The sequence below is a fragment of the Lentzea sp. NPDC036955 genome, from assembly GCF_055608005.1.
Genome location: NZ_JBVJRC010000004.1, coordinates 141924 through 197331 on the forward strand (window position 1 = coordinate 141924; position 55408 = coordinate 197331).

General features: G+C 69.9%; 56 protein-coding genes, 1 tRNA gene and 1 pseudogene (1 of these 58 running past the window's edge). 35 read left to right on the plus strand and 23 right to left on the minus strand.

Annotated elements, in window-relative coordinates; genetic code table 11:
- Positions 1–321 carry the 5' portion of a PIN-like domain-containing protein gene (locus tag ACZ7CF_RS14075; RefSeq protein ID WP_470369730.1) on the minus strand. It extends 96 nt beyond the left edge of the window, so the window shows 321 of its 417 coding nt (coding positions 1–321); its start codon is at positions 319–321; its stop codon lies beyond the left edge, outside the window.
- 10 nt (positions 322–331) lie between these two features.
- On the minus strand, positions 332–1048 hold the full coding sequence (locus ACZ7CF_RS14080; protein WP_470369731.1) for a DUF433 domain-containing protein: 717 nt from the start codon (positions 1046–1048) through the stop codon (positions 332–334).
- Positions 1049–1447: 399 nt separating this feature from the next.
- Between ACZ7CF_RS14080 and ACZ7CF_RS14085 the strand changes: the two genes are divergently transcribed.
- The 9 genes from ACZ7CF_RS14085 (at position 1448) to ACZ7CF_RS14125 (ending at position 12236) form a co-directional block, all read left to right on the plus strand.
- Positions 1448–2566: an SHOCT domain-containing protein gene (locus tag ACZ7CF_RS14085; protein WP_470369732.1), complete on the plus strand. Its 1119-nt coding sequence runs from the start codon at positions 1448–1450 to the stop codon at positions 2564–2566.
- Entirely contained in the window at positions 2559–6269 is a 3711-nt protein-coding gene (locus ACZ7CF_RS14090; RefSeq protein ID WP_470369733.1) for an FkbM family methyltransferase, read from the plus strand. The genes ACZ7CF_RS14085 and ACZ7CF_RS14090 overlap by 8 nt, the downstream gene beginning before the upstream one ends.
- Positions 6270–6339: 70 nt before the next feature.
- Entirely contained in the window at positions 6340–6963 is a 624-nt protein-coding gene (locus tag ACZ7CF_RS14095; protein ID WP_360397040.1) for a hypothetical protein, read from the plus strand.
- Positions 6956–7921 (plus strand): hypothetical protein, encoded by a 966-nt coding sequence (locus ACZ7CF_RS14100; protein WP_360397041.1) that lies wholly within the window; start codon positions 6956–6958, stop codon positions 7919–7921. Before ACZ7CF_RS14095 ends, ACZ7CF_RS14100 begins: the two co-directional genes overlap by 8 nt.
- Positions 7918–9042, plus strand: a complete 1125-nt coding sequence (locus tag ACZ7CF_RS14105; protein ID WP_470369734.1) for an acyltransferase family protein — start codon at positions 7918–7920, stop codon at positions 9040–9042. The genes ACZ7CF_RS14100 and ACZ7CF_RS14105 overlap by 4 nt, the downstream gene beginning before the upstream one ends.
- Positions 9043–9129: 87 nt before the next feature.
- Positions 9130–10716, plus strand: coding sequence for an acyltransferase family protein (locus ACZ7CF_RS14110; RefSeq protein ID WP_470369735.1), 1587 nt, complete (start codon positions 9130–9132; stop codon positions 10714–10716).
- 314 nt (positions 10717–11030) lie between these two features.
- A complete protein-coding gene (locus ACZ7CF_RS14115) occupies positions 11031–11405 on the plus strand; it encodes a hypothetical protein (RefSeq protein WP_053732108.1) in 375 nt (124 codons plus the stop codon).
- Between the two features lie 144 nt (positions 11406–11549).
- Positions 11550–11882 carry a hypothetical protein gene (locus ACZ7CF_RS14120; RefSeq protein WP_360397044.1) on the plus strand — a complete coding sequence of 111 codons (333 nt, stop codon included), beginning with the start codon at positions 11550–11552 and terminating at the stop codon, positions 11880–11882.
- 126 nt (positions 11883–12008) lie between these two features.
- The gene (locus tag ACZ7CF_RS14125) at positions 12009–12236 is read left to right on the plus strand and encodes a hypothetical protein (RefSeq protein WP_360397045.1); all 228 of its coding nucleotides are present in this window, start codon (positions 12009–12011) and stop codon (positions 12234–12236) included.
- 1 nt (position 12237) lies between these two features.
- On the opposite strand, the gene ACZ7CF_RS14130 is transcribed toward ACZ7CF_RS14125, so the two are convergent.
- Together ACZ7CF_RS14130 and ACZ7CF_RS14135 are read right to left on the minus strand one after the other, a co-directional pair.
- Complete coding sequence (locus ACZ7CF_RS14130) at positions 12238–14019, minus strand: gamma-glutamyltransferase family protein (protein ID WP_470369736.1); 1782 nt, start codon at positions 14017–14019, stop codon at positions 12238–12240.
- Between the two features lie 19 nt (positions 14020–14038).
- Positions 14039–15340: a UDP-glucose dehydrogenase family protein gene (locus ACZ7CF_RS14135; protein WP_470369737.1), complete on the minus strand. Its 1302-nt coding sequence runs from the start codon at positions 15338–15340 to the stop codon at positions 14039–14041.
- A 310-nt stretch (positions 15341–15650) separates the two neighbouring features.
- Between ACZ7CF_RS14135 and ACZ7CF_RS14140 the strand changes: the two genes are divergently transcribed.
- Positions 15651–16409, plus strand: coding sequence for an SDR family NAD(P)-dependent oxidoreductase (locus ACZ7CF_RS14140; protein WP_458429814.1), 759 nt, complete (start codon positions 15651–15653; stop codon positions 16407–16409).
- Positions 16410–16506: 97 nt separating this feature from the next.
- Here ACZ7CF_RS14140 and ACZ7CF_RS14145 read toward each other — a convergent pair whose 3' ends face one another.
- Complete coding sequence (locus tag ACZ7CF_RS14145; RefSeq protein ID WP_360397049.1) at positions 16507–18150, minus strand: TM0106 family RecB-like putative nuclease; 1644 nt, start codon at positions 18148–18150, stop codon at positions 16507–16509.
- An 82-nt stretch (positions 18151–18232) separates the two neighbouring features.
- On the opposite strand from ACZ7CF_RS14145, the gene ACZ7CF_RS14150 reads away from it, so the two are divergent.
- Positions 18233–18667, plus strand: a complete 435-nt coding sequence (locus tag ACZ7CF_RS14150) for a DUF6474 family protein (RefSeq protein WP_360397050.1) — start codon at positions 18233–18235, stop codon at positions 18665–18667.
- Here the strand turns inward: ACZ7CF_RS14150 and ACZ7CF_RS14155 are convergent.
- On the minus strand, positions 18645–20294 hold the full coding sequence (locus ACZ7CF_RS14155) for a BCCT family transporter (RefSeq protein ID WP_360397051.1): 1650 nt from the start codon (positions 20292–20294) through the stop codon (positions 18645–18647). The genes ACZ7CF_RS14150 and ACZ7CF_RS14155 overlap by 23 nt on opposite strands.
- A 58-nt stretch (positions 20295–20352) precedes the next feature.
- Between ACZ7CF_RS14155 and ACZ7CF_RS14160 the strand changes: the two genes are divergently transcribed.
- The 4 genes from ACZ7CF_RS14160 to ACZ7CF_RS14175 are packed head-to-tail and all read left to right on the plus strand — an operon-like array spanning position 20353 to position 23204.
- Positions 20353–20868, plus strand: coding sequence for a hypothetical protein (locus ACZ7CF_RS14160; RefSeq protein WP_470369738.1), 516 nt, complete (start codon positions 20353–20355; stop codon positions 20866–20868).
- Between the two features lie 49 nt (positions 20869–20917).
- Entirely contained in the window at positions 20918–21646 is a 729-nt protein-coding gene (locus tag ACZ7CF_RS14165) for a YcnI family copper-binding membrane protein (RefSeq protein WP_360397053.1), read from the plus strand.
- An 8-nt stretch (positions 21647–21654) separates the two neighbouring features.
- Positions 21655–22188: a copper resistance CopC family protein gene (locus tag ACZ7CF_RS14170; RefSeq protein WP_470369739.1), complete on the plus strand. Its 534-nt coding sequence runs from the start codon at positions 21655–21657 to the stop codon at positions 22186–22188.
- Positions 22185–23204, plus strand: coding sequence for a copper resistance D family protein (locus ACZ7CF_RS14175; RefSeq protein ID WP_470369740.1), 1020 nt, complete (start codon positions 22185–22187; stop codon positions 23202–23204). The genes ACZ7CF_RS14170 and ACZ7CF_RS14175 overlap by 4 nt, the downstream gene beginning before the upstream one ends.
- Here ACZ7CF_RS14175 and ACZ7CF_RS14180 read toward each other — a convergent pair.
- Positions 23197–24030, minus strand: a complete 834-nt coding sequence (locus ACZ7CF_RS14180; protein ID WP_470369989.1) for a LysR family transcriptional regulator — start codon at positions 24028–24030, stop codon at positions 23197–23199. The two genes, ACZ7CF_RS14175 and ACZ7CF_RS14180, sit on opposite strands and share 8 nt — an antisense overlap.
- Positions 24031–24118: 88 nt before the next feature.
- Between ACZ7CF_RS14180 and ACZ7CF_RS14185 the strand changes: the two genes are divergently transcribed.
- A complete protein-coding gene (locus ACZ7CF_RS14185; RefSeq protein WP_470369741.1) occupies positions 24119–24838 on the plus strand; it encodes an SDR family oxidoreductase in 720 nt (239 codons plus the stop codon).
- 87 nt (positions 24839–24925) lie between these two features.
- On the opposite strand, the gene ACZ7CF_RS14190 is transcribed toward ACZ7CF_RS14185, so the two are convergent.
- Positions 24926–25204 (minus strand): hypothetical protein, encoded by a 279-nt coding sequence (locus ACZ7CF_RS14190; RefSeq protein ID WP_360397057.1) that lies wholly within the window; start codon positions 25202–25204, stop codon positions 24926–24928.
- A gap of 157 nt (positions 25205–25361) precedes the next feature.
- Complete coding sequence (locus tag ACZ7CF_RS14195; protein ID WP_360397058.1) at positions 25362–26744, minus strand: helix-turn-helix transcriptional regulator; 1383 nt, start codon at positions 26742–26744, stop codon at positions 25362–25364.
- Positions 26745–26962: 218 nt separating this feature from the next.
- Between ACZ7CF_RS14195 and ACZ7CF_RS14200 the strand changes: the two genes are divergently transcribed.
- A complete protein-coding gene (locus ACZ7CF_RS14200) occupies positions 26963–27226 on the plus strand; it encodes a hypothetical protein (RefSeq protein ID WP_360397059.1) in 264 nt (87 codons plus the stop codon).
- A 13-nt stretch (positions 27227–27239) separates the two neighbouring features.
- On the plus strand, positions 27240–27599 hold the full coding sequence (locus ACZ7CF_RS14205) for a hypothetical protein (RefSeq protein WP_035909125.1): 360 nt from the start codon (positions 27240–27242) through the stop codon (positions 27597–27599).
- Between the two features lie 332 nt (positions 27600–27931).
- On the opposite strand, the gene ACZ7CF_RS14210 is transcribed toward ACZ7CF_RS14205, so the two are convergent.
- From ACZ7CF_RS14210 to ACZ7CF_RS14220, 3 genes are read right to left on the minus strand one after another with little or no spacing between them, the layout of a single operon-like run.
- Positions 27932–28711 (minus strand): SDR family NAD(P)-dependent oxidoreductase, encoded by a 780-nt coding sequence (locus ACZ7CF_RS14210; RefSeq protein ID WP_470369742.1) that lies wholly within the window; start codon positions 28709–28711, stop codon positions 27932–27934.
- Positions 28711–29871, minus strand: a complete 1161-nt coding sequence (locus tag ACZ7CF_RS14215; protein ID WP_360397109.1) for an MFS transporter — start codon at positions 29869–29871, stop codon at positions 28711–28713. The genes ACZ7CF_RS14210 and ACZ7CF_RS14215 overlap by 1 nt, the downstream gene beginning before the upstream one ends.
- 40 nt (positions 29872–29911) lie before the next feature.
- Positions 29912–31159 carry a GH1 family beta-glucosidase gene (locus ACZ7CF_RS14220; RefSeq protein WP_470369743.1) on the minus strand — a complete coding sequence of 416 codons (1248 nt, stop codon included), beginning with the start codon at positions 31157–31159 and terminating at the stop codon, positions 29912–29914.
- Positions 31160–31241: 82 nt separating this feature from the next.
- Between ACZ7CF_RS14220 and ACZ7CF_RS14225 the strand changes: the two genes are divergently transcribed.
- On the plus strand, positions 31242–31886 hold the full coding sequence (locus ACZ7CF_RS14225; protein ID WP_458429821.1) for a TetR/AcrR family transcriptional regulator: 645 nt from the start codon (positions 31242–31244) through the stop codon (positions 31884–31886).
- Here ACZ7CF_RS14225 and ACZ7CF_RS14230 read toward each other — a convergent pair.
- Entirely contained in the window at positions 31883–33064 is a 1182-nt protein-coding gene (locus tag ACZ7CF_RS14230; RefSeq protein ID WP_458429822.1) for an amino acid deaminase/aldolase, read from the minus strand. The genes ACZ7CF_RS14225 and ACZ7CF_RS14230 overlap by 4 nt on opposite strands.
- An 83-nt stretch (positions 33065–33147) precedes the next feature.
- On the opposite strand from ACZ7CF_RS14230, the gene ACZ7CF_RS14235 reads away from it, so the two are divergent.
- Positions 33148–34428: a D-arabinono-1,4-lactone oxidase gene (locus ACZ7CF_RS14235; RefSeq protein ID WP_470369744.1), complete on the plus strand. Its 1281-nt coding sequence runs from the start codon at positions 33148–33150 to the stop codon at positions 34426–34428.
- A gap of 86 nt (positions 34429–34514) precedes the next feature.
- Here ACZ7CF_RS14235 and ACZ7CF_RS14240 read toward each other — a convergent pair whose 3' ends face one another.
- From ACZ7CF_RS14240 to ACZ7CF_RS14255, 4 genes are all read right to left on the minus strand, one after another.
- Positions 34515–35171 carry an NAD(P)H-binding protein gene (locus ACZ7CF_RS14240; RefSeq protein WP_470369745.1) on the minus strand — a complete coding sequence of 219 codons (657 nt, stop codon included), beginning with the start codon at positions 35169–35171 and terminating at the stop codon, positions 34515–34517.
- A 14-nt stretch (positions 35172–35185) separates the two neighbouring features.
- Positions 35186–35803, minus strand: coding sequence for a hypothetical protein (locus tag ACZ7CF_RS14245; protein WP_360397066.1), 618 nt, complete (start codon positions 35801–35803; stop codon positions 35186–35188).
- A gap of 316 nt (positions 35804–36119) precedes the next feature.
- Entirely contained in the window at positions 36120–36860 is a 741-nt protein-coding gene (locus tag ACZ7CF_RS14250) for an alcohol dehydrogenase catalytic domain-containing protein (protein WP_470369746.1), read from the minus strand.
- Positions 36861–37022: 162 nt separating this feature from the next.
- Positions 37023–37105: transfer RNA gene (locus tag ACZ7CF_RS14255), tRNA-Leu, on the minus strand.
- Between the two features lie 117 nt (positions 37106–37222).
- Between ACZ7CF_RS14255 and ACZ7CF_RS14260 the strand changes: the two are divergent.
- The 8 genes and pseudogenes from ACZ7CF_RS14260 to pknB form a co-directional block, all read left to right on the plus strand.
- Positions 37223–37519 (plus strand): annotated as a pseudogene (locus ACZ7CF_RS14260) (DUF3662 domain-containing protein); the annotation flags it as partial.
- A 135-nt stretch (positions 37520–37654) separates the two neighbouring features.
- On the plus strand, positions 37655–38452 hold the full coding sequence (locus ACZ7CF_RS14265) for an FHA domain-containing protein (protein WP_458434277.1): 798 nt from the start codon (positions 37655–37657) through the stop codon (positions 38450–38452).
- A 51-nt stretch (positions 38453–38503) separates the two neighbouring features.
- Positions 38504–38965 (plus strand): FHA domain-containing protein FhaB/FipA, encoded by a 462-nt coding sequence (locus tag ACZ7CF_RS14270; protein WP_053732084.1) that lies wholly within the window; start codon positions 38504–38506, stop codon positions 38963–38965.
- A complete protein-coding gene (locus tag ACZ7CF_RS14275; protein WP_470369747.1) occupies positions 38962–40404 on the plus strand; it encodes a PP2C family protein-serine/threonine phosphatase in 1443 nt (480 codons plus the stop codon). Before ACZ7CF_RS14270 ends, ACZ7CF_RS14275 begins: the two co-directional genes overlap by 4 nt.
- Entirely contained in the window at positions 40405–41880 is a 1476-nt protein-coding gene (locus ACZ7CF_RS14280; protein ID WP_458429825.1) for an FtsW/RodA/SpoVE family cell cycle protein, read from the plus strand. It begins immediately after the preceding gene.
- Positions 41877–43355: a peptidoglycan D,D-transpeptidase FtsI family protein gene (locus ACZ7CF_RS14285; RefSeq protein WP_360397070.1), complete on the plus strand. Its 1479-nt coding sequence runs from the start codon at positions 41877–41879 to the stop codon at positions 43353–43355. The genes ACZ7CF_RS14280 and ACZ7CF_RS14285 overlap by 4 nt, the downstream gene beginning before the upstream one ends.
- Positions 43355–44923, plus strand: coding sequence for a protein kinase domain-containing protein (locus ACZ7CF_RS14290; protein WP_470369748.1), 1569 nt, complete (start codon positions 43355–43357; stop codon positions 44921–44923). The genes ACZ7CF_RS14285 and ACZ7CF_RS14290 overlap by 1 nt, the downstream gene beginning before the upstream one ends.
- Positions 44924–44978: 55 nt before the next feature.
- Positions 44979–46991, plus strand: coding sequence for a Stk1 family PASTA domain-containing Ser/Thr kinase (pknB, locus tag ACZ7CF_RS14295; protein WP_360397072.1), 2013 nt, complete (start codon positions 44979–44981; stop codon positions 46989–46991).
- A 60-nt stretch (positions 46992–47051) separates the two neighbouring features.
- On the opposite strand, the gene ACZ7CF_RS14300 is transcribed toward pknB, so the two are convergent.
- Positions 47052–47693, minus strand: coding sequence for an aminodeoxychorismate/anthranilate synthase component II (locus ACZ7CF_RS14300; protein WP_360397073.1), 642 nt, complete (start codon positions 47691–47693; stop codon positions 47052–47054).
- Between the two features lie 104 nt (positions 47694–47797).
- Here ACZ7CF_RS14300 and ACZ7CF_RS14305 point away from each other — a divergent pair, with 104 nt between their 5' ends.
- The 3 genes from ACZ7CF_RS14305 to ACZ7CF_RS14315 all read left to right on the plus strand — a co-directional run bounded on the left by ACZ7CF_RS14305 (position 47798) and on the right by ACZ7CF_RS14315 (position 49774).
- The gene (locus tag ACZ7CF_RS14305) at positions 47798–49114 is read left to right on the plus strand and encodes a ferredoxin--NADP reductase domain-containing protein (protein ID WP_360397111.1); all 1317 of its coding nucleotides are present in this window, start codon (positions 47798–47800) and stop codon (positions 49112–49114) included.
- Positions 49115–49199: 85 nt separating this feature from the next.
- Complete coding sequence (locus ACZ7CF_RS14310; protein WP_470369749.1) at positions 49200–49322, plus strand: hypothetical protein; 123 nt, start codon at positions 49200–49202, stop codon at positions 49320–49322.
- Positions 49319–49774, plus strand: a complete 456-nt coding sequence (locus ACZ7CF_RS14315) for a hypothetical protein (protein ID WP_470369750.1) — start codon at positions 49319–49321, stop codon at positions 49772–49774. Before ACZ7CF_RS14310 ends, ACZ7CF_RS14315 begins: the two co-directional genes overlap by 4 nt.
- On the opposite strand, the gene ACZ7CF_RS14320 is transcribed toward ACZ7CF_RS14315, so the two are convergent.
- Together ACZ7CF_RS14320 and ACZ7CF_RS14325 are read right to left on the minus strand one after the other, a co-directional pair.
- Positions 49761–49916: a hypothetical protein gene (locus ACZ7CF_RS14320; protein WP_360397075.1), complete on the minus strand. Its 156-nt coding sequence runs from the start codon at positions 49914–49916 to the stop codon at positions 49761–49763. The genes ACZ7CF_RS14315 and ACZ7CF_RS14320 overlap by 14 nt on opposite strands.
- A complete protein-coding gene (locus ACZ7CF_RS14325) occupies positions 49916–51127 on the minus strand; it encodes a class E sortase (RefSeq protein WP_470369751.1) in 1212 nt (403 codons plus the stop codon). The genes ACZ7CF_RS14320 and ACZ7CF_RS14325 overlap by 1 nt, the downstream gene beginning before the upstream one ends.
- Positions 51128–51337: 210 nt before the next feature.
- On the opposite strand from ACZ7CF_RS14325, the gene crgA reads away from it, so the two are divergent.
- Entirely contained in the window at positions 51338–51604 is a 267-nt protein-coding gene (gene crgA / locus ACZ7CF_RS14330) for a cell division protein CrgA (protein ID WP_065915483.1), read from the plus strand.
- A gap of 223 nt (positions 51605–51827) precedes the next feature.
- A complete protein-coding gene (locus ACZ7CF_RS14335) occupies positions 51828–52223 on the plus strand; it encodes a PH domain-containing protein (protein ID WP_458429830.1) in 396 nt (131 codons plus the stop codon).
- A 1-nt stretch (position 52224) separates the two neighbouring features.
- On the opposite strand, the gene ACZ7CF_RS14340 is transcribed toward ACZ7CF_RS14335, so the two are convergent.
- Positions 52225–53115: a rhomboid family intramembrane serine protease gene (locus tag ACZ7CF_RS14340; protein WP_470369752.1), complete on the minus strand. Its 891-nt coding sequence runs from the start codon at positions 53113–53115 to the stop codon at positions 52225–52227.
- Positions 53112–53660, minus strand: a complete 549-nt coding sequence (locus tag ACZ7CF_RS14345; RefSeq protein WP_360397079.1) for a peptidylprolyl isomerase — start codon at positions 53658–53660, stop codon at positions 53112–53114. Before ACZ7CF_RS14345 ends, ACZ7CF_RS14340 begins: the two co-directional genes overlap by 4 nt.
- A 94-nt stretch (positions 53661–53754) precedes the next feature.
- On the opposite strand from ACZ7CF_RS14345, the gene ACZ7CF_RS14350 reads away from it, so the two are divergent.
- Positions 53755–54321 carry a hypothetical protein gene (locus tag ACZ7CF_RS14350; RefSeq protein WP_360397080.1) on the plus strand — a complete coding sequence of 189 codons (567 nt, stop codon included), beginning with the start codon at positions 53755–53757 and terminating at the stop codon, positions 54319–54321.
- Here ACZ7CF_RS14350 and ACZ7CF_RS14355 read toward each other — a convergent pair whose 3' ends face one another.
- Positions 54322–54855: a DUF2020 domain-containing protein gene (locus tag ACZ7CF_RS14355; protein ID WP_470369753.1), complete on the minus strand. Its 534-nt coding sequence runs from the start codon at positions 54853–54855 to the stop codon at positions 54322–54324.
- 110 nt (positions 54856–54965) lie between these two features.
- Between ACZ7CF_RS14355 and ACZ7CF_RS14360 the strand changes: the two genes are divergently transcribed.
- Entirely contained in the window at positions 54966–55361 is a 396-nt protein-coding gene (locus ACZ7CF_RS14360) for a DoxX family protein (protein ID WP_360397082.1), read from the plus strand.
- The last annotated feature ends 47 nt before the right edge of the window (positions 55362–55408 follow it).

A 55408-nucleotide genomic window follows, 5' to 3' on the forward strand; every position in this document is an offset into this window, starting at 1 on the left:
GTCCCAGTGGATCGCGAGTCGCACCAGCTGGGACCAGCGATCGAGATTTCCGGCGCCGCGCAGGTTGACGCATTTCAAACCGTGCTCATGGGCCAGAGCAGCCTCGTAGGGCCGCGTGCGCAGGTGGTGGTCGATCGTGATCACCACCCAGCCACGTGCGGCGACGAGCGGGATCCACTCGACGTCTTGGACGCCCAGGCGCACGAGTCGGTCCACCGGCGGCTGGCCGATCAGGGCCGTGTCCTTGCGCAGCCCTGCGATCGCCTTGCCCAGAGCGAGCGTGTTCTCGTCCACGAAGAAGCGGACGTCGTCGAGCTCCATCGAAACTGCCTCAAGCCACCAGGTTGTGCGTGGCCGTGAAGTCGACCGCCTGCTGGACCTGGTCGGGGGTCAGCTCGTACCAGGTCGCGATGTCCTCGACCTGGTCACCCGCGAACACCATCTCCGCCAGGGTCGTCACGAGGACGCCCCGTCCGACGATCGTGGGCCGTCCGCTGCGGTGCTCCGGGTCGATCGTGACGTCCGGGTACCGCGGATCGGCCTGGAAACGCACCGCGATGGTCTTCCCCTCCTGGGGCCGAACGGGGTCCACCTCGTAGGTGGCCGCCCGGACGAACCGTTCCACTCGTGGTGTCACGACGAGCTGACCGGTGCGAACGACGACGAAGAGGTCGTCCTCCAGCTCGGCCGCGTGCTGCGCGCGCATGAGGATCTCGCGCCCGTTCGGGAGCAGGAACGGCTGCGCGTACGCCAGTGGGTACCGGTGGCCGAACTCGTGCCGCAGGTGGTCGACGACGACGCGCAGCTTCTGGATCCTGATGTGGTCGAGGTCCCGATACTCGCTGAGCAGCCGGACCTCGGTGAACTCACCCCAGGTGACCCACCGGTCCCCGGTGGACTCCTCCCTGACGATGGGCGCGTAGTGCTTGCCGCCGCGGCGATAGCCGTCGACCCACCGCCGAGTGGTGTCCTGGTTCAGCCCGAGCAGCCGGTCCACCTCGCGGAAGGTGTAAACCGGTCGATCGAGCAGCGAAACCACTTCGGCCACCACGCCACGATCGCACAGGAAGGCGTGGTCGAGGCAACTCGCTTCGAGCAGGAGCGCGGAGGTTCCGTTGATCAGGTGATCGGTGGCGCTTCAGCCAATTCCTTGGCCGACGTCCAACCCCACCGGGCACTACCACCCGGAAGCAGACCGCGCCGCGCCGACCGGACGATCCGGGGCAACGCCGCGTGAACGCGGGAAATCGATGATCGGCCCGCACAAGCCGAACAGAACGCCGACAGCGCCCCGACCTGCGCCTTACGGAGACCGAACCCCGGCATGTGGTCAATGTGACGGTGCCTCCCACCACAACCAGGTCACGACTTGAGAGGCCGGAACGATCGGTTCTACGAGCACGGGCACAATGTCCGGGTCATGTACGCGCGGAAGGGGGTGCCAGGGGTGACCTGGCAAGACGAGCTGCAGAAGCTCGACAACGAACTCGCCTCTGGTCGGATCTCGGCTGATGACTACCGCCGCCGCAGGGACGAGATCCTCGCGGGCTCGGCGGGTGGTTCCGCGGTTCCGAACCAGCAGCAGGCGCCGTTCGCTCCCCCGTTCAAGTGGGAGGCGGTGCCGCCCAACGCGCCCAGCGCGGACGCGACCCAGGTCGTGGGCACTCAGCAACCGAAACAGCAGCCGCAGCAGCAGAAGAGTGCCAACCCGGATGCCACGCAGGTGGTGAACACGCAGCAGCGGCCCAACGCCGACGCCGAGCGCACGCAGTTCGTGACGCCGGTCGCGCCGCCGAGCTGGCAGGCGCAGCCGAACTGGCAGGGGCAGCAGGCGCCGCCGCCGTGGGTCGGTGGTGACTTCGACCAGATCAACCAGCCGACGCCGGGGTGGACACACGGGCCGGAGGTCTTCGACGACAGCAGTGGCAAGGGCGGCAAGGGCAAGGTCATCGGCATCGTCCTCGCCGTGCTCCTGCTCGCCGGTCTCGGTTTCGGCGCCTACTGGTTGTGGGGTCGCGGCGGTGACAACAGCGCGGGTGGCCAGACGAGCACCCCGCCCCCGACGAGCACCACGCAGAGCGCGCCGCCGGACCCGATCCAGGTGGGCAAGGTTGCCGGCAACCCGCAGGAACGCAAGGACATCACGAACTTCACCCAGATCGAGAACCTGAAGCCGCCGTACCTGACGCCGGGCGAGGTCACCGCGTACAAGACCGCGGGTGGCGCCAAGTCGAAGCTCAGCCTGGCCACGCCGGCCAAGGGTGCGAACACCACGATCATGATCGTCACGGCGACCGACAAGGTGGCCGCGAACAACGGTGTGCTGGAGCTGAAGACCATCCAGGTCACGAACGGCATGCAGGAGATCACCTCCGACGTGCCGGAGAAGGCCGGCGCGACCCAGGTGGACGCCAAGGACGGTCAGCCCGCGCGCATCCGCGGCCACTACTCGAGCGACAAGTACATCGTGCGCATCGACGTGACGGCGGCGAGCCTCACCGAGGCGCTGGCGCTCTTCAAGGCCGCGGCGGAGACCCAGCTCAAGGCGATGCCCGCTGATGCCTGAGGTCACCGCCTGCACGGTGGTCGCGCAGAACTACCTGCCGGCCGCCCGTGTTCTCGCCCGTTCCTACCTCCGGCACCACCCCGGTCACCGGTTCGTCATCCTCGTCATCGACGCCGAGTGGGACAGCGCCGTCGACGAGGACGGCGTGCGGGTGGTCGGCCCGGCCACCGCGGGCATCGACGAGCTCGACTACCTGCGGATGGCCACCGCGTACTCGGTCACCGAGCTCGCGACGGCGGTGAAGCCGTACCTGCTGCGCCGGCTGCGCGGCGGGTCGGACGTCGTCATGTACATCGACCCGGACATCAAGGTGTTCGCGCCGATGCCGGAGCTCGCTGAGCTGGCGATGGAGCACGGCATCGTGCTCACGCCGCACTTCCTGGCGCCCCTGCCGCGTGACGGCAAGGAACCCAGCGAAGCGGTGATCATGGGCACCGGCATCTTCAACCTGGGGTTCGTGGCGACCGGTCCGGGTTCGGAGCCGTTCCTCGACTTCTGGGCGGAACGCCTGCGGCACGACGCGATCGTCGCGCCCGAACGGCAGCTCTTCACCGACCAGCGCTGGGTCGACCAGGTGCCCGCCCTGTTCCCGAACCACGTGCTGCGCGACCCCGGTTTCAACGTGGCGTACTGGAACCTGCACGAGCGGCACGTCGAGAAGAGGGGCGAGACCTACTTCGCCGACGGGCACCCGCTGCGGTTCTTCCACTTCAGCGGCTACCGCCCGGAGCACCCGTGGCTGCTGACGTACCACTGCCAGCGCAAGCCGCGCATCCTGCTGTCGGAGAACCCCGGCCTCAAGGCGATCTGCGACGACTACGGAAGTGCGTTGCAGGCCAACGGGTACGCCGAGACGCTCGACGCGATCCCGTACGGCTTCAACAAGATGGCGGACGGCTCAAAGCTCACCCCGACCATGCGCTCGATGTACCGCAGCGCGTGGATTCGCGCCGAGGTGCCGCACGAGCGGGTTTCCAAGCACGACACGGAGATCCCACCGCACGCGTTCGGTGCGGACGGCGGGCGGGCGTTCCGCGAGTGGCTGACCTCGCCGGCCACCCCTGGACAGGCCGCCGCCGGCCTGAGCCGCATGACGATGTCCGTCTACGAGGCGCGCACCGACCTGCAGCTCGCGTTCCCGGACGTGCTCGGCGCGGACGCCGCGGACTTCCGCAGCTGGTGCCGTGCCTCCGGGATCTCCGAGGGCATGCTGCCGACGTGGGGCCTGCCCGGTGAGCCGAAGCCGGTGCGCGAACCCGTCGACGAGTTCGGCGTGAACCTGCTCGGCTACCTGACCGCGGAGCTCGGGCTCGGCGAGATGGGCCGGATCGTGCACGACGCGATCGACCTCGCCGGTGTGCCGATCGTGTCCGTGGTGGAGGACCGGCTGGTCTCCAACCGCACGGACGTCGACGACCCGGAGACGCTCGGCGACCCGCGGTTCCCGGTGAGCGTGCTCGCCGTCAACGCGGACCAGACCAAGGCCGTGCTCGGCAACCACCCCGGTGTGGGGCACCACCGCTACCGCATCGGGCTGTGGGCGTGGGAGCTCGAGGACTTCCCCGAGTGGCTGCACGCAGCCTTCGCGCTCGTCGACGAGGTGTGGACGGTCAGCGACTTCTGCCGCGACGCCATCGCGCAGCACTCGCCGGTGCCGGTCAGGACGATCCCGGTGCCGGTGCGCGACCCCGGTGAGCCCGCCCCTGCTCCCACCGGTCCGGTGCAGTTCCTCTTCGCGTTCGACTTCAACAGCATCGGGCAGCGCAAGAACCCGTGGGGCGCGGTCACCGCGTTCCAGAAGGCGTTCGAGGGCCGCGACGACGTCCGCCTGGTCATCAAAGCGATCAACGGCAAGCTGCACCCGCTCAGCGCGGAACGCCTGCGCGTGCTGGCCGCCGGCGACCCGCGGATCGAGCTGCTGGAGCGCTACCTCAGCGTCCAGGAGCTGCACGACCTCTACGCGAATAGCACCGCGTACGTCTCGTTGCACCGCAGCGAGGGCTTCGGGCTGACCGTCGCCGAGGCGATGGCCCGCGCGCTGCCGGTGATCTCGACCGACTACTCGAGCACCACCGAGTTCTTCGACTCGAGCGTCGGCTGGCCGGTGCCGTACGAGCTGGTCGAGGTCGGCAAGGGCAACTTCCCGTACCACGAGACCGCGGTGTGGGCCGATCCCGACCTGGACGCCGCCGCGCGGGCCATGCGGGAGATCGCCGACGACCCGGCGGAGGCACGCCGCCGCGGCCTGGCCGCGCGGGAGCACATCCTGCGCACCAGGTCGATGGACACCGCCGCCGAGTGGATGCGCGAGCACCTGGGCAACGCCTACGAGAGCTGGCGGGGCCGGCGGTACGCCACGGCGGCCCCCAGCCCGTCGGCCGACCCGTTGCAGCCGCTGCGCGAGTCGAAGCAGGCGCTGCTGTGGCAGCCCGAGGCCAGTGCGCCGTCCCGGTTGCCGGGTGCGCCGGCGATGCGGCGGGCCGTGCTGCGCGTGATCGACCACTACGACGTGCACCAGCGCAAGGTGATGGGCGCGCTGGTGGACGGCGTCGAGGACACCGCCGGGCAGATGCTCGCGCGCATGGACTCGATGGAGCGCTCGCTGACCCACCGCCTCGACGACGTGGCGAAGAGCGTCGCCAAGACGATCGAGCGGATCGAACGGCTGGAGCAGGTTCCCGCTCCCGACGTGGACGGCGTGCTGCGCGACCTCGCCAAGGTCAACGAGGACGTCGCCAGGGTCGGCACGGACGTCACCGAGGTCAGCCGGGCGGTCGGCTCGGTGCGCGAGCAGCTCGCGGACGCCGAACGGCGCAACCACGAGATGTTCGCCGACCGCGACGTCCGGATCGACCAGGACGAGCTCACGCTCCAGCAGGTGCGGCGCGACCTCACCGCGGTGCACGAGGCCGCGCGGCTGGACCACGCGCCGGTGCCGCGGGGCGCCCAGGTCGTGCTCTGCGACGTGGGCTCGCTGCTGGTGCCCGAGGACGACGTGGTGCTGCCGTGGCTGACCTACCACCGCTCGTGGGAGGTCAGCGAGGCCGACCTCATGGCGGAGCTGGTCGGCGACGGCGCGTTCCTCGACATCGGCGCGCACGTCGGCTACCACACGCTGCGGCTGCTCCAGCGGTCCTCGGCGCCGATCACCGCCGTGGCGGTGGAGGCGAACCCGGTGACGGCCGAGTACCTGCGGCGCAACGTGGCGACGGTCCTCCCGCCGGCAGTGGCCGACCGGGTGACCGTGCTGTCCATGGCGGCGTGGGACACCGAGACCGAGGTCGTGCTCGTCCAGGAGGAGGAGTTCAACAGCGGTGACCACCGGGTGCACGACGCCGGCGACGGCGTCACCGGTGTCACGGTCCCCGCCGTCCGCCTGGACAGCCGCGCGGAGGTCACCCGGCAGCGGATCAGCCTGGTGAAGGTCGATCTTCAGGGCCGCGACCACCGGGCCCTCGCCGGGCTCACGGACGTGCTCGAACGCGACCGTCCGCACGTCGTGTGCGAGTTCTGCCCGGACGCCATCGGCGAGCTGGGCGACGACGCGGCGCAGGTGCTCCTCACCTACCGCAAGCTCGGCTACCAGCTGACGCCGGTCGACGACAACGGACCCGTCGCGGGCGAGCGGTCGGACGACGAGCTGATCAGGATGGCCGACGAAGCCGAGACGAAGTTCATAACTCTCTGGCTTCGCCCCCTCTGAGCTGCGCCGATCTCGTACGATCTGTCCCGGCTCGCGACCATCGGTGTGAGCCGGGACATGGGGGTCGTACGTGACCGGGAGCAGCCAGGGCGCAGCCGTGCGCCGCAACGGCCTGCGCCATGCGGTCGGCACGGCGGTGGTCGTGGCGGTGCTCCTGGTCATCGGTGGTGGCAGCTGGCTCGCCTGGGGTCGTGACCTCGAACTGGCCGGTGCCCGCGACGCCCGCCCCGTGGGTGAGGCCGGGCGCGTGCCCGCCGACCGGCTCGCGCTGGCCGACATGGGCGGCGTGCACGAGAACTACCAGCCGATCCGCACGTTCGGCGGTGTCACCAAGGTCGGCTTCCTGACCGACGACGAAGTCGTCGAGTACGCCGACGCCGACGCCTCCGGTGCCCGCATGGCGGTGTCGATCTACCCCGAGGGCAAGGCCACGCTCGCGGTCGTGCAGGTCCGCGACGCCGACGCCGCCCGGGACCTCGCGGCGGAGCTGGCGGACCTCCAGGAGGAGTACGGCCTGAAGCCGGCCGAGACCCACGTGCACCGCTCCCGCGACGGCCTGCTCACCCGGACCGTCTACACGCACGAGGACCTCGTGGTGCGCCTCGAGGTGCGCGGCAAGACGTCCCGGTGGGTGCGGGAGAAGACGGCCGAGCTCGTCGAGGCGCAGCGCGAGGTGCTGGCCGCTGATGAGTGAGCCCGTCACCCAGCCGGTCGTGGCCGTGACCGCGCGGCCGCCCGGCCTGCACGCACCGGTCGCGCTGGGCACCGCCCTGGTCGCCTACAGCGTCCTCGGCGGGCTGTGGCTGAACCGGCACGGCCACTCGCCGGAGTGGCTCGTCGTCGTGCGGGAGTGGGTCAACCGGCCGCTCGGCCTCGGTGAGGACTTCGGGCTCCTCGGCCTGTCGCTGCTGCTGGTGTGCGCCGGGCACCTGCTGTTCGCGCGGGCGATGAGCACGGGGCTGCCGAGGTTCCTGGGACGGCTGGCGTGGCAGGCCGGTCTGCCGCTGGTGGTCGCGGTGGTGCTCGGCGTGCTCTTCTCGCTGTTCGCCGACCCGTTGCCGCTGGTGGTCGACTACCGGGAGAACCCGCCGGCCCTCGCGGTGCTGGCGGTCGTGGTCTTCGCGGTGCTCTGCACGGGGTCCGCGGTGCTGCTGCCGCGCAGGCCGGTCGTGGCGGTCGCCGCGCAGCTCACCGTCGTGGTCGTGCTCCTCGTGGTGGCCGGGGTCGCGGACCTCGACCAGCTGGCGATCCTGACCGCGCTGGTGGCGCTGCCGATCTGCGGCGAGCTGCAACTGCTGCTGCGCACGGGGCTCGGGCGGTTCTGGGAGGTCGCGCCGCTGGTGCTGGTCTGCTTCGTGGTGCCGGCGGTGACCGAGCACCTGTTCCGCACGGCCGCCCTGTGGTGGTTCACCGTCGCCGCGGTGGTCGCGTTCATGCTGGTGCAGCTCGCGGTGAAGGGCGAGCCGCACACCGCGCGGCCGCGGCCGGTCGACTGGCTCGTCAGCCGCGCCTTCCCCCTGGTGCTGCTGTGCGGTGTGCTGGCCTACCCGCTGCTGGGGCTGCTGCCGCTCCCGTTCAACTACCTCGTGGCGTTGCCCGTGTGGGGCCTGGGGGCCGAGCTGCTGCACCGCTGCTTCGGGAAGTCGACATGAACACGCTCACGAACATGCCCACGACCGCGCAGGCCCGCCCGCGCGCGTCCGGCGGCTACATGCACGGCCTGGACCTCCTGCGGGTGATCGCGTCCACGGTCGGCGTCTACGTGCACACCGCGAACTGGTTCGCCGTGAACCAGCGCGAGTTCTCGTTCAGCGACTTCGTCCGGACGGTGCTGGCCGACCCGCTGCAGCTCAACCCGCACCTGTCGTTCACCGACGTCACGATCTTCATGGTGATCAGCGGCATGGTGGTCACCCACGTGGCCGACCGGGAACGGCCCGGTCAGTTCCTGCTGCGCCGCTTCGGCCGGATCATCCCGCTGCTGGTGGTGGTGCTCGTCATCTCGGCGGTGCTGATCAACCTCGGCGTGTTCCGCGCGGAGACCAAGCAGACGTCGCTGAGCTTCCTCGACGTGCTCACCGGCGTGACGCTGGCGGGCTTCTTCACCACGCCGACCGTGATCCTGGTCGGCGTCACCTGGACGTTGCTGCTGCAGATCACGTTCTACTCGTACGTGGCGGCCACGATGCCGTTGCTGCGGCGACGACCGTGGCTGCCCCCGGCGGCCGCCGCCGCCCTGATCTGCCTGACGCTCTCGCTCGCCAGCGGCCCGCAGTCCGATGCGGTGCACCGCCTCGGTGTCATCGCCTGCTTCATCACGCTGATCTTCATCGGCCAGCTGATCACCCTGGTCCGGTCCGGCAAGGTGCACGTCGGCACCGGCCTCGCGATCGGCACCGTCCACTTCGGCCTGTTCGTCTGGGCCGACAAGCTCGGGGGGTACGCGTACTCGGGCGGCGGCATGGTGCGCACCGCGTTCCTGTGCATCCTGCTGGTGCTGGTGATGATGTACGTGGGCGGTCCGGTCACCAAGTCCGCGTTCGTGAAGGCCTGGTCGGCGCGGACGTACGCGATCTACCTGATCCACCCGGTCTGCATCTACCCCACGCTCGCCGCGCTGGCACCGCAGATCGGCAACGTCCCGGCGCTGCTCGTGGCGCTGCTGCTGACCGCCGCCGTGACCGAGGTCCTGCACCGCTACGTGGAGATGGCCGTGCACCGGCGCATCCGCCGGTGGGAGAAGAAGCGGTCCGCGTCCGCCCCTGCGCGCTGATTCACGGCCGGACGACCGCATCGCGGCGCCGCCGACGTCGTTGTACCCGCTGGACGGGGGGACGGCGGGCTCCTCTGGCCACTGACGGTGCCCGGCCCGTTACTCTTCTCGCCGCAATGGCGGTCCGGGACCGCACGAGGGCGAAGGGGGTCGGTCCCGCTGGAGTCACCAGCACGCACCCAGACCGGCGCTGACCAGGCACGTTCCGAGAAGACGCGGGTCGCGTTCATCGACATCGGCCGGGCCGTCGGCGCCCTCCTGGTCTTCTACAGCCACATCGCGGCCCAGTGGGTGGGCAAGCGCGACGAGGAATCCCGGTTCTTCGACGTGCTGAACGCCGTGTCCAGCGACCCGTTCCACATGTCGCTGCAGGGCATCGGCGAGGTCGCCGTGCCGTTCTTCTTCCTGGTCAGCGGGTTCGTCGTGACCCCGATCGCGCTGCGGCACGGCCAGACCCGCTTCGGCCTGAACCGGCTCTCGCGCGTCTACCCTCCGATGATCTTCACCGTGCTCCTGACCGCGCTGCTGATCACCATCGGCGGTGGTCTGCTCGCGACCGGCCAGGCCCAGACGATCAGCGCGTGGACGCTGTTCACGAACTCCGTGCTGGTCAACTACCTGATCTTCCCGCAGGTCGTGCTGGTGGGCGTGGCCTGGACGCTGATCGTCGAGGTCATCTTCTACCTGGTGCTGATCCTGCTGATCCCGGTGCTCAAGCGCTGGGTGTGGCTCGGTCTCGCCATCGAGCTGACCTTCGTGTTCATCGTGCTGATGAGCCGGGCCCAGTTCGGCAAGTCGTGGTCGCTCTTCGCCGTGAACGTCTCGTACCTGCCGATCCCGATCATCGGCCAGATCATCTGGGCGACCACCACCAAGCGCATCCCGCTGTGGGCAGGCGGCGTCTACACGGCGCTGGCGTGGTCGTTGTACGTGCTCGGCGACCTGCTGAAGCTGGGCCGCGTCGACAACTCGTACAGCCTGGCGCTGGCCATCGCGGTGATGTGCTTCCTGATGGGCCTGTTCGCCGAGCCGCGGCTGCGCGAGCGGAAGTTCTGGATCGCGCTGTCCGAACGCAGCTACTCCATCTACCTGCTGCACGGCCTGATCGCGTTCGCCGTGCTGGACCTGCTGCGCCCGGCCGTTCCGCTGCTGCCGGCCGTGGTGATCGCCGTGGCGGCCACGTTCGCGTTCGTCGAGCTCAGCTACCGGTTCGTCGAGAAACCGAGCCACAAGCTCGCGCGCAGGCTTTCCCGGCCGTCGCCCAAGCCCAAGCCCACGCCCGCGCCGGAACCAGAGCCGAAGCCGGCGCCGGAGACAGCGGCCCCCGTGGCGGAGGAGAGCACCGAGATCACCCCGGCGCGGGAGCACCGGGACTCGCGCGCGATCGTGGCGGCCGAGGTGACGATCGAGCTGCCGCGCGTGCGCAAGCGGGCCGTTCCCGCCGTTCCCGCCGTCGCTGCCGCGGAGGACGAGGACCACACGCAGGTCCTGCCGCGCGTGCCGAACTACCCGACCACCGACCCGGACGAGGGTTCCCGCCGCCGGCGACTGGACGACAACGCCCGCGGGGCCGTGACCGTGGCCGCATTGCTCGCCGAGCAAACCCAGAGGGAACAGGCCAGAAAAGATCACCGGTCCGAGCGGCGCAGCCGGGAGAATCGACCGGCTCAGTGAGTCGCTCCCACTTGCAACCGCCGACGAGTGCTAGACGTCTACCTGTGTAAGTCACCGTTCGGAGGCGACACATGTGGATCAGCGTGACATTAGTCACATTAGGTGGTTTGGCGTTCTTGACGCGAACCGTGACGGCCGTCCTGGCCGTTTCCTCTCGCAAGAAGATGAATGACTACACTAAGCCACAAACGTCCACCAATTGAGATACTCGTTCGGCCTACGGCTTACGGGCGAACGTTGACTTACCGTACGATCCTTTCGGGTCGTATGACTGAACGGTCACCTGATGGGGACCTCACAGGGGTAGGTGCGCCATGGACCACGCACTGAGCAAGGTCATCGAGCTGCGCGAAAACGGGTTTCAGTTCCTGCACCTGAGGGACGACGCCGGGCAGCTCGACCGCATCATGGCGTTCAAACAGCGCAGAGGGTTCATCGACTCGATCCTCTTCTGGTCGGAGACCGAGGCCCGCGCGGGACGACTGCCCGCGGTGCGCGACTCGGCCAGGCCCGCGCAGGCCGTCTGGATCTACGAGGGCCCGTTGATCGAGGCCGTGGACCGGTTGCTGGACCTGCCGGAACCGGGTGCGCGCAACGCGCCGTCGTTGATGAAGGCGACCGCGTCCGATCTGGCCGTCGTGACGACGCTGCCGTTCAAGCTGAAGCTGCCGCCCGGCGCCATCGCCTGACGACGTGCCGGTCATTTCCCAGTCGCCAGTTGTTGCGGCGACTTCGAATGCTGCGCCGAACAGCTCACCGAACGTGTGAAGAACTTCCCCCTCCCGGATTACGCAGCTTGATGTAGAGGGGTCGGGTGCGGAACCTTCGCGCCCATGAACCTCAGGAAGACCGTCGCGGGGGCCGCCGTGGCCCTCGGCAGCGCCACCGTCATGCTCGGCCTGGGTGGCATCGCGCACGCGGACACCGCGAACGCCAACGCCCACACCGCTCCCGACCTGGGTGGCCAGCTCGGTGACGTCGCGTCCGTGGGCGACCTCGCCTCCGTCAACACCAAGGACGTCGACGGCAAGGTCCAGGCGCTCAACGCCCAGCAGCCCGACGTCAACGCGATCGTCGAGAACGTCGACTCCAGTGCGACCGCGACGCTGCTGGGCCTGACCGAGCCCTCGGGTGTGCCGACCGGCAACGCCTCCGTCGACATCTGATCGTCGGCATCTGATCGTCCGCCGCTGAACTGACCAGTTCTTCCTGACCGGAGCGGCGCCCGGTTCCCTCCCCCTCGAACCGGGCGCCGTTCCACTTTCTCCAGCACCTGAAGAGAGGGAACCGCCGTGCGCCTGAAGAAGATCGTCGCCTCCGCCGGGATCGCCGCCGGTGCGCTGGCCGCGTTGGCCGGCACCGCGAACGCGAGCCCGCAGGCCGTTCCGCAGCTGCCGCAGCTCGACCCGGTCACGCAGCTCAGCGAGCTCGGCGACCGCGCGGGTGTCACGGCGCTGCACGACCTCAACGGTCCGAACGTGACGGCGGTGCACAACGGCACCGCGCTGGTGGAGGGCTGAGCTAGCGACCGACCGCGTACCCCTGTGCGCCGCGCGGGTTGGCCCCGGCGCGCAGGAGCCCGTCCGCGGCGTCCCTGGCCACGGCCGACATCCGGCCGAGGGTCCACTCGCCGGCGTCCACGACCTGGTGGCCACGCGCACGCAACGCTGCCAGCACGTCCACGCCGGCGCGTGACTCGATGACGAGCTCCCCCGGTGTCCAGGCCCGCGGGTAGAACGAGCTCGGGAACGCGTTGGAGTGCCACATCGGCGAGTCGATCGCCTCCTGCAGGTTCAGCCCGGCGCGGTGCGCGAGCCAGAAGCCGAGCTGCCACTGGTCCTGCTGGTCCCCGCCGGGCGTGCCGAACGCCAGTGCGGCCTCCCCGTCCCGCAGCGCCATCGACGGCGACAGCGTGATCCGCGGGCGCTTGCCGGGGGCGAGCGAGTTCGGCAGTCCCCGGTCGAGCCAGAACATCTGGGCGCGGCTGCCCAGGCAGAACCCGAGCGACGGGATCGTCGGCGAGGACTGGAGCCAGCCGCCGGACGGGGTCGCGGAGACCATGTTGCCCCAGCGGTCCACGACGTCGACGTGCACGGTGTCGCCGCGCGTCACGCCGGAGCGCGCCACCGTCGGCTCGCCGATCGCACCGGTCGGGTCGGACACGGGGGTGGCGGGTCCGCCGGTGATGTGCCGGGGCAGCACGGGTGCGCGGCCGCCGGGCGAGCCGGGCCGCAGCTCGTAGGAAGCGCTCTCCCCGATCAGGGCACGGCGTTCGGCCGCGTAGGAGCGGGACAGCAGGATGTCGAGCGGGACGTCGCCGACGTCGCCGTACCAGGCCTCGCGGTCGGCGAACGCCAGCTTGGCCGCCTCGACCGCCAGGTGCACGGTCTCCGCGGTCGGCCTGCCGTCCACGTAGGACAGGTCGTAGCCCTCCAGCAGCCGGAGCTGTTGCACCAGAACGGGTCCCTGCGTCCACGCGCCGGCCTTGACGAGCGTCCACTCGCCGAACTCCGCGGTCAGCGCGTCCTCGTACGACGCCTCCCACGACGCCATGTCCGCACCGGTCAGCACACCGGCGTGGTCGCGGCCGGAGTCGTCGCGGTGGGCGGTCCGGCAGAACTCGTCGACCTGGGCGGCCACGAAGCCCTGCGACCACGCCCTGCGCGCGGCCTCGATCTGCGCCTCGCGGTCGGCGCCCGCGGCCTCGCCGGCGGCGAGCAGCCACTCCCAGGTGTCGGCGAGCTTCGGGTTGCGGAACCGGCCACCGCGCGCGGGCAGCGCACCGCCGGGCAGCCACTGCGCGGCCGAGGTGGTCCAGTGGTCGCGGAAGAGGTCGGAGACGCGTTCGATGGTGTCGACGACGCGGTCGAGGAGCGGGAACCCGTCCCTGGCGTAACCGATCGCGCGGTCGAGCACCTCGCGCAACGTCTTGGTGCCGTGGTCGCGCAGCAGCGTGAGCCAGCCGTCCCACGCGCCCGGCACGGTCGCCGCCAGCAGGCCGCTGCCGGGGATCAGGTCGAGGCCGAGGCCGGCGTAGTGGTCGATCGTGGCGGCGGCGGGCGCGACGCCCTGGCCGCTCAGCACGCGCGGGGCGGACCCGGCCTTCGCGAAGATGATCGGCACCTCGCCGCCGGGGCCGTTGAGGTGCGGTTCCACGACCTGGAGCACGAATCCGGCGGTGACGGCGGCGTCGAAGGCGTTCCCGCCGTCCTCCAGCACGGCCATGGCCGCCGAGGAGGCCAGCCAGTGGGTCGAGCCGACCATGCCGAAGGTGCCGACGAGTTCGGGGCGCGTGGTGAACACCCCATAAAGGTACGCGGGGCTAACTAAATTGCGTGACTCCGAGTGACGCACGACCCACGCCCGAATGGAGCAGCCCTGCGCGGGCCAGCGCCTCCGCGTCCAGGTGGTTCCGGGAGTCGACGATCGTGTGACCGTCCATGAGCTCGGCCACCCGCGACCAGTCGAGCGTGCGGAACACCGGCCAGTCGGTCAGCAGCACGACCGCCTCGGCGCCCTTGACCGCCTGGTAGGGGTCGTCGACCACCAGCATCCCGGTGATCGGCCCGCTCACCTCCGGGTCGTGGGCGGTGAGCTCGGCACCCTCCAGCACCAGCTGTTCCGCCACGGCCAGGGCGGGCGAGTCGCGCAGGTCGTTCGTGCCGGTCTTGAACGCGAGCCCGAGCACGCCGATCCGCACTCCGGCGAGCGTTCCACCGCAGGCGGCGCGGACCTTCTCGACGACCCGCAGCTGTGCGCGGACGTTCGCCTCGATCGTGGAGCGGACCAGTCCGAAGTCGACACCCGCCGCCTCGGCGATCTGCACCATCGCGTGCGTGTCCTTGGGCAGGCACGACCCGCCCCAGCCCGGTCCCGGCCGCAGGAACGACTGCCCGATCCGCTTGTCGTAGCCCATGCCCTCGGTGACCGACTCAACGTCGGCGCCCAGCCGTTCGCACAGCTCGGCGACCGCGTTGACGTACGAGAGCTTCATCGCGAGGAAGCAGTTGGCGGCGTACTTGACCATCTCGGCGCTGGCGGCGTCCATCAGCACGGTCGGGGCGCCCAGCTTGGCGAACAGCGCCGCCACCCGCTCGGCCGCGGACGGCGAGTCCGACCCGACCACGATCCGGTCCGGGTGCAGGAAGTCGCGCACGGCCGTGCCCTCGCGCAGGAACTCGGGGTTCGACACCACCGCCACGTCCTCACGCCCGAGCAACGCGCGCACGCGTTCCGACGTACCGACGGGCACCGTGGACTTGGTGACCACGACCGTCCCGTACGGCAGCACGTCGCGGATCTCGGCGGCCACGGACTCGACGGCGCTGAGGTCGGCCGCACCACCCGCGCCCATCGGCGTCGGCAGGCAGAAGAACACGACGTCGGCGTCCCGCACCGCGGGAGCGGCACCGACGACGAACTCCAGCCTTCCGGCCAGCCGGCCCTCGACGACGAGCTCGGCGAGCCCCGGTTCGAGGATGTCGACCTGGCCGGCGCGCAGTCTGACCACCTTCTCCGCGTCGACGTCCGCGCACACGACGCGGTGTCCCAGTGATGCGAGGCAGGCTCCCGTGGTGAGTCCCACGTAGCCGGTGCCGACGACCGCGATGCGACGGGCGAACATGCGGGTGACCCTGACATCCCCGGTTGGCCGCTCGGGGAACACCGTACGACTTTCGTCGTAGCTGACCGTGACAGATCTCCTCCCAGAGGTCTACCGGCGCGGGCGATGTTTCGAACACCGTCGAACGGCACAGTTCAAGGCATGGGAGTTCTGCTGATCGCAATGATCTTCATCGGCCTCGCGGTGCTGGCAGCGGTGCCCCTGGTGGCGCTGCTGCACCTGTCCGACCGTTGACCCGGTCCGGGGGTCGACCACCGGGTAACGAGCGTTAACCTCCTCGCGAGCAGTTCGCTTCGAGGAAGGTGAAGGCATGGAGATCTCGGGTACCGCGGCCATCGTCACCGGTGGCGCGTCCGGTCTCGGCGGCGCGACCGCACGTGCGCTGGCGGCGCGTGGAGCGCAGGTGTTCGCGCTCGACCTGCCCGGCGCGATCGAGAAGGCGGAAGCCGTCGAGAACGTCACCTACCTGGCCGCCGACGTGACCTCCGGCGACGAGGTCCAGGCCGCCGTCGACACCGCGGCCGGCTCCGGTGCCCCGCTGCGCATCACGGTGAACTGCGCTGGCATCGGCCCGTCGACCAGGACCGTCGGCAAGAGCGGCCCGCACGACCTCGACCTCTACCGCAAGGTCGTCGAGGTCAACTTGATCGGCACGTTCAACGTGCTGCGCCTCGCCGCCGCCGCGATGGGCAAGACCGAGGAGCTCGAGCACGGCGCCCGCGGCGTCATCATCAACACCGCCTCGATCGCCGCGTTCGACGGCCAGATCGGCCAGGTCGCCTACGCCTCCTCCAAGGGCGGCGTCGTCGGCATGACCCTCCCGGCCGCGCGCGACCTGTCCTCCGTCGGCATCCGCGTGCTGACCATCGCCCCCGGCATCGTCGACACCCCGATGCTCGCCACGGTCTCCGACGAGTTCCGCGCGGGCCTCGCCGCCGGTGTGCCGTTCCCGAAGCGCCTGGCGCAGCCGTCGGAGTACGCGCAGCTGGCCGTGTCGATCGTGGAGCACGACTACCTCAACGGCGAGGTCATCCGCATGGACGGCGCCCTCCGCATGTCCCCTCGCTAGCCCCACGCGCCTGCTTCTCGAGTGCACGCGGGGAGCTTTCGTACTCACATGAGGTACGAAAGGTCCCCGCGTGCGTTCGGCGTGGGCGGGCGGCGCGTCAGAGGTCGCCGGCGTAGGGCAGGCGGGACATCGCGTCCGAGGTCATCCACTCGCGCAGGCGGTGGGTGGCCCGGACGTCGTCCTCGTTGTACTCCAGCAGCCTGCGCCGCTGGTCGAGGTCGAGCGGGTCGCCGTTCAGGCCGACCGCGGACCGGTACCAGCGCATCGAGTTCTCGCCGCCCGCCTCCGGGTCGCGCCACGTGAAGCCGGCGACCGGGGCGATGATCTTCAGTCCCTTGCCGTGGGCGCACAGGAACTGCTCGCGCACGATGCCGAAGAGGTCCACCCACGCGTCGGAGCCGATGAACTCCTTGACCTGCGCCACGGTCGGGATGCCGGGCTTGCCGGCGAACCGTTCCGCGGACGCCAGCAGCCAGCGGTTCTCGGCGAGCTCGTTGTAGCAGTAGGCGCGGAACGACAGGCCGCGTGCCTTGGCGCGCAGGCGGATGCCGGTCAGCCAGGTCCAGAACTCGGCGAACGAGCGAGCCTCGTCGTCGCACGGCAGCGCGTCCCACGTGACGAACGCGCGGTAGCCGTGGTCCTCGTCGACGTCCTTGCCGGACAACAGACATCCCCACATGTACGCGCCCAGGTCGCCGAAGCTCTCCATGTCGACGTCGACCTCGACGTCGGCGCGTGGCACGTTCATCTCCCGCACGCGGCGGACCAGCGTGAGGTCGCGCAACCACGCCCGCGCGAGCACGACCGCGTCGCCGAACGGCATGCCGACGAGCTGGATCGGACCGTCCGAGGCCGGGTCGAGCTCCGCCAGTTGGTCCACAGTGGACAGACCGATCCTGCGCAGCGCCACCGCGTCCTCGCCGCGCACGACCAGTGAGACGTCCCTGCCGCGCTTGAGGTCGGTGTCGCAGGTCGGCCACCACGGGCAGGTCTTGCAGTCGACGATCCGCGACGGCTTGGCGAGCGGGTCCTTCTGGTTCGCCGCCGCCAGCGCCACGGCCAGCCGGTCGGAGAACCGCGCGTCGTACTCGGCCAGCGCGGTGCGGCCGCCGGGCCAGGTCGGTGCCTCCAGGTCGTGCCACAGCACCACGTCGGCGTCCATGCCGATCACGCCACCGGTCGCGCGGGCGTTCGTCGCGTGGCCCGCGGCCTGGAGCTGGCGCTGGGCGTGCGCGAGCCGGAGCTGGTCACGGGGCTGCGGCCGGACCTTGCGGTGCGGGTCGGTGCGGCTGCCGCCGGGCAACGGCATGGTCAACGGGCTGGTGCGCGCGCCCTGGCCGGGATCGGTGATCTTGTGCCGCACCACGAGCACCGGCACGTACCCGGTCGCGTCCTTCACCAGCAGGTCGATGCCACCACGACGGCCGCCACGCGGGTCACGCGGCAGTGCGGCGCCCCAGATGTAGGGCGCGCCCATCTCCATCGCCGCGAGCGTGACGCGTTCCCGGTCCGCGGTCCGCACCTCGGGACCGTTCGGCACCTCGAAGAGGTTCGAGCCGACGATCCGCCCGAGGGCGTCCGCCACCGCGCGGCGGTGGTTCGCCGCGTCCGCTTTCCGTTGTTCCGAAGCCGGGTCCAGCGCCGCTTTGGGAGCGTCGCGCATCTCCGGATCGTTTTCGAGGTGCACCCGCCGCCGACAACGAGTGACCACGCCGGCGTCTAGCTGCACCTGGGAAGTCACCGGTGCAGCGTATGTCGCGCGCCGACCTCATGTGCCAGCAACCTGGGCAGTAAGTTTCACGTGACGGAGGAGGTGTACCCGAATGGCGCGCAAAGCGAAGGCCGGATTCACGCCCGGCAGGGCGAAGAACCTGGTCGGCGTCGCGAAGGTGGTGGCGCCCGCGCTCATCCCGGTGCTGGCCCCCGTGATCGCCCGCGGAGCTGGGGTTTTGAGCGAGCAGTACGACCGCTACCGCGCACGGAGGCTCGGCATCGACGTGGCCGACATCGGCCGGTACTCCGGTTACGGGGCCCGGTTGCACGCGCGGATCGTCGGCTTTTCGGAGTCGCTCGAGACGGTGCGGGCCGCGGATTCCGATTGGGTTTCGAAGACCGAGGCGCGCCTGTCGCAACTGCTCGCCGCCGTGCGCGCTTCCGAACGCATGCCGACGGCCCGGCGCAAAGCAGCGCACCGGGCCGTCGGAACCGATCTGGACGTGTTGGAGCAGGAACTGCTCAGGCGTCTGAACGTGCGCTGACGTTCGGCGTGCGCCCGGTCACCTTGGCCACGGCCTCGACCGCCGCCTCCTCGACCACCTGACCGGGGTCGAGGTGGGCGGTGACCTCCTCCATGACCTCGGCCACGCGTTCCTCGCGCCGGATCATCGGGTCGGACCGCAGGTCCTTGGCCAGCGAGACGCACAGGCCGACCATCACGACCATGAACGGCAGCGCCGCGATGATCGTGAGGTTCTGCAGGCCGGTCAACGCGTTGGAGCCGCCGACCAGCAGCATCACCGCGGCCACGGCACCGGTGAGCACGCCCCAGAACACCACCACGGCCTTGGTCGGGTGCATGGAGCCCCGCTGGGAGAGCGTTCCCATCACGATGGACGCGGCGTCGGCGCCGGACACGAAGAAGATGGCGACGAGGATCATCACGACCACGCCGGCCACGGTGGCCAGCGGGAACTGGTCGAGCAGCGAGAACAGCTGCGACTCCGGCGTCGACTGGCCCGCGAGGTCCACACCGGACCGCTGCTCGAAGATCGCCGAGCCGCCGAGGATCGCGAACCACACCAGCGACACCGCGGACGGCACGAGGATCACGCCGGCGACGAACTGGCGGATCGTGCGGCCGCGCGAGATGCGGGCGATGAACGTGCCGACGAACGGCGTCCAGGAGATCCACCACGCCCAGTAGAAGATCGTCCAGCCGGACAGCCACGTCTCGGTCGCCTCACCACCGGAGGCGGCGGTGCGACCGGCCATGTTGGCCAGCTCGCGGAAGTAGTCGCCGAGCGCGGTGGGCAGCAGGTTCAGGATGAACACCGTCGGGCCGACGACGAACAGGAACAGCGCCAGCACCACGGCCAGCACCATGTTGGTGTTCGACAGCCACTGGATGCCCTTCGCGACCCCCGAGACGGCGGATGCGACGAACGCCACGGTCAGCACGGCGATGACCGCGACCAGCACGCCCTTGCCGACCTGGCCACCCCACCCGGCCGCCTCCAGCCCGCTCCCGATCTGCAGGGCGCCGAGACCGAGGGAGGCGGCCGAGCCGAACAGCGTGGCGAAGATCGCCATCACGTCGATCGCACGGCCCCACCCCGACGCGGCCCTGCGACCGAGCAGAGGGGCGAAGGCAGCGCTGATCAGCGACGACCGGCCACGGCGGAAGCTCCCGTAGGCGATCGCGATGCCGACGACGGCGTAGATCGCCCACGGGTGCAGGGTCCAGTGGAAGAGCGTGGTGGCCATGGCGGTCTCGAGGGGGTCGCCCTCGGTGCCGGGCGGCGGCTTCACGAAGTGCGTGAGCGGCTCGTTCACGCCGTAGAACATGAGCCCGATGCCCATGCCGGCGCTGAACATCATCGCGACCCACGAGACCGTCTTGAACTCGGGTTTCTCGTCGTCACGACCGAGCGGGATCTTGCCGTAACGGCTGAAGGCGAGCCAGAGGGCGAACAGCACGAAGCCGGACGCCGTGAGCACGAAGGCCCATCCCAGGTTCTGGATGACCCACCCGAGCGCGGTCTTCGAGGCCGAGGCCAACGAGTCAGTTCCGGCAATCCCCCAGGCCACGAATGCAAGCGTGAGACCTGCGGCAACGCCGAACACGACCCGGTCGGTGCGGCCCGGCCTGTCGCATTGGTTGTGCATGCGGCCCTAGATACCCACTCGTGGACCGATGCAAACCGGTCGCATTACCCTCAGATCCGTGAGCACCCGGTCGAGTGAGATGCGCACCCTTCGCGGTGCCGTTCTCGCGGTGACCTCGTCGGCGCTCACGATCGCCGCCCACGGCATCGGCGGTGGTGAGCTCGCGGAGTTCGTCCACGCGCTGCCGCTGGTGGTGCTGATCGCGTTCGCGGCGGCGTCGCTCGCGGACCGGCGGACCGGGAGGCTCTCGGTCATGGCCGGGCTCGCCACGGCCCAGCTCGCGCAGCACCTGCTGCTGACCTGGGTCAGCCACGAGCACGCCGGCACGCTCACCTGGCAGATGTTCGGCGCGCACCTCGTCGCGGCGACGCTGACCGGGCTGTTGCTGTTCCACGCGGAGAACGCGCTGTTCCGGCTGTTCGCCGCGGTCACCCGCCTGATCCCCCGCAGGCTCACGCCGCAGCCGGTGCTCACGCCGGTGCGGACGTCCACCGGCACGCCCTACCTGCGGCGCGCACACGCCGCCGAGCTGAGCCGTGCCCACGGGCTGCGCGGCCCGCCCTGTGGTTCCTGACACCCACGCACCCGCATCTCCCCCCTTTGGCATCAGGAGCCACAACCACATGTCTGCACATCGCTTTGGCGTGCGCGCGCTCGCCGTCCTCGCCGTGGCCGGGTTCGCCGTCCTCGGCACCCCCGCGATCGCGTCCGCGCACGTCAGCGCCCAGCCCTCGGAGTTCACGCAGGGCGGCCGCGCCACGTTCGCGTTCCGCGTCCCGAACGAGCGGGACAACGCCGGCACGACCAAGATCGAGGTCACGCTGCCGCAGGACACCCCGCTCACCTCGGTGCGCACCCGGCCGCTGCCCGGCTGGAAGGCAGAGGCGGTCAAGGGCAAGCTCGACAAGCCCGTCACGGTCGCCGGCAAGGAGATCACCGAGGCGTTCACGTCGATCACCTGGACCGCGGAGCCCGGCACGAAGATCGGGGTCAACGAGTACCAGGAGTTCTACGTCGCCCTCGGCACGCTGCCGGAGAAGGACACCCTGCTGCTGCCGACCAAGCAGACCTACGAGAACGGCGAGGTCGTCGACTGGAGCCAGCCCGCGGGCGCCGACGGCAAGGAGCCGGAGCACCCGGCACCCGCGCTGAAGCTCGCCCCGAAGAAGGCGGACGGCGACGACCACGGCCACGGCTCGACGAACGCCGCGAACTCGACCGACACGCACGAGGCGTCGGCCGCCGGTTCCGACCAGACCGCCCGCTACCTCGGTGGCGCCGGCCTGGCCGTCGGTGCGCTGGGTCTGGGCTTCGGCATCGGCGCGATCCTGCGTTCGCGCAGGAAGGCGTGACCCACAGCATGAAGCGCGCACTCATCGCGTGCCTGATCGCGGGTGCGGCCGTGCTCACCACGGCCGCGCCCGCTTCGGCGCACAACGCACTGATCAGCAGCGACCCGAAGGACAAGTCCTCGCTGGAGGTCGGCCCGTCCTCGGTCACGCTGACCTTCGACCAGGACGTGCAGGGCGGCAAGGACATCAACACGATCTCGGTGGTGGACGCGAACGGCGGCCACTACGAGGCGCCGGGCGACCCGAAGATCACCGACAACTCGGTGTCCGCCCAGGTCAACGCCCTGGGCAAGGCTGGTCAGTACAAGATCGGCTACCGGATCCTGTCCGCGGACGGCCACCCGGTCTCCGGTGAGCTGACGTTCACGCTCACCAAGGACGGCACCGGTACGCCCACCACCCCGGCCAGCGCCGACGCCTCCGGCAGCAGCGACTCCGGTGGCGGCATCCCGCTGTGGGTGTGGATCGTCGGCGCCGTGGTGCTGCTCGGCGGCGGCGTGTTCATCGCCCTGCGCGGCGGCGGCGGGAGCGCCAAGGCATGAGCGACGTCCGGACCACCGCCCCCACCCACTACCGCGTGCTCGCCGGTCTGGTGTTCGGCGCGCTCGCGGGCATCGCCCTCGGCCTCGTGCTGGCGCCACCCGTCGTGGTCGCCGGGGTCGTGGACGCCGGGGCGGCGGTCCGGTACGGCCTGCCGGTCACCCGCGTGCTGCTCGACGTGTCGGCGACGATCGTCGTCGGCCTGTCGATCCTGCCGAAGCTGCTCGGCTTCGACCGGCCCACGCACACCGAACCGGTCATGCGGATCGCCCGGCCCGCCGCGGTCGTCGCCGCGGCGGTCTGGGTGGTGACCGCGCTGCTCGCGATCGTCCTGCAGGCGGCGGAGCTGCGGCCGGGCAGCGACGTCAGCATCGGCAACGCGGCCGACTACATCGCCACGGTCGGCGCCGGCAAGGGCCTGCTGTTCAGCGCCGCCTGCGCGTTCGCGTACCTGCTGGTCGGCGTGCTGGCGGTGCGCAGCGGCGAGTCCGTGCCGGCCGAGCTGCGCATCCTGGTCTCGATGTTCGGCCTGCTGCCGATCCCGGTCACCGGGCACGCCTCCAACTGGAAGTACCACGACTACTCGATGGTCTCCATGGAGCTGCACGTGCTGGGCGCGGCGGCGTGGACCGGCGGGCTCGGCGCGCTGATGGCGCTGGTCGCGTACCGCAAGGGCCTGCTCGCCGTCGCGCTGCCGAAGTTCTCCCGGATCGCGACCGTCAGCCTGGTCGTCGTCACGGTGACCGGCCTGTTCAACGGTCTGCTGGAGCTGGCCCTCAACCCGGTCGTGCCGTTCCCGCAGTCGATGTTCACCACCGGCTACGGCCTGCTGTTCCTCGGCAAGGCGGCGTGTGCGGCCGCGGTCGCGGTGCTCGGCGCGCGCATCCGGTGGAAGCTGCTGCCGCAAATCTCGCAGCACCGGACCACGGCGATCGTGCAGTGGGCGGTCTTCGAGATCACCGTCATGGGCCTGGCGTTCGGCCTGGCCGTCGTGCTGAGCCGCGCACCGGTCAGCTGACCCCGGTCGCGACCCTGACCAGGTCGGCGAGCGCACGTGACCGGCTGTGCGGTGGCCACGCGATCACCGTGGTCACCTTCGGGGCGTCCACGACCGGAACGGCGACCAGCCCTTCGGTGAGCCTCGTGCGGAAGTCCTCCGGCACCACGGCGACGGCCCTGCCGAGCTCGATCATCTGGAACAGCTGCGTCAGGTTGCGCACCTCGATGCCGGGACCGTCCGGGTAGGTGCCGTCCGGACGCGGCCAGCGGGCCCGTTCGGCCAGACCGCTGACGTCCGCCATCCGCAGCTGCGCCACTCCCGCGAGCGGGTGCGCCGACGGCATCACCGCGACCTGGTCCTCGGTGTGCAGGACCTCCACGTCGAGGCCGGTCGTCGGGTCGTACGGCTCGTGCAGCAACGCCACGTCGGCCCGTCCGTCGAGCAGCGGGACGTGGGTGTTCGACTCGCACAGCAGGACGTCGACCGGCACGGCACCGGGCTGGGCGGCGTACACGTCGAGCAGCTTCGCCAGCACCTCGCCGGAGCTGCCCGCCTTCGCGGCGAGCACCAGCGACGGCCGGTCGGCGGCCGCGTCCCTGGTGCGGCGTTCGGCCGCGACGACAGCGGCGAGGATCGCCCTGGCCTCGGCCAGCAGGGTCTCCCCGGCGGCGGTGAGCAGGACCTTGCGGCTGGTGCGGGTCAGCAGTTCGACGCCGAGCCGGTGTTCGAGCTGAGCGATGGTGCGCGACAGCGGCGGCTGGGCGATGCCCAGGCGTTCGGCGGCGCGGCCGAAGTGCAGCGCCTCGGCGACCGCGACGAAGTAACGGAGCTCCCTGGTCTCCACGCCGTCCACCGTATCCATACCGCTGGGGTATCGCTGCGACACCGAGGTGGTGTTGGTCTTCACGGCCTCGCGGAAGACGATCAGAGGCATGAGCGAACAGACGATTGCACTGGTCACGGGCGCGAACAAGGGCATCGGGTACGAGATCGCCGCCGGTCTCGGCGCGCTCGGCATGAGTGTCGGTGTGGGCGCTCGGGACGCCCGGCGTGGCGAGGAGGCGGCGGAGAAGCTGCGGGCGAACGGCGCGGACGCGTTCTTCGTGCCGCTGGACGTGACCGACGACGAGAGCGTGGCCGCGGCCGCGGCGCTGTTCGAGGAGCGGTTCGGCCACCTCGACGTGCTGGTCAACAACGCGGGCATCGCCGGGTCGTGGCCCACGCCGCCGTCCGCCGCCACCCCGGCGGGCCTGCGGGAGGTGCTGGAGACCAACGTGATCGGCGTCGTCCGGGTCACCAACGCGGTGCTGCCCCTGCTGGGCCGGTCGGCACGGCCGCGGATCGTCAACCAGTCGAGCCACCTGTCGTCGCTGACCCTGCAGACCGCGCCGGACGCGGCCTTCCACGACATCGACGGGATCTACACGCCGTCGAAGACGTTCCTGAACGCCGTCACCGTGCAGTACGCCAAGGAGTTGACCGGCATGAAGGTCAACGGCGCCTGCCCCGGCTACGTCGCGACCGAGTTCAACGACTTCCAGGGGCGGGAGACGCCGGCGAACGCCGCGCGGATCGCGGTCGAGCTGGCCACGCTGCCCGACGACGGGCCGACCGGTGGCCTCTTCGACGGCGATGGTCCGGTGCCCTGGTGATGCGTTGTTCAACGTGAAACATCCGGGGTGACCGGGGCTGCACTCGGCGAGTGGTCCGTTCGACGCGGCGAACAGCGCGCGAACGGACTAGTCGGTGATCAGTCGGGCCGAAGATTCTTCGCGCATGCGGGCCAGGCGGTTCATCGTCCGCTGGCCGCGGCGGTCGAGCTCACGGCTGTCGATCCAGCCGTTGGCGTAGTAGCGGTAGTCCTGCGCGAGGGCGACGAGCTCGGCGAGGTAGTCGGCGGAACGCCGCCGGCGCTCCTCGTCGAACGACGCGAGCAGCGGCAGCTGGGTGTCCACGACCTCGTCGAGCAGCTGCGCGGACCGCAGCGCTCTCCGTGACCGCCACCTCCGAGTAAGCATCACGCGCCGCACCCCGCCCTTCGCCCCGACCTGCCGCACCTTAGGCCCTGTGTTTCCCGCCCGTCGATGCTGCATTCGTGTCAGGGGCTCCTGGCGTTACCGGTTCGTGTCCCACGCCATCCGAACGTGGTGCTATGGGGCCCAAACGACGTGCTGGTCAGGCAGCCGTGTCGGCTCCGGTGAAGCGGGCGACGCGGTCGGCCAGCTCGCGGGCCTCGGGGTTGTTGCGGCGCTTCTCGGCCTCCTGGCGCAACGGCTCCATGCGCTGCTTGGTGCGCACCGACTTGAGGCTCTCCGACAGGTCGACCGCCTGGCGGCCGATCTTGGCGCCGTGGTCGATGTCGCCCTCGATGAGGTGGTTGATCGACATCGAGGTCAGGTTGAACGACCGGCTGCGGGCCATGTCGTCGCCGAAGTTGTTGATCGCCTTGGACAGCGCGGGAATGGCGGTCCTCGTGTACTTGGCGTCCACCGTCTGAGCCAGCTCCGTGTGCACCGTGCCGATCATGGACGAGAGGTCGATCTCGTTGAAGAACTTGGCCCACGCGGGCGCCTCGGCGACGTTGGCGCGGGAGAACTCGTCGCGGGCGCGGCCGAGCAGCTTGAGCGCCTGCTCGTCGGAGCCCATCTTCGCGTACGCCCAGGCCTCGTTGGCGCACAGGATGCCCACCGCGAGCTCGGAACCGGAGTTCTGCGCGGCCAGCTGGCCGAGCTGGAACACCTTGAGCGCGTCGTCGGGGGCGTTCTGGTGCAGGTACACGCGGCCCATGCGGTACAGGATGTTCGCCATCAGCGCCTCGTTGTCGCCCTGCTTGGCGAGGTCGAGCGCCTGACCGAAGTGGTTGCGGGCGGAGTCCATCAGGCCCGTGTCGAACGACGTCCAGCCGGCGAGGTTGTGCAGGTCGGCCAGTGCGACGTAGAGGCGCTGGCGCACGACGTCCGTGGAGCTCGCACCGAGCATCTGCTGTCCCCAGGACAGCTGGGCGACGACCGCGTCGCGGCAGGAGCCGCCGCCGTACTGGTAGTCGAGGGCGCGCAACGCGCGGGTGGCCGCTTCCACCTGGCGCACGTCGGTCATGCCGATGCGTCCCGGAGCCGGAGTCTGTGTGGGGTGTGAGACCCACGACCCGGAGTCCGCTCCGAACACGGCCGCGCCGACTGTCACGGCGGCGGCGTGCGCGAGGAACTTCCGACGCTTCACCGACTCGTCCTCCTCAGGATGGGGTGTGTCCGCGGCTGCGGCCACCCTCACTGCCGTTGTCTCGTCATAGGCGAGACCCATGTATCCACGTGGGACACCCAGGCCGATGGCGATCCTGGTCAGGACGTCGTAGGCCATCACCTGACGTCCCTTGAGGATCTCCGAGACCTCGGACTGCGACTGCCCGGTGAGCGCCGCGATCTGGCGCTGGGACACGCCGTGCCGTCGGAGCAGCCGGTAGACCGAGCTGATCTCCCGTCGGGCCAGTGCGTCCCGCATCTCCTGCTGGTCCCACACGTCGGTGGGGATCGGAGAGCCCTGGGAACTCATGGTGTTCATCGCGCACCCTCACAGTCCGTTGGGCGTCATCGGCAGACTAGGGGGAGGTCCCCGAGCCCGAGAAGTCCTCTTCGGCAGGGCTGATCGGCCCTGCCGAACACCGCTTACCGCTCACCGTAAGAGTTCCACCGGTGGGCGCTGTGACGTCCCGTTCCGGCATGAATCATCGCAATCTGGATTCCGGTAAGCGAGTGAGCACGGAGAGGAACAGCCAACCGATGGACAGCTCCTCCCCCGGCTCCACCTCCATCGTGGAGACGGGTGACACCGGATCCACATGGCGCGGCACGACCGGGCAGCGTCGGACGTGGCAGATCAGCTGCGGCGACGTGGTCGACCGGGACCGCCAGCTCACCGTGAAGGTGGTTCAGGGCCGAGTGGTCCTGGTCGGCCCTCCCGGGGAGACGGCAGTCTTGTCCCACGACCAGCTCGTACAGCTCAGGGCCGCGCTACGCGAAGCCGCCGACCAGGCGGAAAGGTGACGGTGACGTTTCGATGGACGCGATCCTCGGACAGGTTCTTCGCAACGCTGTGTGGGAACGCCTCGACCTGCTCACGGAGCTGGCGAGCCGCGCTGACGCCCCGTCCCTCCTGTCGGTGGCTCGATCCGAGCTCCCTCGGCTGACCGAGGGATGGCGTGCTCTGCTGGCAGCGCACGAGCCGGACGAGAAGGGCAACTGCCCCGAGTGCTCCGGTCGTTGGCGCCAGCAGAAGTCACCTTGCTCGGTGTGGCGCGCCGCGTACGAACACCTGGTCGCGGGCGGTCTCGCCCCGCGCCCGGCTCGCCACCTGCGCGAGGCCCCGGTGACCCCTCCTGTCACCCGGACCCGCCGCGCGGTGGCTCGAGCCCACTAACGGGCCTTTGCGACCGACCTGGCGTCCCCCCGACACGACCAGGTCTGCAAACGGCCTACTGACCGGTGGTCCGCGATGTGCGAACCCCCGACCGCTGCATCGCGGACCCCGGTCAGCTCAACTCCACAGATTCCCGCGGGCCGGTGCCGTGCACCTTCCCTCCCGACCGGTACCGGTCCGCGGTCACCAACCCCGGCCCCTTGCCTGCACCTCCCGCGCGGGTGAGGGGCCGTTTCCACGTTCGGACGCCGCGAGCACGGCTGGAGCTGCGCGCCGCTTCTTCCCACTTCCCGCGGTTTCTGCTGCCGGTGCGCCCGGTTCCGCGCCCGGCTTCAGCGGCGCGTACCCGTTTTCCACGTGAGGTAGGACGTGAGGCCGGGCAGCAAGCGGCCGGACAGTTCGAACGCCTTGAGCTGCCACGGGAACAGGTGCTCGGCGCGTTCCTTCTCCACGGCGTCGACGATCGCCGTGGCGACCCGGTCGGGCGTGACCGTCGGGATCAGCCTGGCGATCGCCGGAATCCGCTCCTCCGCGCCGGGGTTGTTGGCGAAGTACTCGCTGGACACCTTGCCCGGCACGACCTCGCTCACGCCGACGCCGGTCCCGCGCAGGTCGAGCCGCAGGGACGCGGTCAGGCCGCGCAACGCCCAGCGCGCCGACTGGTAGCCGACCGCGCCGGGAATCGGCAGCCGCGACACCGGCGAGTTCACGTTGACGATCCAGCCGGAGCCGCGCGACCGCATGGCGCCGAGGAACTCCCTGGTGAGCAGCATGGCGGCCATGAACGGCACGGCGGTCATCGTGGCCAGGTCGTCCTGCGAGCACTCGTCGAGGAACAACCAGCGCCCGACACCCGCGTTGTTGACCAGCACGTCCGGCGTCTCCACGGCCTCGGCGAGCGCGTGGATCTGCGCGGCGTCGGCGAGGTCGGCCGGATGGGCGGTCGCGGAACCGCCGAACTCGGTGATCCGCTCGACCTGCCGATCGAGCAGCTCGGCGCTGCGGGCCACCAGGTGGACGTGCGCACCGCGTGCCGCGAACCGGAACGCGGTCTCCGCGCCGATGCCCTGGGACGCGCCCGTGACCAGTACCCGCTTGCCCGACAGTCGCATCAGTCCACCGATCGCACTCGACTCATCAACACTCCCGCCACCGCCGTCGCCAGCGCCGACGCCGCGAACAGACCGCGGTACCCGCCAAGGTTGGCCAAGATCACCGCGGTCAGCAAGGGCGCGATGACCTGCGGCAACGCGTTGGCCACGTTCAGCACGCCGAGGTCCTTGGCCCGGTCGGACGCCGCCGGCAGCACCTGGGTGAGCAGCGCGATGGCCACGGCCCAGTACGTGCCGAAGCCGACGCCCAGCAGCGGTGCGGCGACCAGCGCGGCGGTCCAGGTCGGCCAGGCGACGAGCAGCAGAGCGGCGAGCGCCATCACGACCGCGGCGAGGTAGACGTACGGCTTCCGGCGCCCGGAACGATCACTCCGTGCGCCGAACAGCACCGCTCCTGCGGCGAGCGCCACCCCGTAGAGCGCCATCAGCACGAGCAGTCCGTCCTCCGGCGACTCGTGGTGGACCACGTCGCCGAGGAAGTAGAGGAGGTACAGCGTGCCGAACGCGTTGCCGAGGTTGATCAGGAGGTGCCCGGCCCACGCCCAGGCGAAGTCGGGGTGCTCCCGGGGTGAGATCCAGAACGTCGGCCGCACCGGCTTGGTGACGAGCTGCGTGTCGGGCGTGCGCAGGACGAAGAAGACGGCACCGACGAGCACGATGGCCGCGCACGCCAGATAACCGGCCTGCAGACCGCTGACCAGCAACGTCACCACGACCGCGCCCAGCACCGTGCCGAGCATCTGGCTGATGCCGATCAACCCGCCGACCTGCGCCCGTTGGGCGATGGGCACCTGGTCGGGCACCACGGCGGTGAGCGCGGCGAGCATGCCGCCGATCCCGGCCTGCACCAGGCACCAGCCGGCGGTCATGACCACGACGGACGGCGCGGTGGCGAGCACCGCCAGGCCGATCGCGCCGACGACCGCCCCGATCAGCGTCCACGGGTGGCGCCGGCCGAACCGCGAGGTCGTGCGGTCGGACAGGTACCCGATGAGCGGCACCACCAGCAGCGACACGGCGGCGCCGACGCCGGTGACGACGCCGAACACGAACTCCTTGTCCGCCACGTCGAGCAGCTCGGCCTGCTGCGGCAGCAGGACCTGGATCGGCGCGTAGACCGCCAGCCACAGCCCGAGGTTCGCGGCGAACAGCCAGGCCATCCAGCCCCGCCGGACCGGGACGACCGGTTCGGCCAGCGCCTCACTCACCGCTGATCACCCTGCGGTACCAGTGGAACGAGTCGCGCGGCGTGCGGCGCTGGGTCTCGAAGTCGACGTGCACCAGGCCGAACCGCTGCGAGTAGCCGGCCTCCCACTCGAAGTTGTCGAGCAGCGACCACACGAAGTACCCGTCGACACCGGCGTCGAGCGCTGCCTTGAGGTGTCCGTCGAGGTAGGCGATCCGGTCGGCGTCCTCGACCTCGTGCGGGAAGCTGCAGCCGCTCTCGGTGACGTGCACCGGCGGCAGGTCCGGGTGCCGTTCGCGCAGGGTGGCGATCATCTCGGTGAGCCCGGACGGCACGACCGGCCAGCCGAACCCGGTGCGCGGGTACTCGTCGACCTCGACCAGCTCGAACGGCAGCGGGTTGCCCTCCGACGGCAGCGTCAGCCTGGTCGGGTTGTAGTAGTTGACGCCGTAGAAGTCGAGCGGCTGGTGGATGGTCGCGAGGTCGCCGTCCCGGACGGGCATGAGCTCGGCGACCGAGTCCGGATAGCGGCCGGCCAGCACCGGATCGGCGTACAGCCAGTTGTGGACGTCGCTGTACGCGTCGGCCGCGGGCTGGTCGGCGGCGGTGGCCGGCCACGCGGGCGTGTGGTTGTTCGCGGTACCGACCGAGCGGGCGTTGTGGCCGCGCAGAACTTCCACCGCACGGCCGTGAGCGAGGTTCAGGTGGTGGGCGGTCGGCAACGCGTCGAAGAGCAGCGTCTTGCCCGGTGCGTGCTCACCGATCGCATAGCCCTGCAACGTGACCATGGCCGGTTCGTTGATCGGAATCCACATGTGGACCCGGTCGGCCAGCCGTTGCGCGACGAGTGCGGTGTAGTCGGCGAACCGGTCGGCGATGTCGCGGCCGAGCCAGCCGCCCTCGGCTTCGAGCTGCAGCGGCGTGTCCCAGTGGTAGAGCGTGGCCACGGGCGCGATGCCGGCCTCGACGAGCGCGTCGACGAGCCGGTCGTAGAAGTCGAGGCCCTCGGCGTTGGCCGGGCCCTTGCCGCTGGGCTGGATGCGCGGCCACGCGATGGAGAACCGGTAGGCGTTGACCCCCAGCTGGGTCATGAGTGCCACGTCCTCGCGCCACCGGTGGTAGTGATCGCACGCAACGCGGGCGCTGTCGTCGTCGTGCACCGGAGCGAAGTCGTCCCACACCGAGGGGCCTCGGCCGCCCGCGTCGAACGCGCCTTCGATCTGGAACGCGGACGTCGACACTCCCCAGAGGAAGTCGCTCATCGATCCTCCAAATGTGAAACTTGTTCGGATCGTAGGCGTGTTGACAGGTTCAGGGAAGTGAAGACGCCGCGCAGAAGGCAAGATGGAAGAACCCGAACTACTGGGAGTCGCCGTGACGAGCACCACCCCGCTCCGCCGTCAGCCCGTCCAGCAGCGCAGCGCCAAGAGGGTCGAGCGCATGCTCGAAGCCTGCGCGACCCTCATCGACGAGGTGGGCTACGACGGCGTCACCACCACGTTGATCGCGGAGAGAGCGGGCGTGGCGGTCGGCTCGCTGTACCAGTTCTTCCCGGACAAGCGGGCCGTCGTGCAGGCGCTGACCCTGCGCAACGTCGACCGGTTCTCCCAGGGCATCACCGACCGCCTCGAACAGGCCACCCTGGAGCACTGGTGGGACGCCGTGGACACGGTGTTCGACGTCTACGTGACGATGCACCGCGAGATCCCGGCGTTCGGCAAGCTGCACTTCGGCGACGTCGTGGACATGCGGCTGCTCGACGACCGGCGGGACAACAACGCCGTCATCTCCGACAAGATCTCCGAGCTGATCTCGGGCAACTTCGGCATCCCGATGAACGAGGTGCAGCTGCCGATCGCGATCGCCGTCGAGGCCGCGGACGCCGTGCTGAAGATGGCGTTCCGCAACAACCCGACCGGCGACCAGGCGATCCTCGTGGAGGCGAAGGCGCTGGTCAGGGGCTACCTGTCGTCGCGGCTGCCGGCCTAGCCGAAGTTGCGGCGCTCACCGCGGTAGGTGGGCACCGTGCGTTCGACGCGGTCGCCGCGCACCAGGTGCACCTCGTCGAACCGCTCGAACAGCTCGCCCGCTTTGGCGTGCCGCATCCAGACGCGGTCGCCGATGCGCAGCTGTTCGGCGGCCTTGCCGGTGACCGGGGTCTGCACCTCGCCCGCGCCTTCGAGGCCGAGCGTCTTCAGGCCCTCCGGCAGGTACGGCGAGGGCTGGCGGTCCGGGGTCGGGGTGCCGGAGGCGATGTAGCCGCCGGCGAACAGGGTGGCGACGCGCTTGGTCGGCTTGCGGACCACGGACAGCGCGAAGAGTGCCGCCGGGTGGGGCTTGAAGGCCTGGTAGCCGTCGAAGAGGGTGGGGCCGAAGAGCCCGCTGCCCGCTGCCAGCTCCGTGACCGAGGGGTCGGTGCCGGTGAGTTCCAGGCTGCCGGTGCCGCCGCCGTTGACGAACTGCAGGTCGGTGACCTGGCGGACCGCGGTGATCACGGCGGTGCGCCGTTCGATCAGCTCCGGGCCGGACCTGGCCTGGATGAGCCGGATGCCGATCGCGCGCAGCGGCTGACCGGGCGGGTTGTCGCCCAGGCCCGCGATCTGGCCCTCGTAGGCCATGACGCCGACGAGGGTGAACCCGGTGCGGCGGACGATCTTGGCGGCGAGCGACGCGGCCTGCGCCGGGGTGTGCACCGGCGAGCGGCGTGGTCCGATGTGGACGCCGGGCAGCGGGCGCCAGGAGACGTCGAGCTCCAGGCAGACCCTGATGTCGGCGTGCGGGCCGATGGCGGCGTCGACGAAGTCGAGGTGCTCGACCGAGTCGACCATGATGGTGATGCGCTGGCGGGCGGTCTCGTTCGCGGCGAGCTTCTGCAGCGCGGCGCGGTCGGCCGTGGGGTAGGCGACCAGCAGGTCCTCGCTGACGTTCTGCTCGGAGAGCCAGAGCGCCTCGGCGAGCGAGTAGCACATGACCCCGGCGTAACCGGGTCGTTCGAGGGCCCGGCTCACCAGGTCGCGCACGCGGATCGACTTGCTCGCCACCCGGATGGGATGACCGGCAGCGCGGCGGGCGAGGTCCGCCGCGTTGTGGTCGAAGGCGTCCAGGTCGACGATCGCGAACGGAGGATCGAGGTCCTTCGTCGCGGTGTCGAGTCGAGTTCGGCGCATGCTCCGACGGTACGTCCTCAACCCTTGAAACGTGAAGAGCTTTCACTTACGTTACTCGCAGGTCACACTCCGTGGAGGTACCCGTGTGGACGAACTGGGCTCGCACCGCGACTTGTGCGCCGACGCGCGTCGTCCACCCGGCGAGCACTGACGAGATCGCCGCGACCGTCGTCTCCGGCGGCCGGGTGCGGGCGCGCGGCAGCGGTCACTCGTTCAACGACATCGCCGTCGCCCCCGAGGTGGCGCTCGACCTCGACCGGTGGACCGGCATCGTCCGCGCCGACGTGGAGACGGGCCTGGTCACCGTCCGCTCCGGCACGCCGCTGCACGTCCTGAACGCCGACCTGCACCGACTCGGCCTCGCCATGCCGAACCTCGGCGACATCGACGCGCAGACCGTGGCCGGTGCCGTGTCGACCTCCACCCACGGCACCGGCGCGAAGCTCGGCGTCCTGGCCACCGCCATCGCCGCGCTGGAGCTGGTGCTCGCCGACGGTTCGGTGGTCACCTGCTCGCGCTCCGAGCGACCGGACCTGTTCAACGCCGCCCGCGTCGGCCTCGGCGCGCTGGGCGTGATCAGCACCGTCACGCTGCAGTGCGTGCCGTCGTTCGTGCTGCAGGCCTCGGAGGCACCGGGCCGGCTCGACGCGGTGCTGGAGCAGTTCGACGACCTGTGCGCGGTCGAGGACCACGTCGAGTTCCACTGGTTCACACACTCGGACCGGGTGATCCTCAAGCGCAACAACCGGGTTCCCGAGCCGGCGCAGCCGCTGTCACGGTTCCGGCAGGCCTGGGAGTACGAGGTCATGGAGAACGCCGCGTTCGGCGCGGTGTGCAAGGTGGCCAAGACCTTCCCGCGCTACACCAGGAAGCTCAACGAGGTCTGCGGCTCGCTGATCAGCGAGCGGTCCTATTCGGACTACTCGCACAACGTCTTCGTGACCCCGCGCCGCGTCCGGTTCGTGGAGACCGAGTTCTCCGTCCCCCGCGAGACGCTGATGGACGTCATCGGCGAGCTGCGTGCCGTCGCCAACCGCCTGGGCGACCGCGACGCGTTGATCGTCCCGTGCGAGGTGCGGGTGGCGCAGGCCGACGACATCTGGCTGTCGACCGCCTCCGGCCGTGACACCGCCTACATCTCCATGCACCAGGCGCTCGGCATGCCCTACAAGGCGTTCTTCGACGCGTACGCGTCCATCGCCGCGTCGGTCGGCGGCCGCCCGCACTGGGGCAAGATGCACGACCTCACCGCTGCCGAACTGCGCCCGCTGTACCCGCACTTCGACGACTTCCTGCGCGTCCGCGACGAGGTGGACCCGACCCGCACCTTCACCAACGCCTACCTGACCCGCGTCCTCGGCTAGATGTCACGCGGGAGCCCCACGTTCCCCTGAGGTGCACGCGGGGCCCCCGCGTGCGCCAGGAGAGTACGAAAGCTCCCCGCGTGCACTCAGAGGAGGGCGCGGACGGCGTCGGGGATGGGCGTGGAGCCGTTCGTCAGTTCGAGCGTTTTACCGACGGTCTGGGGTGCGGTCAAGAGCTCCGCGAGCACGGCGGCGACGTCGGCGCGGGGCACCGGGGAGCGCGGCAGCACCGGGGCGGCCAGGGTGACGAGACCGGTCGGGGCGTCGTTCGTCAGCGGGCCGGGACGCAGGATCGTCCAGTCGAGTGAACGCGACCTCAGGTCGTCCTCCGCCGCCTTCTTCGCTTTGAGGTACACCGCGAACTCGGAGTCCACCGACGGCGAGTCCGCTGACTCGATGCCGACCGTGGAGACCTGGAGGAACCGCCGCACGCCCGCCTCGGCCGCTGCCGTGGCGAACAGGGCGGCGGCCCCGAAGTCCACTGTGTCCTTGCGGGCGGCTCCCGAGCCTGCCCCTGCGCCGGCGGCGAAGACCGCGGCGTCCGCGCCGTTCATGTATTCGGCGACCGAGTCCACTGTGGCGGACTCCAGGTCGCACAGCACCGGAACGGCTCCGGCTTCCTGCACGTCAGCGAAGTGATCGGGGTTGCGGACCAGTGCTGTTGCCGCGTCTCCACGGGTGGCCAGCTGCTGCTGGAGAAGCAGCGCGATCTGCCCGTGTCCGCCGGCGATGACTACTCGCATGCCCCGACCGTAGATCAGGAAGCGGTGGCGAGCACCTGCTCGTAGACCAGCTCGTTGACCCAACGGGTGATGGCGGTGTCCTCGACGGGCACGCACTCGTTGCGGCCGGACACGTCCACGGACAGGTCCTTCTCCTCGTCGGCCAGCAGGACCGAGACGCCGTAGCGGCGCACGCGCGGCAAGCAGTTCGTCAGGTAGTCGTTGGTGAACGCGACCGAGTCCGGGAGGACGGCGGCGGCGTTGCCGTAGCGGGCGAAGGGAACCGCGGAGGCCAGCGCGGTGCGCCAGTGGCGTGCGACGGCCAAGACGCCGACGATGCGCACGGCGGCCGGCGGGACGCGGCCTTCCATCTCCGGCCACACCCAGGTGGAGACGGTGGTCTTGTCGACCTCGGGACCCGCACCCACGCACACGCGCTCGGCGTGGGCATCGGCCAGGAGCTCGGCCACGACGACGACCTTGCGGCCCATGAGGACCATCTCCGGGAGGACCACGCCGTGCCAGCCGAGGCGGATCGCCGCTGCGGCTGCCAGCTCCTCGACGGACGCGGGCAGTTCCGGAACCGGGACCGCGGTCGTCGACAGTCCCTGCGCGCTGCCGGGCGCCGCGATCCTTGCTGGGGTGCTGCTCACGCCAGTGCCTCCTCGCCACCACGCGGCGGGCGATCCGCCACGTTTCGACTCGTGCTCTGGATAAGGCGTACCAGGAAGCGCGCGGCCCGCCCCCAGGTCACCGGACCCCCTGCGATCGACGGCGCCGACCGGTCGGTGACCGGTCGAGGAGCGGCGCGGGGAGTTCGGTCCTACGGTGCTGCCGTCTGGGTGACGTTAATCCGGTTGGACGCACCAAAAGACCTGCTCACAGTGGGTGCTCCAGGCGTGGTGGCGAAAAGGCGGCGAACGGTGCCGGTCACCGGCCGCCGACCGCTCACCGCGCCAGAACGACCACCTACATGATGATCACGGTTTTGCCAGGCCCGTGACCTGCGAAAACACCGGTGGCTTCGCGCAACGGCACACGGCGGGAAATCGGCACCGAGAGATCGCCGTCGAGCACCATGGACGCCAGGCGGACAAGCGTCTCCGGTGAGCCCTTCATGCCGAAGTTCTGCGCGCTGTCGCTCGACGCGTAGTTGGTGTTGAACGCCAACGGCGCATAGCGCGCGTTCGCCTCGAACGACGAGCGGTCGGCGCTCACGAGGTCGATGAGCGCGTCGGCCTCCACGAGCGAGTCGCCCCGGCCGATCGGGACCACGTGCTTGCCCGCCGCCCGCGCGATCTGCACGGCGAACGAGCCGACGCCGCCGTTCGGACCGACGACCAGCACGGATTTCGCGTCACCGAGCGCTTCCACCAGCTGCAGCGCCGTCATGCCTGCGGTCGGCAATGCCGCGGCGTCCGCGGGATCGAGGCCGTCCGGCAACGGCGCCAACGCGTTCCCGGCCGGAACCACGGCGTACTCGGCGTAAGTCCCCCGTCCGACGGGGCGGTGGAAGAAGGTCCCGAAAATCCGCTCGCCGGAACCGACGACCTCACCGGCACCGTCGGTTCCGGGAACCATCGGAAACCGGTGCTCTGCGGAACTCCGAAGCATCCCGTCGACGACTTTGCGGTCGAAGGGGTTCACGCTCGCGGCGAGCATCCGCACCTTGAGCTCTTCCGGACCCGCCTGCGGCTCCGGCAGCTCCACCAGCTCGAGCTCCGCACCGAAGTCCGCCGCCGCTATCGCCCACATGTCGCCCTCCGAACGAGTGACAGACATCACCTGTTGGATCACGGAATCCGATACTGCCGGTCAACGAAAGAACCCCCCTCGCGATTCCGCGAGGGGGGTTCGATCTGTCTTTCTCTGTGGGCAAGGGGGGAGTTGAACCCCCACGTCCTTTCGGACACACGGACCTGAACCGTGCGCGTCTGCCATTCCGCCACTTGCCCCTGGAGACGTTGGAAACACTAGCACGCGTCCAAACCAGGTTCCTAATCGCCCCCTGTAGGCCTGGTCGCACCCGGATACGATCGGTGCAGAAGACCGTCCAGGCGGAAGGAGCTGACATGGGCCTGCAACGCTTCGAGCGCAAGCTCGAAGGTCTGGTCGGCAACACCTTCGCGCGCGTGTTCGGAGGCAACGTCGTGCCCCAAGAGGTGGCACAGGCGCTGCAACGGGAGGGTGACAGCAACATCCGCGAGCTCGCGGGTGGCAGACTGCTAGCCCCCAACCACTACACAGTGCTGCTCGGCCCCCAGGACCACGATCGACTTGCCGGGGACGAGCAGGATGAACTACGCATCACCCAGCTTCTCGCGGAGGGCCTGCGAGAGCACCTGGAAGAGTCCGGATGGGATACCTACGGTGACGTCGTAGTCTCCCTGGAGCGCTCCGAGGCGCTGCACACCGGACAGTTCCGAACCAGCTCGTCCGTCGACCCCGACGTGAAAGCGGCCAGCCGACGGTCAGCACCACCTCGCACCGCAGGAGACCGAGTCATGAGCCAGCCACCCGGCTACGGACAAGGACAGGGCCAGCCCGGCCACGACCCTTATGGTCAGCAGGGCGGCTACGACCAGGGTTACGGCCAGCAGCAGGGCTACGGCCAGCAGCAGGGCTACGACCAGGGCTACGGCCAACAGCAGCAGCAAGGCGGGTACGACCAGGGCTACGGCCAGCAGGGCGGCGGCTACGGCGGCGGCCAGCAGGGCTATGACCAGGGGTACGGCCAGCAGCAGGGCTACGACCAGGGTTATGGCGGCCAGCAGCAGGGCTACGGCCAGCAGGGTTACGACCAGGGCTACGGCGGCGGCCAGCAGGGCGGCGGCTACGACCAGGGTTACGGCCAGCAGCAGGGCTACGGCCAGCAGGGCTACGACCAGGGCTACGGCGGCGGCCAGCCGGCTGGCGGCTACGACCAGGGTTACGGCCAGCCCGCCGGTGGGTACGACCAGGGCTACAACCAGGGCGGATACGCCCCGCCGGCAGTGCAGGGCGGCAACCGCCAGCTCAACGCCACGCTGCACCTCGACGACGGGTCGAACCGGACGTACAACCTCAAGCAGGGTGGAAACGTCGTAGGACGTGGGCAGGAAGCCGACTTCCGCCTCCCCGACACGGGTGTGTCCAGGCGCCACCTGGAGATCACCTGGGACGGGCACAGTGCGATGCTCGCTGATCTCGGTTCGACCAACGGCACCACGGTGAACGGCACGCCAGTGCAGACTTGGCAGCTCGCGGAGGGCGACGTCGTCCGCATCGGCCACTCGTCACTGGTCTTCCGCACCGCGGGCTAGAGGTCGACACGGGCGTCGGTAAGCAACTCAAGGCAGGAGCGGTTACAACCGGTGCCAGAGCTGGTGATGCAGCTGACCAGAGCGGGCTTTCTCGTGCTCCTCTGGCTCTTTGTGCTGGCCGCCCTACGTGTGGTCCGCTCTGATCTCTACGCGGCCTCAGGGCTCCGGGCGTCAGGTCTGCCCGGTTTCCGGAGGTCCGACAAGTCGGCGAGGGGTAGCAAGGCGCCGAGGACGCTCGTGGTCACCCACGGCGCGCTCACCGGCACCCGCATCTCACTCGACGGCCGGCCGATCCTGATCGGCCGCGCGGACGACTCGACTCTCGTGCTGGACGACGACTTCGCGTCGACCAGGCACGCGAGGCTGTCGATGCGCGGCACCGACTGGTACGTGGAAGACCTCGGCTCCACGAACGGCACCTACCTAGACCGAGCCAAGGTCACCGCACCACTGCGCGTACCTCTCGGCACCCCGATCCGCATTGGCAAAACGGTGATCGAGCTGCGCTCATGACCTTGGTTCTTCGATACGCGGCCCGAAGCGACCGGGGCCTGGTCCGTTCCAACAACCAGGACTCCGTGTACGCGGGCCCCCGCCTGCTCGCAGTCGCCGACGGCATGGGTGGCCACGCCGCCGGCGAAGTCGCGAGCAAGGTGGTCATCGCCTCGCTGGCCCACGTCGACGACGACGAGCCCGGCGACGACCTCCTCGGCAAGCTCCGCGACGCGGTCGCGGCCGGCAACGGCGCCATCTCCGAGCTGGTCGCGAGCGACCCGGACCTGGAGGGCATGGGCACCACGCTGACCGCGGTGCTCTTCGCGGGCAACCGCCTCGGCCTGGTGCACATCGGCGACTCGCGCGCCTACCTGCTCAGAGAGGGCGGGTTCGCGCAGATCACGCACGACGACACGTTCGTCCAGTCGTTGATCGACGAGGGCCGGATCACGCCGGACGAGGCGGCCACGCACCCGCAGCGCTCGTTGCTGCTGCGCGCCCTCACCGGGCACGACTTCGAGCCCAGCCTCACGGTGCGCGAGGCACGGGCCGGTGACCGGTTCCTGCTGTGCTCGGACGGCCTGTCCGGTGTCGTCTCGATGGAGACGCTGGACGAGGCGATCCGCATCCCGGACCCGCAGGCCTGCGCGGACCGGATGATCGAGCTCGCGCTCAAGGGCGGCGGCCCCGACAACGTCACGGTGATCGTGGCGGACGTCGAGGACGTCGACTTCGGCGACGACTACCCGATCGTCGGCGGTGCGGCCGGTGACGGCAGCGAGGAGCACAACACCCCGCCGGACTCCGCGGCGTCACGGGCGAGCGCGCTCACGCAGCAGCGCCAGCCGATGCCGCAGCGGATGGAGGCACCGCCGCCACCGCCGCAGGACCCGAAGCGCAAGAAGCGCAACGCCCTCAAGGCGTTCGCGATCGTCTTCCTGCTGCTCGTCGTGGTCGGCGCGGCCGGGGTCGGCGGCAAGCTGTGGCTGAACACCCAGTTCTACGTGGGCGCGACCGAGGACGGCCAGGTCGCGATCTTCCGCGGGCTCAACGGCAGCGTGCTCGGGTTCAAGCTCTCGTCGAAGGTCGAGGACTCGTGCCCGCCCGGCTCGTCGGGCTGCACGCCGATCGCGGTGAAGGACCTGCAGGAGGCCGGGCGCAAGACGATCACCGAGGGCATCCGCAGCGACAACGGCATCGACGGCGCGCGCGCCGCGGTCCGCATGCTGCGCACGGCGCACATGCTGCCGTTGTGCAAGGACACCTCGGCCTCGTCCACCCCGACGTCGCCGACCACGACGACCCCGCCCACGACGACGACCCCGCCCACGACGACGACCCAGCCCGCGAACGGGACGCCCTCGTCGACCACGGCCCCCGCGGGTGGCGAGACCACCCAACCCTCGCTCACCTCGTCCGCGCAGAAGCCGGGCGTGGAATGCCGGGAGGGTCCGTAGTTGAAGGGCTCACCCGCCCCGTCCGGGGACGGCTCACCAGTCGCGTCGCTGGCGACCAGCACGTCGCCGGGGCTGCGGGCGCCGACGCGGCGCGGCACCGAACTGGTGATGCTCTCGTTCGCGGCCGGGCTCGTCACGCTGGCTCTGATCCTGGTGGAGCTCAACCAGGAGCGCTCGCTCAGCCTGCGCATCCTGTACCTGGGACTCGCCTACCTCGGCCTGTTCGCCTGCGCGCACCTCGCCGTGCGCCGCTGGGCGCCCTACGCCGACCCGGTGATCCTGCCGTGCGTCGCGCTGCTCAACGGGCTCGGCCTGGTGGTCATCCACCGGATCGACCTCGCCATGGAGGGCACCGTCTTCGCGGACGGCTCGACGTGGGACCCGATGGCGTTCAAGCAGGTCATCTGGACCGCGATCGGACTGCTGCTGTTCGCGGCCACGCTGAAGTTCCTCACCGACCACCGCACCCTGGCGCGCTTCGGCTACACGTTCGGCCTGGCCGGACTGGTCGCGCTGCTGCTGCCCGGTGTGCTGCCGGGCTTCATCGCACCGACGATCAACGGCGCGAAGATCTGGCTGCGGATCGGCCCGTTCTCCATCCAGCCGGGTGAGTTCGCCAAGATCCTGCTGATGGTCTTCTTCGCCGCGTTCCTGGTGTCGAAGCGGGACCTCTTCACCACCGCGGGCCGCCGGTTCCTCGGCATGGACCTGCCGCGCGCCCGCGACCTCGGCCCGCTGTTCGCGGCGTGGGGCGTGGCGGTCGCGGTCATGGTCCTGCAGAAGGACCTCGGCTCGTCGCTGCTGTTCTTCGGCATCGTGCTGGTGCTGCTCTACGTCGCCACCGAACGCGCGGCCTGGGTGGTGCTCGGCCTCGGTCTGTTCGCCGGCGGCGCGGTCATCGCGTGGAAGCTCTTCACGCACGTCCAGCAGCGCGTGGCGAACTGGTCGGACCCGATCGCCACCTACAACGACGACGGCGGCGGCTACCAGATCGCGCAGTCGCTCTTCGGTCTCGCGACCGGTGGCATCGGCGGTGCCGGGCTCGGTGCCGGGCGGCCGGAGATGATCCCGGAGTCCAACACCGACTTCATCACCGCGGTGATCGGCGAGGAGCTCGGGTTCGTCGGCTTCGCCGCGCTGCTGCTGGTCTACATGGTCGTCGCGATGCGCGGCCTGCGCGGTGCCATCTCGGTGCGCGACAGCTTCGGCAAGCTGCTCGGCGGCGGCCTGGCGTTCGCGATGTGCTTCCAGGTGTTCATCGTCGTCGGCGGTGTCACGAAGCTGATCCCGATGACGGGCATCACCGCCCCGTTCCTGTCCAAGGGCGGTTCGTCGCTGCTGGCGAACTACGTCCTGATCGCGTTGCTGCTGCGGATCTCCGCGGCCGCGCGGGCGCCGCAGCGTGCTCCGAAGCCGAAGCCGCAGCAGCCGGCCATCGCCGACCAGCACACAGTCATGGTGGAGCGTCCGAAATGAACACACCGCTCCGCCGGGTCGGCTTCGCCATGATGGTGATGATCCTGCTGCTGCTGGGCAACGCCACGTGGGTGCAGGTCATCAACGCCGACGAGTGGCGCAAGAACCCGAACAACCGCCGGGTGCTGCTCGACGAGTACGCCCGCAAGCGCGGTCTGATCATGGCCGCCGACGGCATGGTGATCGCGGACGTCAAGGAGACGACGGACCGGCTCCGGTACCTGCGCACCTACGCCGCGCCGCAGGCGTACGCCCCGGTGACCGGGTACCTCTCGGTCACCTACGGCACCGCCGGCATCGAGCGCGCCGAGAACGACCTGCTCAACGGCTCGGACGACCGGCTGTTCGCGCGCCGCGTCTCGGCGTTGATCACCGGTCGCGACCCGGTGGGCGGCAACGTGCAGCTCACGCTGGTGCCACGGGTCCAGCAGATCGCCTACGACCAGCTGGCGGCGAAGGGCTTCCGCGGCTCGGTCGTCGCGATGAAGCCGGACACCGGCGAGATCCTCGCGATGGTCAGCACGCCGTCCTACGACCCGAACCTGCTGGCGAGCCACGACCCGACCGCGCAGCAGACCGCGTGGAAGCAGCTCACCACCGACGGCAACGGCGACCCGTTGATCAACCGCGCGATCCAGGGCATCTACCCGCCCGGCTCGACGTACAAGGTCGTTGTGGCCGCGGCCGCGCTCGCCAACGGTGACACCAAGGAGTCGCAGTACACGGCGGCGGGCTCGATCCCGTTGCCGGGCACGAACAACTTCCCGTTCCCGAACTACAACGGCCAGCCCTGCGGCAGCGGGCAGACCGCGTCGATGGAGCTCGCGCTCGCCAAGTCGTGCAACACGGCGTTCGGCGAGATGGCGGCGAAGGTCGGCAAGGCCAAGCTGCAGGCCCAGTCGGACAAGTTCGGCTTCAACGACGACGACCTCAGGGTGCCGATGGCGGTCGAGAACTCGACCATGGGCCCGGTCCCCGACGAGCCCGCGCTCTACCAGAGCGGCATCGGCCAGCGCGACGTCCGCGTGACCCCGCTGCAGAACGCGATGATCGCGGCGACGATCGCCAACGGCGGCAAGCGCATGCAGCCGTACCTGGTGTCGAAGATCCTCGGCCCCGACCTGAAGACGGTCGAGGACACCGAGCCCGACGAGATCAACACCGCGATGAGCTCGGCCAACGCGGCCGCGCTGCGCGACATGATGGTCCAGTCGGAGGCGAACACCGGCGGCGAGGGCAGGATCGCGAACGTCCAGGTGGCGTCGAAGACCGGTACCGCGGAGGTCGGCGGCAGCCGGGAGCAGACCGTGGCACCGCACGCCTGGTACATCGCGTTCGCGCCGGCGCAGAAGCCGGAGATCGCGATCGCGGTGATCGTGGAGAACGGTGGCGACCGCGGCCTCGGCGCGACCGGCGGCAAGGTGGCGGCGCCCATCGGCCGCGCCGTGATGAACGCGTACCTGGCGGGTCGCTGATGCTGACCACGGGCCAGCTCCTCGCCGACCGCTACCGCCTGACCAGGCGGATCGCGGTCGGTGGCATGGGCGAGGTCTGGGAGGCGGCCGACGACCGGCTCGACCGCCGGGTCGCCGTGAAGGTGCTGAAGGCGGAGCTGTCCGGCGACGCCGAGTTCCTGCACCGCTTCCGCGTCGAGGCGCGGATGACCGCGTCGCTCAACCACCCCGGCATCGCGTCGGTGCACGACTACGGCGAGACCGCGTCGGTCGCGGACGGGCCGGAGGACACGGCGTACCTGGTGATGGAGCTCGTCGAGGGCGAACCGCTCGCGACGATCATCTCGCGGGGCCGGCTCACCGCCGAGGTGACGCTGGACCTGCTGGAGCAGACCGGGAACGCGCTGCAGGCCGCGCACGAACGCGGGCTGGTGCACCGGGACGTCAAACCGGGCAACATCATGGTGACGCCGTCGGGCAAGGTGAAGATCACCGACTTCGGTATCGCGAAGGCCGTCGACGCCGCTCCCGTGACACGATCCGGCATGGTCATGGGCACCGCGCACTACATCGCTCCCGAGCAGGCGCTCGGCGGCGAGGCCGAACCGGCGAGCGACGTCTACTCGCTGGCCGTGTGCGGCTACGAATGCCTTGCGGGACATCGGCCGTTCCTGTCGGACAACGCGGTGACGGTGGCGATGATGCACATCCGCGACATCGCGCCGCCGTTGCCGCCGGACGTGCCGCCGGGTGCGCGGGCGTTGATCGAGGCGACGCTGGTGAAGGACCCGCGGCAGCGCTACCGCACCGGTGGCGAGTTCGCCGCGGCGGTCAGCGCGGTGCGGGTGGGCCAGCCGCTGCCGACGCCGTCGGGTTTCACGATGCCGCCGATCCCGCAGCAGGTGCAGCAGCAGCACCAGGTCGCCCAGCAGATGGCACCGCAGCAGCAGATGGCGCCCCAGCAACTGGCGCAACAGCAGCTGACGCCTCCGCAGGTGCCGCAGCAGGTCGCCCCGCAGCAGCCCCAGGTGTCCCAGCCGTTGCAGGTACCACCGCCGATGCCGCACCACTCCGGTGGTCAGCCTCGCGCCGGTACCCATCCGGGCATGCAACCGGTACAACAGCAACCGGTGCCGCACACCGGGACGTTCGCCCCGATGCCACCGCCACCCGGGAGGAACCGGGTGACCGTGTGGGTTATGGTCGCTCTTCTGGTGACTGCTCTGCTGGTGATCGGCGGAGTCGTCGCCTGGAAGCTGACCATCGGGAAGACCGCTGCCGGCGAGCAGGGCGGCTTGCCGCAGAACACGAGCACGAGCAGCCCGAACGCACCGGCGAACGGTCAGGCGAAGCCCGACTCCGCCGACCGGATACCGGGCACCTCGACGACACGGCTCGACGAGGACGACTACCTCGGCCGGACCGGCGACGAGGTCAGCACGCAGCTGAGCGACCACGGCCTGGAGCCGACCGTGCTGAGCCCGCAGGGCACGGCACCGGGAGACCTGAGGAAGTGCCGCGTCACCGCCATCGCGCCGACCGGCGACGTGTCGGCCGGGACGCGGGTGAAGGTGACGTGCCGGGCATGAGCAGAACCAGAACCGAGATGGGAACACCGTCGATGAGGAGCGGGACGAAGCACCGATGAGCACTCCGCGACTGCTCTCAAACCGCTACGAACTGGGTGAGACCCTCGGGTACGGCGGCATGTCCGAGGTCCACAAGGGGCGGGACGTCCGGCTCGGCAGAGACGTGGCGATCAAGGTGCTGCGCGCTGACCTCGCCCGCGACGCCCAGTTCCAGGAGCGGTTCCGGCGCGAGGCGCAGAACTCGGCTGCTCTGAACCACCCGGCGATCGTCGCGGTCTACGACACCGGCGAGACGCAGACCGAGTACGGCCCGCTGCCCTACATCGTGATGGAGTTCGTCGACGGGCGGACGCTGCGCGACATCGTGAAGACGCAGGGACCGCTGTCGGGCAAGCGCGCGATGGAGGTCATGGCCGACGTCTCGGCCGCGCTCGACTTCAGCCACCGCCACGGGATCGTCCACCGCGACGTGAAGCCGGCGAACGTGATGATCACGAAGTCCGGCGCCGTGAAGGTGATGGACTTCGGCATCGCCCGCGCGCTGCACGACGGCCAGGCCGCGGTCACGCAGACCGCCGCGGTGATCGGCACGGCCCAGTACCTGTCGCCGGAGCAGGCCCGCGGCGAGTCCGTGGACGCGCGGTCCGACGTCTACGCGGCCGGTTGCGTGCTGTTCGAGCTGCTGACCGGGGAGCCGCCGTTCACCGGTGACTCGCCCGTCGCGGTCGCGTACCAGCACGTGCGGGAGGACCCGAAGGCGCCGTCGTCGCTGAACCCGAAGGTGTCGCCGCAGCTCGACGCGATCGTGCTGAAGGCGATGGCGAAGGGCCCCGCCAACCGCTACCAGTCCGCCGCGGAGATGCGCGCGGACCTGGTGCGCGTGCTGTCCGGCCAGCGCCCGTCCGCGCCCGCCGTCATGACGGCCGAGGACCGCACGGCCGTGATGAACGAGCAGTCGGCCTCGCGTTCCGCGCGCACCCAGGTCGTGAACGGCGGCCGGCACCGTCCGGCGGCGTTGAAGTCGGAGCCGGACGACGACTACGACCCGATCGCCGACGAGGAAGAGGAGCGGCGCGCCAAGCGCAAGAAGACCATCATGATCGCTTTGGTGGTCTTCCTGTGCATCGCCGTGCTCGGCCTCGCCGCGTGGATCACCACGAGTCTGATGAAGCCGGGCGACAGCGACACCCCGGAGAAGGTGCCGGTGCCCGCCGTCGTCGGCATGGAGCCGTTGACGGCCAACGACAAGCTGACCCAGTCCGGGCTGAAGCCGAAGCAGGAGCTGGTGCCCTGCGAGCCGGGTGCGAACGGGGCCGCGGCGCCGTGCACGTCCGAGCAGATCGGCAAGGTCATCGGCACGAACCCGCCGGAGGGCACCTCGCTGCTGAAGGGTGCCGAGGTCGTCGTGCGCGTCGGTTCGCCGCCGGGCGAGGGTGCCGTGCCGGACCTGAAGGGCAAGACTCCGAACGAAGCCCAGCAGATCCTGGACAAGGACCCGAACGGCTTCAAGGTGCAGCAGAGCACCGACACGGTCGAGACCGACGACCCCAACAAGGTCGGCAAGATCGTGCAGCAGAATCCCGAGTTCGGCCTGAAGCTGAAGAAGGGCGGCACGATCACCATCAGCCTGGGCAGGGCGCCGGACAAGCAGAACGTGCCCGGTGTGGTGGGCCAGGACCTGGAGACCGCGCGCCAGACGCTGGAGGGTTCCGGCTTCAAGGTCAACGTGGCACAGGCGGACAGCCAGAAGCCGCAGAACGAGGTCATCTCGCAGACCCCGCAGGCCAACAGCAAGGCCGTCAAGGACGCCACGGTCACGCTGACGGTCTCGAAGGGCAACCTGATGGAGATGCCCGACCTGACCGGCCTGTCGCAGAAGGACGCGGAGACCAAGCTGCGGGCGCTCGGCTGGAACGGCAACTTCAACGTCGACGAGCAGCAGGTCCAGCCCGGTTCGCCGCAGAAGGACAAGATCATCTCGCAGCAGCCGGCGAAGGGCTCGCCCATCGGCAAGGGCGCCGCGGTCACGGTGGTCATCGGCCGGACCGGGCTCCTCCCGACCAACTGATCGGCTCATACGAGAAGAGGCCCCCTCCCGGCGTCGGGAGGGGGCCTCTTCTCGTGTGAGCTACTGGCGGGCCGCGGCGGCGAGCGTGCGCATGCCGTTCTCCAGCTGCGCGACCGTGGCCTCCGGCACCTCGTACCCGCAGACCTTCAGCCAGTTGGCGAGCATCCGGTGGCCGCCGTCGGTGAGCACCGACTCGGGGTGGAACTGCACACCCTCGACCGGGAGCTCCCTGTGCCGCATGGCCATGACGATGCCGGTCTCGGTCTTGCCGGTGACCTCGAACTCGGCGGGGATCGTCTCCGGCAGCACCGTCAGCGAGTGGTAGCGGGTGGCGATGAACGGCTTCGGCACCCCGTTCAGCACGCCGGCGCCCTCGTGGAAGACGATGCTCGTCTTGCCGTGGAGGAGCTCCGGCGCGCGGTCGACGGTGCCGCCCCACACCACGCCGATGGCCTGGTGGCCGAGGCAGACGCCGAAGACCGGCTTGCCGGTGTCGGCGCACTTCTTGATGACGTCGATGCTCGACCCGGCGCGCTCGGGTGTACCCGGACCGGGGCTCACCAGCACGCCGTCGACGCGGTCGATCTCGGTGAGGTCCACCTCGTCGTTGCGCCGCACGACGCACTCGGCCCCGAGCTGGGCGAGGTACTGGACGAGGTTGTAGACGAAGCTGTCGTAGTTGTCGACCACGAGCACGCGCATGAAGAGAGCCTAGTCGGTCCCGTCGAGTGAGTTAGCTCTCGTCTTCATTGAGGTAAGGCTTCCCTAAAATAGGTGTCATGAGTCGTCCCTTGCGCGTCGCTGTGATCGGCGCGGGTCCGGCCGGTGTGTACGCGGCCGACATCCTCACCAAGTCCGACGTCGACGTGCAGATCGACCTCTTCGAGAAGCTCCCCGCGCCGTACGGCCTGGTCCGCTACGGCGTCGCGCCGGACCACCCGCGCATCAAGGGCATCGTGACCGCGCTGCAGAAGGTGCTGGACAAGCCGTCCGTGCGCTTCTTCGGCAACGTCGAGTACGGCGTCGACCTCAAGCTCGACGACCTGCGCCAGTTCTACGACGCCGTCATCTTCTCCACCGGCGCCTCCGCCGACCGCGAGCTCGACATCCCCGGCATCGACCTGCCCGGCAGCTTCGGCGCCGCCGACTTCGTGTCCTGGTACGACGGCCACCCGGACGTCCCCCGCACCTGGCCGCTGACCGCGACCGAGGTCGCCGTGCTGGGCGTCGGCAACGTGGCGCTCGACGTCGCCCGCATCCTCGCGAAGACCGCCGACGAGCTGCTCGTCACCGAGATCCCCGCCAACGTGCACGCGGGCCTCGCCGCCTCCCCCGTCACCGACGTGCACGTGTTCGGCCGCCGCGGCCCGGCCCAGGCGAAGTTCACGCCGCTGGAGCTGCGCGAGCTCGACCACTCGCCGAACGTCGAGGTGATCGTGCACGCGGAGGGCATCGAGTTCGACGAGGCCTCGATGCACGCGATCCGCACCAACAAGCAGGTCGAGATGATCGTGAAGACCCTGCAGGAGTGGGCGATCCGCGACGTCGGCAACCGCCCCCGCCGGCTGCACCTGCACTTCCTCGAAGCACCGGTCGAGGTGCTGGGCACCGACGGCGTCACCGGCCTGCGCACCGAGACGCAGGAGCTGACCGGCGACGGCGGCGTCCGCGGCACCGGCCGGTTCACCGACTGGGACGTGCAGGCCGTGTACCGCGCGGTCGGCTACCTCTCCACGCACCTCGCCGACCTCCCGTTCGACCACGTCTCCGGCACGGTCCCGCACCTCGCGGGCCGCGTGCTCGACCTCGACGAGGTGCCGATGCCCGGCACGTACGTCACCGGCTGGGTCAAGCGCGGTCCGATCGGCCTGATCGGCCACACCAAGGGCGACGCGCTGGAGACCATCACGAGCCTGCTGGAGGACGCCGAGTCGCTCCCCCGTGCCACCTCCCCCTCGCCGGACGCCGTCGTGCAGTTCCTGGAGCAGCGCGCCGTCCCGTTCGTCACGAACGAGGGCTGGCGCAAGCTCGACGCGCACGAGATCGCATTGGGTGCCGAGCAGGGCCGCGAGCGCGTGAAGGTCGTGCCGCGCGAGGAGATGACCGCCATCTCGAACGGCTGAGCCCGTTCTCCGATGAAGCCGCCACCACGCTTGACGTGGTGGCGGTTTCAGCTTTTCCGGTCGCGCCGATGCGGACACCGGGTGCGTGAACACCGATCTCGGTCGCCTGCCGGATGATCGGGAGACCGACGGCGTTCGCGCCGAGATGCGCACGCTGGCGGCCGACGTCGCGCGTGCGGTGGACGAGATCCTGGGGACAAGACCGTGAACGACGACCTGCGCAAACGCTTGGCATTCTTCAACGCCGAACTGACCGACGGCCGGCTCGACAGCAGGGACACCGTGGGGTTCGCCTGCGACCTGCTGCTCGCGGGTCTGGACACCCCGGCGATGCGGGAGCTGGCCGGTGAGTCACCGGTCCAGCAGCGCATGAGCGAGACCTACGACCTGGCCCGGCAGATGCTCGTCGAGCTGGGCGTCGAGCCGATGACCTCGGAGCAGGCCGAGTGGTTCCTCGGCCGGGACGCCGCGCGGAAGGTCCTCGCCGGCGAGCCCCGTGCGGAGTGGAAGGACCGCACGTTCCACATCACGTTCCAGTTCTCGCGCGAGGACGACGACGTCTACTGGGCGTTGGGGCAGTACGACACGGACCCGGAGCCGTTCCGCACCTACGTCCGCGAGTACCTGCGCCTCGCGGAGGCGCACCTCACTGGGTGGTGACGTTGTTGAACGGCAGCAGCGGTTCGGCCCACGGGAACACGACGAACATCAGCAGCGCCACGATGCCGAGGACGAGCACGACCGCCTCGGCGACGCGCAGGAACAGCGGGCCCGGCAGGTGCCGCCAGATCCAGCCGTACATCAGGCCTCCGTCATCTCGGGCGGCACGAAGCCGTCGGCGACCGGGTAGCTCTTGGTCTCGATGGCGTGCACGATCAGGCGCTGCTTGTCGGAGAACCGCGGGTGGCAGGTGGTCAGGGTGAGCAGGCGGGCCTGCTGCTCCGGCGGCACCGCCGCGTTCGGCTGGTGGGGAACCGGGGCGATGACCTCGCCCTGGCTCGGCACCACGATCTCCTGGCCGACGGTCTTGGCGTAGGCCTCGCCCAGCGTCGTGGACAGCGGGGCGATGCCGGTGCAGGCGGCTTCCTTGGCCTTCGGGTTGTTCGCCCAGCCGGCGACCTCGTTCTTCATCGGCAGGACCCGGTAGACGAACCACTGGGTCTGGGTCTGCACGACGATCGCGTTGCAGGACTCCAGCAGGTCGAGGTCGTTGAACGGCGCACCCTTGCCGACGCGGTGCCCCGCGATGGAGAAGTTGCCGGGCTGGCCGGGCTGCGCGGTGTCCTTGTAGTGGCCGGGGCCGATCTCGAGGTGCTTGTCGGTGGTGCCCTCGACGACGGAGAACTTCCAGTCGTTGCCGAAGACGGGGATGTACATCTTCGCGAAGGCCTTGCCCTCGATGAGGTTCAGCTGCGACTGGCGGTTCGGGTCGGCCGGGGGCGGCGTGACGGTGTTCGAGTTCCACTCGGAGTCGAGCGCCGCGGTGACCTCGTCCTGCTTCTGCGCGGAGAACAGGTCGGTCACGTAGACCTCGTAGACGACGAACAGCAGCACGACGAGGCCCATCGTGATGAGCACCTCGCCGAAGCCGCGGACGGCCTTGCGGCGGAAGCTCTCCGGCGGGAGCGCGTCCTTCTCGTCCTCGTCGTAGTAATCGTCGTCGTCGTAGTACTCGTCGTCGTAGTCGTCCTCGACCGGCTCGATGATCTCCGTCGGCGGGTCGACCGGCCGTGGACGGGGGCGCTGCGGTGCTCCTCGGGGCGGGCCCTGGGGTGCGCCGGGGGGCGGGCCGGGCCGCCAGCCGTTCTGCGGGCCGGGTGCCTGCGGGCCGAATGCCCGCGGGCCGGGCGCCGCGCCGCGGGGCACGCCTCCCGGTGGGGTCGGCTGCGGGCCCTGCGGCGGGCCGGGGTGGCGCGGCGGAGCGGTGGGCGGGGGCAGGCTGCCGGAGAAGGCACTGGTGAACTGCGTGGCGTCCGCGGGCGGCAGCGGCTGCGGTGAAGGTGCCGAGCGCACGTGCCGCAGGTCGTCACGACGGGGTGCAGGACGCCGTGGAGGCGGCTGCTGCGGTCCCGAGTTCACCTGAGAACCTCCGCGCGGACTGTGAACGGATTACAACTGCGTCTGCCAGGTGGTTCGCTCACCACCTCGGCTACGTTAACGTGTCTGCTGAGTAGTGCACGTAAACTCGCGCACTCAGAGACATCCACGTCAGGCGAGGACAGCATGCCCAAGTCCAAGGTCCGGAAGAAGGCGGTCTACACCGCACCCACTGACCGCCGTACGCCGGTCAAGGTCAAGGCAGCGGGGCCGTCCCACCCGGTCTACGTCGTCATCATGCTCGGCTTCATGCTGCTGGGCCTCGCGTGGCTCGTCGTGAACTACATCGCGGCCGAGAAGATCCCGTTCATGCTCGAGCTGGGCGCGTGGAACTTCGCCATCGGCTTCGCGCTGATGATCATCGGTCTGCTGATGACGATGCGCTGGCGGTAAGTCCGCCCCCTGTCACGACTGGTCATCGACGGCCCGGACGTTCACTCGTCCGGGCCGATGTTCGTCCATGCCACGTTCACCTGGTTCACGTGGGCGTCACCGAAGCACATGGTTGTAAGTCATCCCCATTGGGGACAACCCCTGTGGACAACTTTGCGCGAAATTGCACAAGCGCCTCTTCCGCACTTCAGTTGTCCACATTTCATGCGGGACACTCGACGCTGTGACTCGCTCCTGGTCCACTCCCGCGCCGCTCGTCGCCGCCGCCTGGGTGTCCGCCGCCCTGCTCGCGTTCGCCACGGTCATCACCACCGAGAACGCCGGCCGTCTCCTCGTCGGGCTGGCAACGCTGCTGGTCAGCTACCTCGCCGCGTTCGCCTCCCTCGCCCGCCCGCGGCTGAGCGCGGACGCGAACGGCATCGCGGTGCGCGGGTTCGCGAGCACCACGCACCTGGCGTGGCACGAGGTGAAGGTCAAGCTGCAGCACACGCGCAGGCTCGGCCGGGAACAGCAGGCGTTGGAGCTCGACGCCGACGACCGTCTCGTGGTGCTCACGAAACTGGACCTCGGCGCCGACCCGGAAGAAGTGGCGAGCGTGCTGCACGCACTGCGCCCGTGACTCAGATCCCGATGAGAGTCCTGAGCTCGCTCGCCCGCAACGCGAACATGCCCGCCAGCAACACGACCGCGGCCGTCACGGCGCCGAGCTGGTAGAGGTTCCGGTTTTCGCGCGGCGCTTTGACCATCGCGAGCGTCAGCAGGCCGCCGATCACGAACCCGCCGAGATGGGCGAGCAGTGAGGCGTTGGTGAAGAGGTTCGACACGAGGTTGATCACCACGATCACCACGACCGTCGAGATGTCGCGCTTCTTGCGCCGCCACACGACGATCAGCGCGCCCATGATGCCGAACACCGCACCGGACGCACCGGCGAGCAGGCCACCGGCCGCACCGAAGTAGAACGCCGCCGCGTTGCCGCCCAGCAGCGCCAGGAAGTAGACGAGGGTGAACCGCAGCCGGCCCAGCTCGGGCTCGACGCTCGACCCGGCGATGTAGAGCACCGCCATGTTGAGCACCAGGTGCCAGAGGCCGATGTGCATGAACCCCGAGGTCAGGATTCGCCACCACTCGCCGTTGGCGACGAGGACGGGCTGGAGCGCGGACTCCAGGAAGATCGCGGAACGCTGGTTCAGCAGCGGGTTGCCCGCCTGCACCGCGGTGACGACGAACGCGAGCGCGTTCAGCACGATCAGCACGGGCGTGACGACCAGGCGTCCGTCGGTCTGCTCGGCCCCCACCAGGGTCTGCGAGCGCCGGCCCGACCTGCGGCCCTCGTTGACGCAGTCGACGCACTGGCTGCCGACGGCGGCCTCGCGCAGGCAGTCCGGGCACGCCGGACGGTCGCACCTCGTGCAGCGCAGCCGGGTGGGCCGATCGGCATGACGTGCGCAGACCGGCATCTCCGGCTGCGCTCCGATCGGCCCGTCCGGTGGGACCAGAGCGTCGCTCACGCGCGTTCGATCGTGACCCGCTCGATCTTGATGTCGTTGACCGGGCGGTCGTTCACGCCGGTCGCCGTGCCACCGATGGCGTCGACGACGTTGCGCGACTCCTGGTCGGCGACCTCACCGAAGATCGTGTGCTTGAAGTTCAGCCACGTCGTGGGCGCCACCGTGATGAAGAACTGGGAGCCGTTGGTGTTGGGCCCCGCGTTCGCCATCGCCAGCAGGTACGGGCGGTTGAACTGCAGGTCGGAGGTGAACTCGTCGGCGAAGCGGTAGCCGGGGCCACCGCGGCCGGTGCCGGTCGGGTCACCGGTCTGGAGCATGAAGCCCGCGATGACGCGGTGGAACAGGGTGCCGTCGTAGAACGGACCCGACTTCGTGCCGCTCGCGTTCGCTTCGGTGTACTCCTTCGAGCCCTCGGCGAGCCCGACGAAGTTCGCCACCGTCTTGGGGGCGTGGTCGGGGAACAGGGTGAGCCGGATGTCGCCCTGCGTGGTGTGCAGGGTCGCCGTCACCTTGGTCCCGACGAAGGATTCATTGCTGTCAGCCACCACCCCATCGTGCCATCACGGGCGGAGATGTTCAGAAACGGGCACGATGGGTACCTCTATTGACATCACCGGACGACAACGTGTGGAGCAGAGGATGGACGAGGTGGACGTCATGACCCGCGCCGGCGAATCGGTTGGCAAGGCTGTCGGCACCGGTCTGAAGGCCGCGCGTGAGGGTGTCGTTCGCGCTGGTCACGTCGCAGAGGTCAAGCTCGCCGAGCGTGGCATCACGACCGACCAGGTCCGCGGCGCACTCGTCGACCGCGCCGACCAGCTCATGGGCAAGGCGGAGGACTGGGAGAAGCAGACCCGCAAGTCCCGCAAGCGCCTCGCCAAGAAGAGCGCTCAGACGCGTGCCGACCTCATGACCAAGGCCGAGGTCGTGCGCAAGGAGGTGCGGAAGGCGGCCAAGCACGCCAGGAAGGACGCCAAGGTCCGCGCCAAGGAGCTCCGCAAGGCCGCGGCGAACCTCGGTGCCGAGGCTCCGAAGCGCCGCCGGTGGCCGTGGGTGCTGGGCCTGCTCATCGCGGCCGCGGCAGCCGGCTACGTCGCACTGACGCGGCGCCCCGAGGAGGTCCACCTGCACGAGGAGGAGCAGGCCCCGCACGCGGAGCCCGTCCTCAACGGCCAGGTCCCGACCCAGAAGGAACCCGTCAAGTAGCTACAAGCCGAGGTTCTTGATCGCTTCTTCCGCGATCCGACGAGCCTTGATCGACTGCTTCTGGTTGGTAGTGACCACGACAGCGGCGTCGCTCTTCGCCACGGCGTAGACGACGCCGCTGTTGCTGCTCACGTACCCCCCGGTCCACCCGGTGGGTGAGTTGGCGGGCTGTGAACCGTCCGGCGCCGCCTCGTTCACGATCTTCTTGGCGACCCCTTGGTCGCCCGCGTACACGCGCACGGTCAACTGGACCTCAGTCGCGTTGGCGTAGAAAAAACACGCCGGGTGCGGTTCGTCCGTTGACAGTTTCACTTTCGGCACCCGCTGCCCGTTCGCCTCGGCCACGAACGTCGTCGGCAGGTAGGGGCACGCGCCGTCCTTCACGGGCTGTGGCGCGGGGGGCACTGCCGGTGCTGCGCTGGTCGTGGTCACGACCGGCGGAACGGACGTGGCGGGCACCGGCACGTTCTGGGCGACCTGGGACCCGCACGCGGCGAGGACGCCGAGCAGGGGCAGCAGCAGTGCTCGTTTCATAGGGGCAACAGTCAACCAGATACCGATGGCGCCTCTACCGGCACACTCTAAATTGGTCCATACCTTTTGTGCCCTGTTACCCGCCCCTCGCCTCGGAAGGACCCGAGACCATGGAGTTCCTGGAGCAACGACGAGAGCACGCCCTGGGGCTGTTCCGCATCGTGATCGGACTGTTCTTCGTCATGCACGGCGTGCAGAAGGTGATGAAGGGAACCGAGCTGCTGTCCTGGCCGGCCGGCCCCATGAGCCTGATCGAGCTGATCGGCGGCGGTCTCATCGTCATCGGCCTGTGGACCCGCTGGGCAGCGCTGCTCAGCTCGGGCGCCATGGCCTACGCCTACTTCATCGTGCACCAGCCGAAGGGCCTGCTCCCGATCCAGAACGGCGGCGAGCTCGCCGCGGTCTACTCGTGGGCGTTCCTCCTGCTGGCCTGCACCGGTGCCGGCGCCTGGTCGATCGACAAGCTCCGCCAGTCCTCGAAGCAGCGCACCCTGGCATCCGCCTGACACACCCTTCACCACCCTTTCGAAGCCCTGTTCGCAACGCCGCGAAC

Excerpts from the sequence above, each read along its gene's own strand:
- ACZ7CF_RS14090 (WP_470369733.1), top strand. The coding sequence starts at position 2,559 with ATGCCTGAGGTCACCGCCTGCACGGTGGTCGCGCAGAACTACCTGCCG.
- ACZ7CF_RS14100 (WP_360397041.1), top strand. The coding sequence starts at position 6,956 with ATGAGTGAGCCCGTCACCCAGCCGGTCGTGGCCGTGACCGCGCGGCCG.
- ACZ7CF_RS14105 (WP_470369734.1), top strand. The coding sequence starts at position 7,918 with ATGAACACGCTCACGAACATGCCCACGACCGCGCAGGCCCGCCCGCGC.
- ACZ7CF_RS14115 (WP_053732108.1), top strand. The coding sequence starts at position 11,031 with ATGGACCACGCACTGAGCAAGGTCATCGAGCTGCGCGAAAACGGGTTT.
- ACZ7CF_RS14120 (WP_360397044.1), top strand. The coding sequence starts at position 11,550 with ATGAACCTCAGGAAGACCGTCGCGGGGGCCGCCGTGGCCCTCGGCAGC.
- ACZ7CF_RS14135 (WP_470369737.1), bottom strand. The coding sequence starts at position 15,340 with ATGTTCGCCCGTCGCATCGCGGTCGTCGGCACCGGCTACGTGGGACTC.
- ACZ7CF_RS14140 (WP_458429814.1), top strand. The coding sequence starts at position 15,651 with ATGGAGATCTCGGGTACCGCGGCCATCGTCACCGGTGGCGCGTCCGGT.
- ACZ7CF_RS14150 (WP_360397050.1), top strand. The coding sequence starts at position 18,233 with ATGGCGCGCAAAGCGAAGGCCGGATTCACGCCCGGCAGGGCGAAGAAC.
- ACZ7CF_RS14155 (WP_360397051.1), bottom strand. The coding sequence starts at position 20,294 with ATGCACAACCAATGCGACAGGCCGGGCCGCACCGACCGGGTCGTGTTC.
- ACZ7CF_RS14165 (WP_360397053.1), top strand. The coding sequence starts at position 20,918 with ATGTCTGCACATCGCTTTGGCGTGCGCGCGCTCGCCGTCCTCGCCGTG.
- ACZ7CF_RS14170 (WP_470369739.1), top strand. The coding sequence starts at position 21,655 with ATGAAGCGCGCACTCATCGCGTGCCTGATCGCGGGTGCGGCCGTGCTC.
- ACZ7CF_RS14175 (WP_470369740.1), top strand. The coding sequence starts at position 22,185 with ATGAGCGACGTCCGGACCACCGCCCCCACCCACTACCGCGTGCTCGCC.
- ACZ7CF_RS14185 (WP_470369741.1), top strand. The coding sequence starts at position 24,119 with ATGAGCGAACAGACGATTGCACTGGTCACGGGCGCGAACAAGGGCATC.
- ACZ7CF_RS14190 (WP_360397057.1), bottom strand. The coding sequence starts at position 25,204 with ATGCTTACTCGGAGGTGGCGGTCACGGAGAGCGCTGCGGTCCGCGCAG.
- ACZ7CF_RS14195 (WP_360397058.1), bottom strand. The coding sequence starts at position 26,744 with ATGAACACCATGAGTTCCCAGGGCTCTCCGATCCCCACCGACGTGTGG.
- ACZ7CF_RS14200 (WP_360397059.1), top strand. The coding sequence starts at position 26,963 with ATGGACAGCTCCTCCCCCGGCTCCACCTCCATCGTGGAGACGGGTGAC.
- ACZ7CF_RS14205 (WP_035909125.1), top strand. The coding sequence starts at position 27,240 with ATGGACGCGATCCTCGGACAGGTTCTTCGCAACGCTGTGTGGGAACGC.
- ACZ7CF_RS14210 (WP_470369742.1), bottom strand. The coding sequence starts at position 28,711 with ATGCGACTGTCGGGCAAGCGGGTACTGGTCACGGGCGCGTCCCAGGGC.
- ACZ7CF_RS14215 (WP_360397109.1), bottom strand. The coding sequence starts at position 29,871 with ATGGCCTGGCTGTTCGCCGCGAACCTCGGGCTGTGGCTGGCGGTCTAC.
- ACZ7CF_RS14220 (WP_470369743.1), bottom strand. The coding sequence starts at position 31,159 with ATGAGCGACTTCCTCTGGGGAGTGTCGACGTCCGCGTTCCAGATCGAA.
- ACZ7CF_RS14225 (WP_458429821.1), top strand. The coding sequence starts at position 31,242 with ATGGAAGAACCCGAACTACTGGGAGTCGCCGTGACGAGCACCACCCCG.
- ACZ7CF_RS14230 (WP_458429822.1), bottom strand. The coding sequence starts at position 33,064 with ATGCGCCGAACTCGACTCGACACCGCGACGAAGGACCTCGATCCTCCG.
- ACZ7CF_RS14240 (WP_470369745.1), bottom strand. The coding sequence starts at position 35,171 with ATGCGAGTAGTCATCGCCGGCGGACACGGGCAGATCGCGCTGCTTCTC.
- ACZ7CF_RS14265 (WP_458434277.1), top strand. The coding sequence starts at position 37,655 with ATGAGCCAGCCACCCGGCTACGGACAAGGACAGGGCCAGCCCGGCCAC.
- ACZ7CF_RS14275 (WP_470369747.1), top strand. The coding sequence starts at position 38,962 with ATGACCTTGGTTCTTCGATACGCGGCCCGAAGCGACCGGGGCCTGGTC.
- ACZ7CF_RS14285 (WP_360397070.1), top strand. The coding sequence starts at position 41,877 with ATGAACACACCGCTCCGCCGGGTCGGCTTCGCCATGATGGTGATGATC.
- ACZ7CF_RS14290 (WP_470369748.1), top strand. The coding sequence starts at position 43,355 with ATGCTGACCACGGGCCAGCTCCTCGCCGACCGCTACCGCCTGACCAGG.
- pknB (WP_360397072.1), top strand. The coding sequence starts at position 44,979 with ATGAGCACTCCGCGACTGCTCTCAAACCGCTACGAACTGGGTGAGACC.
- ACZ7CF_RS14300 (WP_360397073.1), bottom strand. The coding sequence starts at position 47,693 with ATGCGCGTGCTCGTGGTCGACAACTACGACAGCTTCGTCTACAACCTC.
- ACZ7CF_RS14320 (WP_360397075.1), bottom strand. The coding sequence starts at position 49,916 with ATGTACGGCTGGATCTGGCGGCACCTGCCGGGCCCGCTGTTCCTGCGC.
- crgA (WP_065915483.1), top strand. The coding sequence starts at position 51,338 with ATGCCCAAGTCCAAGGTCCGGAAGAAGGCGGTCTACACCGCACCCACT.
- ACZ7CF_RS14350 (WP_360397080.1), top strand. The coding sequence starts at position 53,755 with ATGGACGAGGTGGACGTCATGACCCGCGCCGGCGAATCGGTTGGCAAG.
- ACZ7CF_RS14355 (WP_470369753.1), bottom strand. The coding sequence starts at position 54,855 with ATGAAACGAGCACTGCTGCTGCCCCTGCTCGGCGTCCTCGCCGCGTGC.
- ACZ7CF_RS14360 (WP_360397082.1), top strand. The coding sequence starts at position 54,966 with ATGGAGTTCCTGGAGCAACGACGAGAGCACGCCCTGGGGCTGTTCCGC.